Genomic DNA, 57,273 nt, shown 5'->3' on the forward strand with positions numbered 1-57,273 from the left:
ACAGCATCGACCTCACCATCCCGCACGTGCTCAGCTTCCTGGCCACCGGGAAGATCGACGGCACGGTCGAGGGGATGAACGACCTCCAGGCGAAGTACGAGGAGCAGTACGCCGAGTACGGCGAGGTGGACTACATCCCCAACGTGTTCGTCATGTACTGGTCGTTCCGGCTGATGATCGGCCTGGGGCTGGCCGGCGTCGCGGTCTCGCTGCTGGGCCTGTGGCTGACCCGCGGCCGCCGGCTGCCGAAGAGCCGCTGGTTCTACTACGCCGCGATCGCCGCGCTGCCCGCCGCGCTGAGCGCCAACATCTTCGGCTGGGTCCTCACCGAGATGGGCCGGCAGCCGTGGACGGTCCACGGCGAGCTGCTCACCGCGCAGAGCGTCTCCCCCGGGGTGAGCCTGGGCCAGGTCGCCTTCTCGCTCACCGTGTTCACCCTGGTCTACGGGACGCTCGCGGTCATCGAGGCGGGCCTGCTGTGGCGCTACGTCAAGGCCGGCCCCACCCACGTCGTCCCCGACCTCGACGAGGACGGCTCCGGCGACGACGCCTCCGTCCCCGCCTTCGCCTACTGAGGAGACCGCAGCAATGGATCTCGCGACCATCTGGTTCATCGCCATCGCGGTCCTGTGGACCGGCTACTTCATCCTGGAGGGGTTCGACTTCGGGGTCGGGATGCTGCTGCCCTTCATCGGGCGGAAGAACGTCGACCGCCGGGTGATGATCAACGCGATCGGCCCGGTCTGGGACGGCAACGAGGTGTGGGTGATCACCGCCGGCGGCGCCATGTTCGCCGCCTTCCCCGCCTGGTACGCCACCCTGTTCAGCGGCTTCTACCTGCCACTGCTGCTCATCCTGCTGGCGCTGATCGCCCGCGGCGTCGCCTTCGAGTACCGGGCCAAGGTCGACACCGACCGCTGGCGCGCCGGCTGGGACAAGGCGATCTTCTGGGGCAGCGCGGTGCCCGCCTTCCTGTGGGGCGTCGCCTTCGCCAACATCGTCCGGGGCGTGCCGGTGGACGCCGACCAGATCCTCGCCGCCGGCCTGCTCCACCTGTTCAACCCCTACGCGCTGCTCGGCGGGGCCACCACGGTGTCGCTGTTCGCACTGCACGGCGCGGTGTTCCTCAGCCTCAAGACCGGCGACCCGGTCCGCTCGGCGGCGCGCCGGGCCGCGGTGCGGATCTCCTTCGCGGCCCTGCCCGCCGGGGCCGCGTTCCTGCTCTGGACCCAGCTGGCCCACGGCAAGGCCTGGACCTGGCCGGTGGCGGCCATCGCCGCGGTCGCGCTGGCGCTGGGCGTGCTGCTGGCGCTGCGCGGCCGGGAAGGGCTCTCCTTCACCGCGACCGCGGTGGCCATCGGGGCCGCATCGGTGCTGCTGTTCGGGTCGCTCTTCCCGAACGTGCTGCCCTCCACCATCGACCCGGCGTACAGCCTGACCGTGCAGAACGCGTCCTCGGCGCCGTACACCCTCACCGTGATGTCCTGGGTGGCCGTGGTCTTCCTCCCGCTGGTGCTGGGCTACCAGGCGTGGACCTACTGGGTCTTCCGCAAGCGCGTGACCCGGGAGCAGATCGAGCCGGTCCCCGCTTATGGTGGCGGTGGGGGAACCGGGAGCGGCACCGCGCCGGCCGCCCCGACCGGCTGAACGCACCCGGGAATCAGGGAACGGAGCCCCATGCGCCCTCTCGATCCGCGCCTGGTCCGCACGGCGAGCGCCGTGCGGGTCCACCTGGCCGTGACCGCGGCCTCCGGCCTGGCCGTCACCGGGCTGGTGCTGGCCCAGGCGTGGCTGCTCGCGCACACCATCGCCGGCGCCGCCGGCGGTGCGGGACTCGACGAACTGTCCTGGGCGATCGCGGCCGTCGCCGCGGTCGCGGTCGCCCGGGCGGCGCTGTCCTACGGCGCCGAGACGGCCGCCCTGCGCTCCGCGGCGCGCGCGAAGTCCCAACTCCGCCGCCGCCTCGTCGCCCACGTCACCGGGGTCGGCGCGGAGCCGGGCGGCTCTCCGGGGGCCTCGCCTCCCCCGGACCCGGAAGCGGTCCGATCGTCAGGGCGGACCGGTTCCGGCGGGGCGGGTACGGCCGGTGAACTGGTCACCCTCGCCACGCGTGGCCTCGATGCTCTGGATGACTACTTCGCCCGGTATCTTCCTCAGCTCGTCCTGGCCGTGCTCGTCCCGATCGCCGTGCTCGTGGTGGTGGCCGGGGCGGACTGGATCTCCGCCCTGGTCATCGCCGTCACCGTCCCGCTGATCCCGGTCTTCATGGCGCTGGTGGGGTGGCACACCCAGGCCCGCACCGAGCGCCGGTGGCGGCTGCTCAACCGGCTGGGCGGGCACTTCCTGGACGTGGTGGAGGGGCTGCCCACGCTGGCGGTGTTCCGCCGGGCCAAGGCGCAGGCCGCGGTCATCCGCCGGATCACCGGCGAGCAGCGCCGCAGCACCATGGCGACGCTGCGCATCGCCTTCCTCTCCGCGTTCGTGCTGGAGCTGCTGGCCACCCTGGCCGTGGCCCTGGTCGCGGTGGAGATCGGCATCCGGCTGATGTACGGCGTGCTCGACTACGAGACCGCGCTGCTGGTGCTGATCCTCGCCCCGGAGGCCTACCTGCCGCTGCGCGAGGTCGGCGCCCGGTTCCACGCCAGCATGGAGGGGGTCGCCGCGGCGCAGCAGGTCTTCGAGGAGCTGGACCGCCGCCCGGCGGCCGCGCCCCGGCCCGGATCCGAGAGCCCCGCCCGCCCCCTCCCCGGCGCCGCGCTCGGCGTCCGCTTCGAGCGCGCCGGGCTGACCTACCCCGGGCGCGATGACCCCGCGCTGCACGGGATCGACCTGGAGGTCCCGGCCGGCCGCCGGGTGCTGATCACCGGCCCCAGCGGCTCCGGGAAGACCTCGCTGCTCTCCCTGCTGCTCCGGTTCAACGAGCCCACCGAGGGGCGGGTCTGCGCCCTCGCCCCGGACGGCCCGGTGCCGGCCGCCGAGGTCGCGCCGGACGAGTGGCGGCGGCGGATCGCCTGGGTGCCGCAGCACCCCTACCTCTTCGACGACACCGTCGCCGACAACATCCGGCTGGGCGCGCCCGACGCCGGCGACGAGGCGGTCCGCCGGGCCGCCGAGCTGGCCGAGGCCGACGGGTTCGTCCGGGAGCTGCCGGACGGCTACCGCACCCGGCTCGGCGAGCGCGGCACCCGGCTCTCCGCCGGCCAGCGGCAGCGGATCGCGCTGGCCCGCGCGTTCCTGCGGGACGCGCCGGTGGTGCTGCTCGACGAGCCCACCGCCCACCTGGACCCGGAGAGCGCCGCCGCGGTGCGGCGCGCGGTCCGGCGCCTGCTGCGCGACCGCACCGCCCTGGTCGTCGCGCACGACACCGGCTGGGCGTCGGTGGTCGACGAGGTGGTCGAGGTGCGCGCCGGCCGGATCGCCACGGAGGCCGCCCGATGACCACGACCGGCCCGATCCGAACGGAGGCGCGATGAGCGCGCAGGGCACCGGCCCGGCGACCCTGCCGGACGGCGCGGAGACCGGAACCGGCCCGATCCCCGCCGGCCGCGGCCGGGACCCGCTGCGGCGGATGATCATGCTGGCCTGGCCGCGCGGTTCGCGGTTCGCGCTGGGGGTGCTGCTGGGCGGCGCGGCCACCGGATCCGGGGTGGCGCTGCTCGGGGTGTCGGCCTGGCTGCTGGCCATGGCCGCCCAGCACCCGCCGATCACCGCGCTGAGCGTGGCGATCGTGGCGACCAGGGCGCTGGGCGTCACCCGCGGCCTGACCCGCTACCTGGAGCGGCTGGTCACCCACGACGCGGCGTTCCGCACCCTGGCCGACGTCCGGGTGCGGGTCTACGAGCGGCTGGCGCGGACCGAGCCGATCCGCCGGTTCCGCTCCGGCGACCTGGTCTCCCGGCTGGTCAACGACACCGAGGCCACCCAGGACCTGCTGATCCGCGGCCTCACCCCGCCGCTGGTCGCGGTGGTCACCGGCGGCGCCGCCGTCGCGGTGTGCACCGCGCTGCTGGCCCCCGGCGGCGCCCTGCTCGCCGCCGGGCTGCTGCTCGCCGGGCTCGCCGTCCCGCTGGCCGCGGCGGCCCTGGGCAAGGGGCCGGGCCGGCGCCAGGCCGAGGCCCGCGGCGCCCTGTCCACCTCGCTGGTGGACGCCCTGCACGGCGCCCCCGACCTGATCGCCTACGGCGCCATGGACCGGGCGGTGCGCCGGGTGGAGGAGGCCGACGCGGAGCTGACCCGGGTGGCCCGCCGCGACGCCGGGCTGCTCGGCTTCGGCGCCGGGGCCACCGCGCTGATCACCGGGCTGACCGTGTGGGGCTCGCTGCTCCTGGGGGTCGCCGCGGTGCAGGGCGGGACGCTGGGCCCGGTGCCGTTCGCGGTGCTGGTGCTGACCACGCTGGCCGCGTTCGAGATCGTGGCGCCGCTGCCCGCGGTGGCGGCGCGGCTGGGGGCGATGCGCGCCTCCGGCGAGCGGCTGTTCGGGGTGCTGGACACGCCGTCCCTGGTGCGCGAGCCGGAGGAGGAGCGCTCCCTGCCCGAGGCGCTCCCCGCCGAGCTGCGGATCCGCGGCCTCAGGGTGCGCTACGGGCCGGAGGAGCCGTGGGCGCTGCACGGGATCGACATCGACGTCCGCCCCGGGGAGAAGGTCGCCGTGCTGGGCCCCAGCGGCGCGGGCAAGAGCACCCTGGCCGAGGTGCTGTTCCGGTTCCGCGACCCGGACGGGGGCACCGTGGAGCTGGGCGGCGAGGACGTCACCGGCTACCCCCGGGACGAGGTGCGCCGGGTCGTCGGCGGGGTCCCGCAGGACCCGCACGTGTTCACCAGCACGCTGCGGGAGAACCTCCGGCTGGCCCGGCCCGAGGCCGAGGACGGGGAGCTGTGGGAGGCGCTGCGCCGGGCCCGGCTGGACGGCGACGCGGAGGCGATGCCGGAGGGCCTGGACACCGAGGTCGGCGTGCACGGCGCCCGGCTCAGCGGCGGCATGCGGCAGCGGCTGGCGCTGGCCCGCGCCCTGCTCGCCGCGCCTCAGGTGCTCGTGCTGGACGAGCCCACCGCCCACCTGGACCCGGACACCCGGGACGCCGTGGTGGCCGACCTGCTGGACGCCGCGGAGGGCTGCTCGACCCTGCTGATCACCCACGACCTGGCCGGCCTGGACCGAGTCGACCGGGTCTACGTCCTCTCCGAGGGCCGCGTGCTCCAGCAGGGCTCCCCGGCCGAGCTCGCCGCCCGGGACGGCTGGTACCGCAGCGCCCTGAACCCGGGGGGCTGAGCCGGAGGGGCGGCGGACCGCTCTCCGGTCTCTCCGCATCCCCCGCCCCCGGCAGGGCGGGAGCCGCACGACCGGGCGGGTCCGGGCACCGGGCGCCCGCCTTCCGGCACCGCCGGTCCGCTCTGTTCCGCGGGGGCGGGATCGCGGCGGGCGGCGCCGGGCCGTGCGGCCGGGATCAGTCGTGCAGGCCGAACATCTCTTCCAGGCGCATCTTGTAGCGGACCTTGAGCGAGCCGCCGCGCATGTCGCCGTGGACGGTGAAGTGCGGCGCCGGGGGCGCCGGGGTCTCCGGGACCCGGCTGTCGACCAGGCCGAACCAGGAGGAGTTGACCCGGATCTCGGCGGTCGCGCCGTCCGGCAGCACCAGCCGGGTCTCCCCCCAGGAGGTGGCCAGGTCGACGTCGACCGGCCCGTCGGGCAGCTCGGCCGAGCGGAAGTCCAGCACGGTGGAGCCCATCGGGTTGGAGACCCGGATCCTGCGCGGAACCGTCCAGTGCCCGCGGCGCACCACGCTGCCGACCTTGGCCCGGAGCACCAAGGGCTCCTCCTCGGGACGGGGTGCCGGGGCGGCACCGCCCCGGGAGGGGGCGCGGGAGGCGGGCTCCGCGGGCAGGTCGGCGGTGAGCGGCGCCAGGTCGTCGTAGGTGCGGGCGGCGAACGTCGCGTCCAGCCGCTCCTGGAGCTCCTCCAGGGTGATCCGGCCGGCGGCCGCGGCCTCCCGGAGGATGCCCGCGACCCGCTCCCGGTCGGCGTCGGAGGCCCGCATCCGCCCGTTGGGTTCTCGGTACTCCACTGCTCCCCCGCCCGTGTGCGCTCTGCTGTGATTCACCCTAGCCGGAACCCCCGGAAAGGCGTATCCCCTCCGCCGCGCCGCCGGCGCCGGTCAGCCGCCGACCGGCGCCGCCCGCTCCTCTCCGGCCCGGGCGTCCAGCAGGCCGCGGGCGCCGGCCACCCGCTCGAACACGACGGTGCCCAGCGGGGGGACGCTCGCGGCCAGGGCGAGGAGGCCGGTCCACAGGCCCCAGCGGAGGCGGTACCAGGCGGCCGCCGCGACGACCACGTAGACGATGAACGCCACGCCGTGCAGCGGCCCGAAGATCTTCACCCCGATCTCGTCGCCCACCACCACGTACTTGAAGAACATCCCGATCAGCAGCCCGACCCAGGTGGCCGCCTCGATGACGGCGATGATCCGGAAGGCGGTGAGCACCGGCGCGGTGCGCTGCCGCGGTGCGGCGGGGGCGGAGGAGGACATGCAGGGCTCCTGGTCGGTTCGGTCCGGAAGGGCGGCCGGCTCCGGAGGGGTGCGGACCGGCCGGGTCCAGTCTCGCCGACGCCCGCACGCGCCCCGCACCGGCCCCGGCGTGATCCGGGTCGCCCCGCGCTCCGCCCCTGTGCTCAGCCCCCGTGCTCCGCTCCGGCCCCGCTCTCCCCGGCCCCGTTCGGACCCGGGGGGGCGGACCCGGGCCGCCGCACCGAGGGCACCGCGGTCGGCGGGCGGGCGGCACCGGCCGAAACCCGTGTCGCGCGCTCCTCCCCCGCCACCTCTTCGACCAGCGGTATCGACCGGCCCACCGGCCCCGGTTCTCCGGTTTCGGACCGCTTGTTACCACGGTTTAGGACATCTATCCTCCGCGCAGAACCGCAGGTCGCAAAAGGCCCCGGAAAGATCTTCGGAGGGGGTTCGAAAACACCCCCGAAAAGACCGCCGTGACCTGCGAAGACGATGCACATCCCCAAGGTTCGGGAAAGCAGCGGAATCGCCCTCCGCACGGCGTTTGCCGGAATTCCGCCGCGAGCATGTCTCTAACGAAACCGCAGGTCGGCCCACGACCGTCCACCCCCCTTCACCTTCTCCTAGGCGACCGGAGGACAGCAGGACGTGCCCAAGCTCGCGATCTCTCCGACCTTCCTCTCCGACTTCTCCCGCCTCGACCCCGGCGTGCGCGGCGCCGCTCTGACCGTCGTGCAGGCCTTCATGGACGGCGACGAAACCCGCCTGGAGACCGTCCCGGACCTGGCCGACCACCGGGTCCGGCTGCTGCGCATCGGCCCGGAGTGGGCCGGCGTGGTCGCTCCCGGCCCGGGCGACGGCCGCTGCCTGGTGGCGATCCGGCGCAGCGACGACGCGCTGGCCCTGGCCCGCGAGGTCTCCGCGGAGCCGGGCGGCTCCGCCTTCGTCCCGCCGCAGTCCAGCGCCGAGCTGTTCTCCGGCAGCGCGCCGCCGGCCGGCGCGCCCCGGGTCACCGGCCCCGACGAGCTCTCCGCCCACCTCGGCAAGTCCTTCGACGAATGGCAGATCACCCTCCACCCCAACCAGCACCGCATCGTCGACGCGCGGTTCGCCGGATCGGCGCAGATCACCGGCGGCCCCGGCACCGGGAAGACCGTTCTCGCACTGCACCGCGCCGCGCACCTGGCCGCCCGGGACGCCGCCGAGCACCCCGGCGACACCCGCCCGTCGGTGCTGCTCACCACCTACAACCGGCTGCTCGCCCAGACCCTCTCCGGCCACCTGGACCGGCTCGTCCCCGAGCCGGACGTGCGCTCCCGGGTGCAGGTGATCACCATCGACAGCCTGGCCCGCAGCGTGGTCTACGAGCACACCGGGCTGATCCCGGACGCGCTCGGCAAGGAGGCGCTCAGCGAGCGCTGGCGGGAGGCGGCCTCGGCGGAGGGGCTGCCCTACTCCGGCCGCTTCCTGGTCGACGAGTGGGAGCAGGTCGTCCTGGCGCACGACTTCACCAGTGCCGCCGACTACATCCGCTGCGAGCGCAGCGGGCGCCTGCTGCACCTGGCACCGGAGCACAGGCCGCAGGTGTGGGACGCGATCCAGCGCTACACCGCGGCGATGCGGGTCTCCGGCGAGTGGTCCTACCCGCAGATCGCCGCGCACGCCGCCGAGCACCTGCGCCGCACCGGGGCGCGGTACCGGCACGTCGTGGTGGACGAGGCGCAGGACCTGCACCCGGCGCAGTGGCGGATGCTGCGCGCCGCCGTGCCCGTCGGCCCCGACGACCTGTTCATCGTCGGCGACCCGCACCAGCGCATCTCGGACAACCGGGTGTCGCTGGCCTCGCTCGGCATCAACGTGCGCGGCCGCGGCCACCGGTTGCGGATCAGCTACCGGGTCAGCCAGGAGATCCTGAGCTGGGCGATGCCCATCCTGGCCCGGCACTCCGCGGTCGGCCTCGACGACGACGCCGACACCCTGGCCGGGTACCGCTCCCTGCTGCACGGCCCGGAGCCGGTGCTGCGCGGCTGCCGGGACCGGAACGAGGAGCGGAGCGCGCTCGGCGAGTGGGTGCGGGTCTGGCTGGAGGCCGGGGTGGCGCCGTCCTCGGTCGCCGTCGCGGCGCGCAACCAGTGGGTGGTCCGGCACGTGACCAAGGAGCTGCAGGCGCGCGGCATCCCGACGGCTCCGCTGGACGCCCCCGGTGACCGCTCCGGCGTCCGGGTGGGCACCATGCACAAGCTGAAGGGGCAGGAGTTCCGCTGCGTGGCCCTGGTCGGGATCAGCGACCCGCTGCTGCCGCCCAAGGCCGCCATCGACTCCGCGGAGGGCGACCCGGTCGCGCTGGAGCAGGTGCACCAGCACGAGCGGAACCTGCTCTTCGTCGCCTGCACCCGGGCCCGCGACGCGCTGTACGTGTCCTACGTGGGGACGCCGAGCCGGCTGCTGCCGCAGGCCGAGCACCCGGCCGAGGAGGCGGCCGAACCGGCCGGCTCCCCGGCCCGCTGACCGGCGGCCCGAAGGGCCACCGCCGAGGACGGCGGCGGGCGGAGGAACCGCGGCCCGGAGGGCTTCCGCCGAGGGCGGGCCCCGGCCCCGGTGCGGAGAGGTTCCGCCCGGGCGCCGGGGCCCGCCCCGTTCCGTCCTCTCTCCCTACCGGTGCCCCGGGCCGCCGCCGGGACCATCGGGGCGGGCCGGTTCAGCCCTCGCTGTCGGCTCTGAGGTCGAGGCCCTCCACCGCCAGGTGGTCGGCCTCGGCCACCGGGCGGGAGACGTCGACGTTGGGCACCGGGATGTGCGAGGGCAGCAGCGGCGGCGGGAAGTCGGGGGTGAAGGTGATGGGGATGCCGAGGATGGTGATGGTCAGCGACCGGACGTGCATGACGATGTCGCCGCCGTCGGTGCCGGAGAGGTTCATCGAGGGCAGCGCCAGCGAGGCCCGGGACTCCCCGTGCCGCCACCACAGCTCGCCGTCGGTCACGTCGCCCTCGGTCATCACGATGCGCAGGTAGCGCTCGGGGCCGCTGCTCGCGGGGTACTCCACCACGCCGCCGAACCGGGCGCCGCGCATGGTCAGCCACTCCGCGGTGAGGCCGGACTCGGCGTCGGAGGCGGTGAACGGGCCGTCCTCCCCCTGGACCACCGGTACCTCGGGGGACTCCCCGGCCTCCCGGGCCGCCTGGCAGGCCCGCACCGCGTCGAGGAGCTCCTCCTCTCCGGCGGCGACCGACTCCTCGCCGGTGCGCAGCTCGCACTCGGCGGGGTCGGCGCCGTCCGCGGGAACGTCGCCGGGCTCCTCCGACTCCTCCCGCTCCTCCCCGGGCTCTTCTCCGCCCCCTTCCTCCGGGTCCCCGCCGCCCGGCTCCTCCCCCGGTCCGCCGGGCCGCTCCGAGGCGGACGGGGAGGGCGAAGGCGACGGGCTGGGCGAGGCGCCGGGGTCGGCGGGGGCGCTCTCCTCGCCGTCACCGCCGCCGCCGAACCAGTCGTCCCACGGCCAGCGGAAGTCGGCCGGCGCGGCCGCGGGCAGCACCAGCAGCAGCGCGATCGGCGCCGCCGCCAGGGCGCGCGGCCGGCCGCCCTCGCCGTCCGCCCCGGCCCCTTCGGCTCCGGTCCCGCGCGGGCGGCGCGCCCGGCGCCGGCCGCCCCGCGGCCGGGCCGGCTCCCAGGAGAAGACCAGCGCCCCGCCCACGATGCCGAGCAGCATCCCGATCACGAAGCCGCCGAAGTTCGCCGTGACGAACGAGGCGATCGAGAGCAGGGTGCCCACCACGCCGTAGAACATCCGCTGCTGCGGCTGCACCCAGACCAGCAGGCCCAGTGCGATCAGCAGCAGGCTGACCAGGTAGACGGAGATGCCCGCGATGCCCGCGTAGATCACCAGGTTGAGCGGGAGGATCAGGCTCTGCGCCGACGGGGCGACGAGCATCTCCACCGCGGCGATGATGAGCAGCAGGCCGCCCCAGAAGGGGCGGCTCCGCCGCCAGTCGCGGAAGGCGCGCAGCGGGCCGCGGCGCGCGGTGCTGTCATCGGCCATGGGTCAGAAGCACTCGTGGTCACCGGGCTTGAGCGCCAGGGTGAGCCCGCTGAGCTTGAGCGTGCCGGCGTTCACCGCCCAGGAGGTGATCTCCGGGTCCTGCACGCTGATGGTGTCGGCCTGCAGCCCGAAGCCGCCGGCCGGGCCGGCGCCGCCCTCGGCCTTGTCCAGGGTGCTGGCGTCGCGGCCGATCTCGATCTGGGAGAACTCGGCGTTCCCCTGCAGCTGCTCGATGTCCAGGGTGAGGTTGCTGCCCTCCACCGGCCGCTCGCCGCCGGCGTTGATCAGCAGCGTCGCCTCCCCGATGGGCAGCGGCATCAGCACCGACATGCACATGTCGGTGAGCTCGGCGCTGTCGACCGTGGAGAGCCCGACCGGCCGGGAGCTGTCGTCCACCGAGGTGGCGACGTCGCCGTACTGGGTGAAGCCCTCGCCCTCCAGGGAGGAGGCGGACATCTTGAAGCTGTCTCCGGAGACCGCGAAGGAGGCGGCCAGCAGTCCCTGGGTGGTCATCAGTCCGAGGATCGCCGCCGCCCCGAGGCCGGGGAGGACGGCGATGCCGAACTTGCGCCACCGGGTCCCGCCGTCGGGGGCCTCCTCGGCCGGGGTCTCTTCGATCGGCTGGTCGGGCATGGGGGTTGCTCCTGAGTCTCTCGCCGCTCTGGGACGGCGTGGCAGGGGATCGGGGACCTTGCGCCGGACATCGCCTCGCGTGTTACATGGACCACGCCTACTCGGGGGTAGTGAGGAAGATTACAATAGTTAATGTCACGTTTCCAAGTGGTTGATTCGCCTCCCCGTGCAACAGAGCGGTCACGCCGAGGCGACCTCCCCGGACGCAGAAAAGGTGCCCCCCTGTGGCTTCTGAATCCGCGCCTCCCGCCGGCCCGTCCGCAGCCCCCGCCCCGAGCACCGATGGAGACCCCTTCGACTACGACGTCGTGGTGGTCGGCTCGGGCTTCGGCGGATCGGTCAGTGCGCTGCGGCTCACCGAGAAGGGATACCGGGTCGGCGTCCTGGAGGCCGGCCGGCGCCACACGCCCGAGACGCTGCCGGAGACCTCCTGGGACCTGAAGAACTTCATCTGGGCCCCGCACCTCGGCCTCTACGGCATCCAGCGCATCCACCTGCTGCGCGACGTGATGATCCTGGCCGGGGCGGGCGTCGGCGGCGGCTCGCTGAACTACGCCAACACCCTCTACGAGCCGCTGGACGACTTCTACGACGACCCGCAGTGGCGCGGCATCACCGACTGGCGCCGCGAGCTCGGCCCCTACTACGACCAGGCCAAGCGGATGCTGGGGGTGCGCACCAACCCCACCATGACCCCCTCCGACGTGCACCTCAAGGCGGTCGCCGAGGACATGGGCGTGGGGGACTCCTTCCACCTCGCCCCGGTGGGCGTCTACTTCGGCGACGGCCGCGACGCCGACGGGTCGTGCCCCGCCGCGCCCGGCCGCTCCGGCGGGGACCCCTACTTCGGCGGCGCCGGGCCCGACCGGCGGGCCTGCACCGAGTGCGGCGAGTGCATGACCGGCTGCCGGCACGGCGCCAAGAACATGCTCACCGAGAACTACCTCTACCTCGCCGAGCGGAACGGGGCCGAGATCCACCCGATGACCACGGTGGAGCGCCTCCGGGAGCGGCCCGCCTCCGCCGGCGGCGGCTACGCGGTGGACACCCTGGCCACCGGCGCCCGGCGGGTCCGCCGCAACGCCCGCACCTTCACCGCCCGCCAGGTGGTGGTCGCCGCCGGGACCTGGGGCACGCAGAACCTGCTGCACCGGATGCGCGACACCGGGCTGCTCCCCCGGCTGTCGGCCCGGCTCGGCTCGCTCACCCGGACCAACTCCGAGTCCCTGGGCGGCGCGATGACCCGGCACATCGACCCGCCGGAGGACTTCTCCCGCGGCGTGGCGATCACCTCCTCCATCCACCCCGACGGGCACACCCACGTCGAGCCGGTCCGCTACGGCAAGGGCTCCAACGCGATGGGGATGCTGGCCACCATCCAGGTCCCCGGCGGCGGCCGGGTGCCGCGCTGGCTGCGCTTCCTCGGCGAGGCCGCCCGCCACCCCTACGTCTTCGCGCGCAGCCTGTCGGTGCGCCGGTTCTCCGAGCGGGCCATCATCGGCCTGGTCATGCAGTCCCTGGACAACTCGCTGACCACCTACACCCGGCGCGGGGCACTGGGCCGCCGGGTGCTCACCTCCCGGCAGGGCCACGGCGAGCCCAACCCGACCTGGATCCCGCAGGGCCAGGAGGTGCTGCGCCGGCTGGCCGAGAAGATCGACGGCTTCCCGGGCGGGACCGTCGGCGAGGTCTTCGACATCCCGCTGACCGCGCACTTCCTCGGCGGCTGCCCGATCGGCGCGGGCCCCGAGGACGGGGTGATCGACCCCTACCACCGGCTCTACGGGCACCCCGGGATCCACGTGGTGGACGGCTCGGCGGTCTCGGCCAACCTCGGGGTGAACCCGTCGCTGACCATCACCGCCCAGGCCGAGCGGGCGATGTCCTTCTGGCCGAACAGCGGCGAGCCGGACCCCCGCCCCGAGCAGGGCGCCCCGTACCGCTCGGTGGCCCCGGTGCACCCGCGCGACCCGGCGGTGCCCGCCGGGGCCTTCGCCGAGCTGCGCTTCACCCGGAGCCTGCCGATCACCCCGGCCGCCCCGGCCCCGGCCTCCGCCGCGGCCGGCGCCGCCCGGACCCCGGAAACCGCCGGGGAATAGCGGGAGAAACCGGGAAGAACCGGGGAGAACCAGAGCGGGGCGGCGCGCGCCGCCCCGCCGCCCCGGTCCGCCGCCCTCCCCCCACCCCCTTGCTGCGAGGCCCCATGACCCACCTGCGCCATGCCGCCGACCGCACCGAGACCCTCCGCACCCCCGACGGGGCCGAACTGCGCGTGCACGTACGCGGCCCCGAGCGGGCCCGGCGCACCGTGGTGCTGGCGCACGGCTGGGGGTTCACCTCCGATATCTGGTCCGCGCAGGCGTCGCGGCTGGCCTCGGGGAGCGGCGGCGCCCTCCGCGTGGTCCGCTGGGACCAGCGCGGGCACGGCGGGTCCGGTCGGGGGACCGCGCCGATCACCATGGACCTGCTCGCCGAGGACCTGGCCCTGGTGGTCGCGGAGGCCGCGGCGGAGGGGCCGGTGGTGCTGGGCGGGCACTCGCTGGGCGGGGCGGCCGCGACCGCGCTGGCCGCGGCCCGCCCGGAGCTGTTCGGCGACCGGGTGGCCGGGGTGCTGCTGGCCGCCGCGACCGCCGGCGGCCCGGGCTCCGCCGACCCGGAGTCCCCGCTCGCCGAGCGGGCCGGCGGGGCGGCGATGTGGGCGCTGCGGACGCTCCCGGGGCCGGTGGGGGCGGTGCGCCGGCTCGCCGCCCCGCACTCCGGGCTCTGGCGGGCGGCGGTCCGGCGCGGCTTCTTCGGCCCGGACGCCCGGGTCGCGGACGTGGCCGCCTGCGCCCAGCAGCTGCACGCCGCGCCGGCCCGGGTGCTCGGCGAGTGCCACGCCGCGCTGATCCGGCACGATTCCCGGGGGCGGCTGGACGCGCTGCACCGCGTCCCGGTCACCGTGCTGGCCGGCGGGCACGACCGGATGACCGCCCCGGACCGCGTCCGGGAGCTGTGCCGCGCCCTGCCCGGCGCCCGGGCGCACACGGTGCAGCGGGCCGGCCACATGCTCCCGGTCGAGGCCCCCGAGGAGGTCTCCGCCCTGCTCGCCGAGTTGTGCGGCACGGAGCTCGCCCCGCTCTGACCGCCGGTGATCTTGACGGCTATCAACGCGCGTTGATAGCCGTCAAGATCGCCGGGGAGGGGCTCCGGGTCAGGCGGTCTCGGCGGCCTTCCGGTCGGCCTCTTCGGCGTGCTGGGCGGCGATGTGCTCCAGCATGTCGGAGAAGTGGTCGCCGAGGACGTGGTGCATGTGCCGGGCCATGGCGCGGGCGAGCATGGCGTCCACCGCGCTCTGCGCCAGCGGCCGCAGCCGGCGCACCAGCTCGGCCGCCTCCCCTATGTCGCTGCCCTGCAGGATCCCCTCCGGCGCGTGCTCGGAGAGGATGTGGTCGGCGATCTCCCGGACCAGCTCCCCGGCGGCGGCGTCGACGTGCCCCTCCAGCCGCTCGGCGATGTCCAGCACGCTGCTCACCGACATGCCGGCGGCGACCAGCTCGGCGCCGGCGTGCAGCAGGCGGGGGCTGGGCACCCGGAACCGGTCGCCGTCGACCTCCAGCAGGTTGAGCCGGACCGCCCGCTCGATGTTGTCGTCGGTGACGTCGCCCTTGAACAGCTCCACCAGCTCGTCGGCGGTGATGTGCCCGGGGATCTCGTCGGTCCAGGGGTCGCCCACCGCCGACTCGAAGCCCAGCACGTCGTTGAGGTCGCCGCCGCGCTCCCAGACCGTGACCAGTTCGCGGATGTTGGCGAAGGTGTAGCCGCGGGAGAGCAGCTGGGCGATCAGCCGCAGCCGGGCCAGGTGCGCCTCGGTGTAGATGCCGACCCGCCCCTCCCGCCGGGGCGGCGAGAGCAGGCCCCGGTCCTGGTAGACGCGCACATTGCGCACGGTCGTCTCAGCGAGGCGCGCCAACTCGTCGATGCGGTATTCGGCCATGGCCCCAAGCCTATGGATTCCGCGCTGTTTCCACGACTTGACCCTCTTGCACCGTGACAATGCTCGTTGTAACGTTCCGGCAAGACGTGTGGAGGAGATCACATATGCCCCGACCGACCCTGCCCGACCTGGCCGGCAAGCGCGTCCTGGTGACCGGGGCCTCCGGCGCCTTCGGCGGTGCCGCGATGCAGGTCCTGCGGCACGTCGGCGCGGACGCGATCGGCCTCGACCGCAAGCCCGACCCGGCCGTCCCCGTCCTCGCCTGCGACGTCGCCGACGCCGCCCAGGTGGAGCGGGCCGTCCCGGAGGCGATCGGCCGGCTCGGCGGGCTGGACCGGCTGATCCACTTCGCCGGCGTCGGCCCCGCGGTGGACATCGGCGCCATGCCCGACCGGCTCGCCTACGAGGCCCTCGAAGTCAACCTGCTGGGCACCTGGCGGGTCACCGCCGCCGCGCTCCCCGCGCTCCTGCGCGACCGGGGGCGGGTGGTGGTCACCGCCTCGCTGCTGGCCGGCATCGCGCTCCCGTTCGCCGGGGCCTACGCCGTCTCCAAGCGCGCGGTCACCGCCTACGCGGACACCCTGCGCGCCGAGTACGGGACGCACATCGGGGTGACCACCGTGCACCCCGGCTACGTCGACACCCCGATCCACGACGCCTCGCGCGCCGCCGGCGCCTCGCTCGACGGGCTGGTCCCCGCCGAGCGGATCCGGGACACCGTGCTCACCGCGCTGCGCGCGGCCGCGGCCCGCAGGCCGCCCCGCGACACCGCCTCCACCCCGCTGGGCGGCGCCGCGCTGCGCCTCGCCCGGCACGCCCCGGCCCTGGTGGACAGGATCGCGGCGGTGGAGATCGCCGAGCTGGTGCGCACCGGCGAGCTCTCCGGCGGCGAGATCACCCGGGGGCTGCGCGAACGGCACGGCGCGGCCCCGGACGACGGCGCCGGACGCCCGCCGGCCGCCGCACCCTGACGACCTCCGACCGGTCCGGCCCGGCCCCGGACCACCGCCCGCACCCCCGCGAAGGAGAACCGCGATGACCGTGCAGACCCCGGCGCCCAAGCCGGCGATCACCGACCGCGAGGACATCGCCAAGCGGCTGCTCCGCTCCTCGGCGAAGGCCTCCTACGACCCGCTCGTCGAGATCGACTGGGACGCGCCCATCGACAAGGAGCGCTACGCCCTCAAGCCGGAGCGCATCTCGCTGTACGGCACCGAGCTGTGGGACCGGCTCAGCGAGGAGCAGCGCAAGGAGCTCAGCCGGCACGAGGTCGCCAGCATCGCCTCCATCGGGCTGTGGTTCGAGACCATCCTGATGCAGATGCTGGTCCGGCACGCCTACGACCGCGACCCCACCACCAACCACGTCCAGTACGCCTACACCGAGATCGCCGACGAGTGCCGCCACTCGGTGATGTTCGCGAAGATGACGCAGAAGCTCGCCGGCCGGCACTACCGGCCGGACTTCATCACGCACAACCTGGGCCGGCTGTTCAAGGCGATCTCCAACGGGCCGCTGACCTTCGCCGGCGCGCTCTACGTCGAGGAGATCCTGGACCAGCTGCAGCGCGAGGCGATGGTCGACGACACCCTCGACCCGCTGGTGCAGGCCGTCTCCCGGATCCACGTGGTGGAGGAGGCCCGGCACATGCGCTACGCCCGCGAGGAGCTGATCCGCGACTGGGACCACCACGGCCGGGTCTCCAAGGCCTACAGCCGGTTCGTCCTCGGGCTGGTCGTCTACTTCGCCACCACCCGGCTGATCAGCCCCGAGGTCTACAAGTCGGTCGGGTTGGACCCGCGCGAGGCCGCCAAGGTCGCCCGCCGCAACCACCACCACATCGACACCAAGACCTGGGCGGCGCGCAAGGTCGTCGCGACCTTCGACAAGGCCGGCCTGCTCGCCGGCCCGGCCAAGTACGTCTGGCGCCGCGCCGGGCTGCTCGGCCGCCCCGGCGCGCCGGCCGCGGTCGCGCGCTGACCTCCCCGGGCCGCGCCGCGGCCCGCACGAACGGCCGGGCCCGCGGGCTCGAACGCGCCCGAGTCCCCGCGGGCCCGGCCCCCTTCCCCTCCCCGGGCCGCCCCGCCCTCCCCGCACCCCGCGCACCGAAGGGACGTTCACGGTGACCGAAAACGAGACGACGCCGCATCACCGGGTGGCCATCATCGGCACCGGGTTCTCCGGCATCGGGATGGCCGCCCGGCTCAAGCGCGCCGGACTGAAGAGCCTGGTCCTCTTCGAGCGGGCCGGCGACGTCGGCGGGACCTGGCGGGACAACACCTTCCCCGGCGCCGCCTGCGACGTCCCCTCGCACCTGTACTCGCTCTCCTTCCGGCTCAACCCGGGCTGGTCGCGGACCTTCTCCCCGCAGGCCGAGATCCAGGACTACCTGCGCCGGGTCGCCGAGGAGGAGGACGTCCACCGGCACGTCCGGTTCCACCACGAGGTCACCGGGGCGCACTGGGAGCCGGACGCCAACCGGTGGCGGATCGAGACCGGCCGGGGCGTGTACACCGCCCAGTTCCTGATCAGCGCGTGCGGCGCGCTGGCCGACCCGGCGATCCCGGACCTGCCCGGGCTCGCCGACTTCGAGGGCACCGTGTTCCACTCCGCCCGGTGGGACCACGGCCACGACCTGACCGGGCGCAACGTGGCGGTCATCGGCACCGGCGCCTCGGCGATCCAGTTCGTGCCGCAGATCCAGAAGAGCGTCGCCCGGCTCGACCTGTACCAGCGCACCCCTCCGTGGATCATCCCCAAGCACGACCGCGCCGTGACCCGCGCGGAGAGCTGGCTCTTCAACCACGTGCCCCTCGCCCAGCAGGTGTTCCGGAAGAACATCTACTGGGGCCGGGAGAGCTACGTGCTGGGCTTCGTGAAGTACCCGGCGCTGATGAAGGGCGTCGAGGCGCTCGCCAAGGCGCACCTCAGGCGGCAGGTCCGCGACCCGGAACTGCGCGCCAAGCTGGTGCCGGACTTCCTGCCCGGGTGCAAGCGGCTGCTGCTCTCCAACGACTACTACCCCGCGCTGGACCGGCCCAACGTCGACGTGGTCACCGACGGGGTCGCCGAGATCCGGGAGAAGTCGATCGTCGCCGCCGACGGCACCGAGCGCGAGGTCGACACCATCATCTTCGGCACCGGGTTCCACGTCACCGACATGCCCGCCGCCAAGGTGGTGCACGGCGCCGACGGCCGGACCCTGTTCGACGTGCACGGCCAGGACCTGGAGGCGCTGAACGGCACCACCGTCGCCGGGTTCCCCAACCTGTTCCTGATGGCCGGCCCCAACACCGGCCCCGGGCACACCTCGCACGTCTTCTTCCTCGAGGCCCAGATGCGCTACATCATGGCGGCGCTGGGCTACGCGGCCCGCAACGGCGCCGACCGGCTGGAGCCGCTGCCCGAGTCGCAGGCCGCCTACGCCGCCCTGATGCAGCACAAGACGCGCCGCTCGGTCTGGGTCACCGGCGGGTGCGACAGCTGGTACCTGAACGACAAGGGCCGCAACGTCACGCTCTGGCCCGGGTTCAGCTTCGAGTACGCCCTGCGGACGCTCCGCTTCGATCCGCACAACTACCGGATCCGCTGGGAGTCCGGGGCGCCCCCGGGCCGGAGGGCGGCGGGCCGGCGGAGCGGGCGGCGGGAGGTGGCCGCATGAGCGGCATGGGCGACGACGAGGAGGAGTACGAGGGCCCGGTGACCCTGGTCTTCGGCGGCGACCGGCCGGTCGAGGCCGAGGCGCACATCGCCGGCCACTTCGACCCGCTCAGCGGCGGCTACCGCTGGATCGGGCGGATCTCCGCCTCCCCCGGGGTCGACGCCGAGTTCCGGGCCGGCAACACCGCGGTCCTGGTGCGCACCGCCGACGGCCACGAGGCGCCCGGCACCCTCACCGAGACCAACCCGTGGGGCGGGCACCGGCTCACCGGCCGCGGCCGGCCGCCGTTCCCGGTCCCCGAGGTCGATCCCGAGCAGGACTGACCCGCGGGACCGCCCCCGAGCGCCTCCCCGTGGCATGGGGAGGAAGCGGGCTCCGGGCGGATGGATCGCTGTTATAGGGGACCGTCCATCCGCCCGGTGCGCCGCGCCCTGCCGGCCCTCCGCCGCCCCGCGGCGGTCACCAGGGGTCCTCCCGGCGGAAGAAGGACGCGCCGACGTGCTCGGTGCGCAGCCGGGCGAACCCCGGCTTGATCACCCGGTCGATCAGGTCCAGCCGCTCGTCGTGCGGGACGAAGGCCGACTTCATCGCGTTGACGGTGAACCAGCGCAGGGTGTCGATCCCGTAGCCGAACTCCCTGCTCAGCCGGGCGAGCTCGGCGCTCATCGAGGTGGCGTTGACCAGCCGCCCGTCGGTGTTGACGGTGACCCGGAACCGGAGCCGGCGGAGCATCTCCACCGGGTGCTCGGCGAGCGAGGCGACGGCGCCGGTGTTCACGTTGGACGTGGGGCACAGCTCCAGCGGAATGCGCTTGTCCCGGATGTAGGAGGCCAGCCGGCCCAGCTTGGCGGTGCCGTCCTCGGCGAGCGCGATGTCGTCGGCGATCCGGACGCCCTGGCCCAGCCGGTCGGCGCCGCACCACTGGATCGCCTCCCAGATGGAGGAGAGGCCGAACCCCTCGCCCGCGTGCAGGGTGAGGTTGAAGTTCTCCCGCTGGATGTACTCGCAGGCGGAGATGTGCCGGGTGGGCGGGTAGCCCGCCTCCGGGCCGGCGATGTCGAAGCCGACCACCCCGGCGTCCCGGTAGGCCACCGCCAGCCGGGCGATCTCCATCGAGTCCGCGGCCTGGCGCATCGCGGTGAGCAGCAGGCGGACCCGGACCTCCCGGCCGAACAGCCGGGCCTTGGCGGTGCCGACGCTCAGCCCCTCCAGCACCGCGTCGACCACCTGCTCCCGGGTGAGCCCCTCCCGGGTGTGCTGCTCGGGGGCGAGCTTGACCTCGGCGTAGACCACCCCGTCCTCGGCCAGGTCCTGGGCGCACTCGACGCCGGCCCGGACCAGGGCGGAGCGGGTCTGCAGCAGGTCGAGCACCGGTTCGTAGCGGGAGAGCTGCTCCTCCTGGGAGCCGTGCGCGGCGCCGGAGAACCAGTCCTGGAGCCGGTCCGCGCCGCCCTCCGGGAGGCCCCGGTAGCCGGTCTCGGCGGCCAGGTCGAGCAGGGTCTCCGGGCGGAGTCCGCCGTCCAGGTGGTCGTGCAGGAGCACCTTGGGCATCCGGCGGATCGTTTCGTAGGCGAGTCGGGTCATCGTCCTCCCAAGGCCGTGTCCACCCGGTTCCCCGGGCGGACTCGTTCCGATTAAATTGCCCGAGATCCTAGACCACCGCTCCGGCCCTGCGCGCCCCGACCTGCTGTGAGACGCCTCTCCCCGCCCGCCGGCGGGATCCGCTCGGGCACCTCCGCGTCGACCTGGTGCAGCCGGGCCTGGGCGAACCTGCGCAGCCGGCCGAAGCACTCCGCCGCCGTGGTCGCGTCGCCCACCAGGCCGCCCTTGGTGATCGCGGGGACCCCGTCCAGCGGGCCGCCGCCGACGGTGCCGTGCACCGCCAGCGGCACGATCTCCCCGGCGACCGCGAACGCCCGCACGCCCAGCTCGTCCAGGAGGCTCGCGGCGAGGTCCCCGCCGGTCAGGTAGAGCCCGGTGGGCAGGGCGTGCGACCCGGTCCCGGCCTCCAGGGCGCGCACCGCGCGGGCCACCACCGAGGCGAGCCCGGCGGGCAGCGCGCGCAGCGCGGCGCCCGGGTCCTCGGCGCCCGGCGCCGGCGGGAGCGCCCGCACCACCACGAACTCCGGGAAGACCGCACCGGTGAGCTGCTCCAGCAGGGCCTCCTCGACCTCCTCCGGGTGGGCCCCGCCCGGCTCGGCCAGCCGGACCGGGTCCACGTCGACGAAGCGCACCGGGCCGGTGCGGGCCACCGTCTCCAGCTGGCGCAGGGTGAGGCCGGTGGTGCTGCCGACCACGGCCAGCAGCGGGCCCGGGGCGCCGCCCCGGCCGCCCAGCCGCATCGCGTAGGCCAGCGCGGCGCCGGCCGGGCCGGGGTCGGCCGACACCCACACCACGCCCTCGCTCCGGGCGGCCTCGGCGGCGGCCTCGGCGATGTCCTCGATCCGGTTCTCGTCCACGGCGTCGCAGAGCACCACCGGTTCGTCCCCGGCGACCAGGTCGGCGGTGAGCAGCTCCCGGGTGACCTGGCGGGCGGGCACGTGCCGGACGGCCAGGTCGGTCTGGTGCGCGAGGATCTCGGCGACCAGGCCGGTCTCCATCGGCCAGAACGGGTCCTCGGCGGCTTCGGAGCGCTCCAGCGGCACCCCGTCGAGCAGCTGCACGCCGTCCACGGTGACCCGGCCGGAGGCGGGCAGCGCGGGCACCATGAGCGCCCGCACCCTGCGCCCCGGCAGGCGCTCGCGCACCGCGCGCACCGCCGCCTCCAGCTCCGCGCCGACGTTGCCGCGCAGCACGCTGTCGGTCCGCTTGACCACCAGCTCCACCGGCCAGACCGCCTCCACCACGTCGGCGACCAGGTCCGCGGCCTGCTCGGCGGGGAGGTGCCGGCTGTCCAGGTTGGCCACCACCACGTCGTAATCGTCGGCGGCCACCGACACCTGCTCCGGCGTCACGGTGGCCACCCGCATGCCCGCCCGGGCGTAGCGGGCACCGGTGGCGTTGGCCCCGGTGAGGTCATCTGCCACGACGAGAACCTGGGCCACGGTAGTCGCTCCTTCGCGCGCCTTTGCGCCGCATCGCTCACTGGGTAAGGGCGCGCCGCCGCCCCTCGCTGGGCCGCGCCGCCCCGGTCACCTCGACTCTCTCACCCGCGGCCGGTTCGCAGGGCCGCCCCGGCGAGGAGCGCGCACGCGCACAGCGCGAGCACGTAGCCCACGACCGCGTTCCATCCCCAGTGGTCGTAGAGGAGGCCGCCGAGCCAGCCGAAGGCGCTGGAGCCCAGGTAATAACAGAGGGTATAGAGCGCGGAGGCCTGCGCGCGGACGGCCGGCGCGGCCCGGTGCCCGGCCCAGGCGGCGGCGGTGGTGTGCGCGGCGAAGAAGAAGAACGTGAGGAGCAGCAGTCCGGCCGCGACCGCGGTGAAGGCGGGCACCGCGAGCAGCGCCGCGCCGGACGCCATCGCGATGACCGAGCAGGCCAGCACCGGGTGGCGGCCGAAGCGCTCGACGGCCCGGCCGGTGGCGGCGGAACCGACCGTCCCGGCCAGGTAGGCGACGAACAGGAACGCCACCAGGGTCGGGGAGAGCCCGAACGGCTCGCCCGCCATCCGGAAGCCCAGGTAGTTGTAGACGGTCACGAACGCGCCCATGAGCAGCAGCGCCTGGAGGTAGAGGGCGATCATCCCGGGGTCGCGCAGCGCCCCGGCCAGGCGGGCGGCCATGCCCGCCCCGCCGCTCCCGTCCTTGCGGCGGCGCGGCCGCCGCACGAAGCCCCGGGCGGGCGGCACCGCGACCAGGAAGACCACCAGCGCGGCCAGGCCCAGCAGCGAGTCGGCGGCGACGCCCCAGCGCCAGCCGCCGAAGTCGGCCACGGCCCCGGCGACCAGCCGCCCGCTCATCCCGCCGACGGTGTTGCCCGCGATGTAGACGCCGGCGACCCGGCCCAGGTGCGAGGGGGCGATCTCCTCGGCCAGATAGGCCATGGCGACGGCGGGCACCCCGCCCAGCGCGGCGCCCTGCAGGGCGCGCAGCACCAGCAGCGAGGCGATGTCCGGCGCGAACGGCGCCGCGAGGCCGAGCAGGGTGGAGGCGACCAGCGCGGCGGTCATCACCCGCACCCGCCCGAACCGGTCGGCCGCACCGCTCCACACCAGGACGCAGGCGGCCAGCCCGGCGGTGGCGAAGGAGACGGTCAGCGCGACCGAGGAGGCCGGCGCGCGGAACTCCCCCGCCATCCCCGGCAGCACCGCCTGCACCGCGTAGAGCTGGGCGAACGTGGCGATCCCGGCGGCGGTCATCGCCACCACGACGCGCCGGTGGCCGCTGCTCCCCGCCCGGTGCCCGATCCGGTCCCGCCCGTCCTTCAGCGACTCGTCCACTCATCCGACGTTAGCCGCCGCCCTCCCCCGCCCCCGCACCGGGTCCACCGGACCGGGGGCCGCCCCGCCCCTCGGGGCCGACCGAACCCCGCCCCGGGCGATGATCTCGGCGTTGCCGGGGGTGTCGGAGCGCTCCGACACCCCCGGCGACGCCGAGATCATCGGTGCAGCGGCTCAGGGCATCAACCCTGCTCGCCGGGGGCGACGACGCGGTGCTCGGCGGCGCTGCGGCGGGCGGCCTCGATGACCTCGAGGCCGTGCACCACCTCGTGCGGTTCGACCGGCACCGGCTCGCCCTCGCCGACCGCGTCCCGCACGCCGGCGTAGAAGTCGGGGTAGGCGCCGCGCACGGCGGGCACCGGGCGGACGTCGTCCTCGGCGCCGGCCAGGCCCCAGGTCTCCTCCGGCTGGACGCCCCAGTCCGCGGCGTCCGGGGTCTCCCCCGCGGTCAGCCGGTCCTCCTGGCCGTCCATGCCCTGGACGGTGAACCCGCCCTGGTCGCCGAGGACGCGGAAGCGCGGCCCGGGGCGGGCGGCCAGCGCGCTCATCCACAGCTGCGAGCGGACCCCGCCGCGGTGGGTCAGCGCCAGGAAGGCGTCGTCCTCCGCCGCGACGCCGGCGCGCCGCGCGTCCAGCTCCGCGTAGACGCCGGCCACCGGGCCGAACAGGTTGATCGCCTGGTCGATCAGGTGCGGGCCCAGGTCGTACAGGATGCCCGCGCCCTGCTCGACGGTGCCGCCGTCCCGCCAGGTGTCCTTGGCCTTGGGGCGCCACCGCTCGAACCGGGACTCGAACCGGTGCACCCGGCCGAGCGCCCCCTCGTCGATCAGCCGCCACAGGGTGAGGAAGTCGGAGTCCCAGCGCCGGTTCTGGTAGACGGTGAGCACCCGGCCGAGCCGCTCGGCCCGCTCGACCAGCTCCCGCGCCTGGTCCGAGCCGAGCGCGAACGGCTTGTCCACCACCACCGACAGCCCGGCCTCCAGCGCGGCGGCGGCCAGCGGCGCGTGCGTGTCGTTCGGCGTGGTCACCACGGCGATCTCGAACTCCCCGGCCCGGGCCCACAGCTCCTCGGCCGAGCCGATCACCTCGGTCCCCGGGTACCGCCGCCGCACCGCCGCGGCCCGCTCCGGGTTCCCGGTCACCACCGCCGCCAGCCGCAGCCCCGGCGTCGCCGCGATCAGCGGCGCGTGGAACACCTCGCCGCCCTTGCCGTACCCGATCAGGACGACGTGCAGCTGCGGCCCGCTCTCACCGTTCTCTGAGCTCATGCGCCCCACAGTAGCCAGCCCCCGGCACCCGCCCGGCCACCCGGCGGCCGAGGCAGCGCTGCTCTCCGAGCCCGGCGGCCGCCCGGACCCGCGCACCCTGCACCAGACGCCCGTCACCGACCGGGGGGCGCGGAGTTCGCCGTACGTGAGGGAGAGGCCGTCCTTCCGCCGAAGGCCGCCGTCCACCCGAACGGTGTGCAGTTCTGGGAGGAGGGCCGGCAGCAGGCCGGGCGGGAGGCCGATGAGGAGCTCGCTTCCGGAGAGGTGAACCCTCCGATGACGGGTGAGGGGTTCCCTGCTCATCCGGAGGACGCGGTCGGCGCGTCGGTGTGGCGGCGGATCGGCGGCCATTCCGTCTACCGGGCCCCCTGACGAGCGGCGGGTGGTCAGGCCGCGACGGAGTCGCGGGTCTCGGCCGCGGAGAGGGCCAGGGACAGGACCTCGCGGACGTCGCTCACCGGGTGGACGGTGAGCCGGGACAGGACGTCGTCGGGGACGTCGTCCGGGTCGGGCTCGTTGCGGGCCGGGATGAGGACCGTGGTGATGCCCGCGCGGTGTGCGGCCAGCAGCTTCTGCTTCACCGACGGTGGCCACCCGCAGTGCCCTCACCGAGCGACGCGCGCATCCGTCGGCTACCTGAGCCCTTTGCGGAACCGCGTCCTCGGACTGACGGTTCCGGTTCTAGCCGACTTCCCACAGGCGCACGGTCCCGTCGCTGTGGCCGACGGCGAGCGTGGTGCCGTCCGGGCTGAACCCCACCGACTCCACCCGTTCCTGAGCCGGGAGCGCGGCAGTCTCCTCCCAGGTGCCGGTATTCCACAGGCGCACGGTGCCGTCGTCGTCGCCGGCGGCGAGGGTGGTGGCGTCCGGACTGAACGCCACCGAGAACGTGCATCGCCGATCCGGGAGTGTGGTGTCCTCCGCCCAGGTGCCGGTCTCCCACAACCGCACGGTGCCTCCTGAACACGCGGCGAGCATGGTGCCGTCCGGGCTGAACCCCACCGACTCGAACGAGGGGTCGTTCTCGGCGAGGACGGCGACCTCGTCGCCGGTGTCGGTGTCCCACAGCCGGATGGCCCCGCCGTCGCTGCCCTCGAATACCTCCGCCTCGTCGGCCGCCGTGCCGGTGGCGAGGATGGCGTCGTCCGGGCTGAACGCCACCGAGGTCATATAGTTGGTGGGCCCGTCGAGAACGTCGGTCTCCTCCCCGGCTCCGGTGTCCCACAGCCGCACGGTGCCGACGGCGTCGCTGGTGGCGAGGGTGGTGCCGTCCGAGCTGAACGCCACCGAAGTGATCCAGTCGTCCTCGACGAGGGTGGCGGTCTCTTCCCAGGTGCCGGTGTCCCACAGCTGGACCGATCGGTGGCCGGTGGCGAGGGTGGTGCCGTCGGGGTCGAACGCCACCATCGGGGACCCCACGCCCATCACGCCGTCGTCGTCGATGAGGGTGGTGCTCTCCTCCCAGGTGCCGGTGTTCCACAGCCGCACGGAGAACTTCGCGTCGCTGGTGGCGAGGGTGGTGCCGTCGGGGCTGAACACCACCGAGTTCACCGCTTCCTCGTGTCCGGTGAGGGTGGCGGCGGGTTCGGGGACCTCGGAGGCGGTATCGGACCGGTCGCCTTCGCGGTCGGTTCGCTGGGCGACTTCGCCCACCGTCACGACGGTGGTGGTCACCACGAGGACGGTGGCGATGAGCCAAGCCCTCTTCCTCCACGGCCTCCCCAAGGTGTCGGCCGGCTCTCCGGTCGCGGCGCGCGGCGCGGGGGTGCCCGTGATGGATCCGGTGGGTTCGACGATGGTCGGAGCGGGAGGACGCCCGGTGGATTCGCCGGCTTCGGCAAAGGTCGGGGCGGGGGGACGCGTGGTCGGTTCGGACCCGCCTGCGTCGGCAGGCGGCCGGGTGGTGCCGGGTGGCCGTCCGGCGGCGCGGGCACCGAGGGTGCCGAAGCGGGTGAGGATCGCCCCGGGGGTGGGCCGCTGGTCCGGGTCGTGGTTCCAGCAGCCGACGATGAGCGCGTGGGTATGGGGGTCGATGTCGCCGGGGTCGGGGGGCGGGCCGATGAGGCGGCGGATCGTCGCGGCCATCGAGTCGGCGCTGAAGGGGTTGGTGCCGGTCGCGGCGAAGGCGAGAACGGTACCGAGGGAGAACATGTCCGAGGCCGGGCCGACGTGGGAGTTCTCGGTCTGTTCGGGCGACATGTAGGGCAGGGTGCCGAACACCGCCTCGTGGGTCGTCAGGCTCTCGGAGTCCAGCGGCCGGGCGATACCGAAGTCGATGATGCGGGGCCCGTCATCGCTGAGGATGATGTTGCCCGGTTTGAGGTCTCGGTGGACCAGCCCGTGGTCGTGCACCGCCTTGAGTCCCTCGGCCAGCCCGGCCGCCAACGCGTGCAGAGCGGGGGGCCTGATGGGGCCCCCGTCGCGAACCGCCTGGTGCAGTGTGGGGCCGGAGATGTAGGCGGTGGCGACCCACGGAGGATCACCCTCCGGGTCGGCGTCGACAACGGGGGCGGTGTGGAACCCTCCCACCCGACGCGCGGCATCGACCTCTCGGGCGAATCGGACGCGGAAGTCGCCCTCCCGGGCCAGGGCGCGGCGGATGACCTTGATGGCGACGTAGCGTCCCGAAGGTGTGGTGGCGAGGTAGACCCGGCCCATGCCGCCTTCGCCCAGGCGGTGGGTGAGCTGATAGCCGCCGATACGCGCGGGATCGGACGGCTCCAGCGGCTCCACCCCGTCAGTCTCCCTCCAGGCGCTCGGAGTCAGGCCGGAGCGCACCCCTTGTTCCGCCACACTTGGCCGAGCGCCCTCATCGTAGCCTCAGCGATTTCGGGCATGCACGACATGTCACCGGATCGCAACCAACCCCCCGAACCTCCGGATGAGGTGGTGGCGTCCTGACCGTGGCGGCACTCCGACGGCTCAAGGCGCCCCGCATCCCGCATTCGCGAGGACGGCGCCCGAGAAGATCCGCTCGCATCGGTGGCCATTCGGACCACAGAGACCCCTGACGCACGCGTGGGGCCGCCGGCTCCCCCGATCCGACGACCCCACACTTCGAGAGGGTCTTTCTCGTCGCCCTCAGGCGGCCACAGGCCGGGCCTCCTCGGCGGTCCCCGCAGGCTCCAGTGCCAAGTCCAAGACCTCCCGGACATCACTCACCGGGTGGACGGTGAGCTGCTCCAGGACGTCCTCGGGGACGTCGTCGAGGTCGGGCTCGTTGCGGGACGGGATGAGGACCGTGGTGATCCCCGCCCTGTGCGCCGCGAGGAGCTTCTGCTTGACCCCTCCGATCGGCAGGACTCGGCCGGTGAGGGAGACCTCGCCGGTCATCGCCACGTCGGAGCGGGCGGGGCGGCCGGAGAGCAGGGAGGCCAGGGCGGTCGTCATGGTGACGCCCGCGCTCGGGCCGTCCTTGGGCACGGCGCCCGCGGGGACGTGCAGGTGCACGCCGCGGTCCTTCAGGTCGGCGACCGGGAGCTCCAGTTCCGCGCCGCGGGAGCGCAGGTAGGAGAGGGCGATCTGGGCGGACTCCTTCATCACGTCGCCGAGCTGGCCGGTGAGGGTCAGCCCGGAGGCGCCCGACTCCGGGTCGGCCAGCGACGCCTCCACGAAGAGCACGTCGCCGCCGGTGCCGGTGACCGCCAGGCCGGTGGCCACGCCGGGGACCGCGGTCCGCTCCGCCGACTCCGGGGTGTGCCGGGGCCGGCCGATGTAGCCCTTCAGGTCGTCCGGGCCGACCGCGACCGGCAGCCCGGACCCCTGCACCGCCTCCCGGGCCGCGATCTTGCGCAGCACCCGGGCGATGGAGCGCTCCAGTCCGCGCACGCCCGCCTCGCGGGTGTACTCGCCGGCCAGCAGCCGCAGCGCCGCGGTGTCGAACTCCACCTCGCCCTCGGCCAGGCCCGCCTTCTCCAGCTGCCGGGGCAGCAGGTGGTCGCGGGCGATCCGCACCTTCTCGTCCTCGGTGTAGCCGTCCAGCTCGACCAGCTCCATCCGGTCCAGCAGCGGGCCCGGGACGGTGTCCAGCGCGTTGGCGGTGGCGAGGAAGACCACGTCGGAAAGGTCGAGGTCGACCTCCAGGTAGTGGTCGCGGAAGGTGTGGTTCTGCGCCGGGTCCAGCACCTCCAGCAGGGCGGCGGTGGGGTCGCCGCGGAAGTCGGTGCCGACCTTGTCGATCTCGTCCAGCAGCACCACCGGGTTCATCGACCCGGACTCGCGGATCGCCCGGACGATCCGGCCGGGCAGCGCGCCGACGTAGGTGCGCCGGTGGCCGCGGATCTCCGCCTCGTCGCGGACGCCTCCGAGCGCGACCCGGGTGAACTTCCGCCCCATCGCGCGGGCCACCGACTCGCCCAGCGAGGTCTTGCCGACGCCGGGCGGGCCGACCAGGGCCAGCACCGCGCCGCTGCGCCGGCCGCCGATCACGCCGAGGCCGCGCTCCTCGCGGCGCTTGCGCACCGCCAGGTACTCGGTGATCCGCTCCTTGACGTCGTCCAGGCCGGTGTGGTCGGCGTCCAGCACCCGCTGGGCGCCGGGGATGTCGTAGGCGTCGTCGGTGCGGACGTTCCACGGCATGTCCAGCACGGTGTCCAGCCAGGTGCGGATCCACCCGGACTCCGGCGAGGAGTCGCCGGCCCGCTCCAGCTTGTCCACCTCGGCCAGGGCCGCCTCGCGGACGTGCTCGGGGAGGTCGGCCGCCTCGACCCGCTCCCGGTAGTCGTCCTCCTCGCTGCCGGGGCGCCCGTCCAGCTCGTTGAGCTCCTTGCGGATCGCCTCCAGCTGGCGGCGGAGCAGGAACTCGCGCTGCTGCTTGTCGACGCCCTCCTGGACGTCCTTGTCGATGGTCTCGGCGACGTCCAGCTCGGCCAGGTACTCGCGGGTCCACTCGATCAGCAGGCGGAGCCGCTCGGCGACGTCGTAGGTCTGGAGCAGCCGCAGCTTCTGCTCGGTCTTGAGGAACGGCGAGTAGCCGCCGCGGTCGGCGAGCCGGCCGGGGTCCTCGGTCTGCTGGATGGTGTCGATCGCCTGCCAGGCGCCGCGCTTCTGCAGGAAGGTCGCGGCCAGCGCCTTGTACTCGCGGGCGAGCTCGGTGACCTTGCCGGGGTGGCCGCCCTCGGGGGCGCCCTCCTCGTGCACCTCGACCGAGACCCACAGCGCCGCGCCGGGGCCGGTGGTGCCGGAGCCCACCCGGGCGCGGGCCGCGCCGCGGAGCACCGCGGCGGGGTCCCCCTGCGGGGTGCGCCCGACCTGCTCGACCAGGGCGACGGTGCCCACGCCGGCGTAGGAGCCGTCGACGCGCGGAACGATCAGGACCCGGGGCCTGCCCGAGTCGGAGCGGATGCCGGGAACCTCGAAGCCGCCCTTCCCGGCGGCCTGCGCCGCCTCGACGGCCGCACGGACCTCGGAATCGGACATGTCCACCGGCACCACCATGCCGGGGAGCACGACGTCATCGTCGAGAGGGAGAACCGGCAGCGTCGCAGCGGTCTGCGCTTCACTCATCGAACCCTCCATGGTTGAGTCACTTTCACTCAATAAAGAAGAGTCCGACTTTCTTCCCGGACCGCTGTTCGCCGTGAGCGATCACGGCCGTGATGGAACCGTTGCCGTCCGCATCGGGCCCGGCCCTGGACATCCGCCCGGGTAGGGACTTACATCGGTGGCCACCGGTCTATACCAGTCGCCGGGTGTTCCTGGAGGTGCGCGCATGGCCCCGATCCCGCCCCCGACACCGAAGCTCCGCCTCGCCGCGGCCGGCATGCCGCTGGTCCTGCTGGCCGGCGGCTGCGCCTACCTGGCCGGCGAGGACGGCGGAGGGGCCGACCAGGACTCGGCCGCCTGCGAGTCCTACGCCGAGTGGCAGGACATCGGCGGCACCGTGGAGATCTACGGCTCCATCCGGGACGAGGAGGGCGAGCGGCTGGAGCAGGCCTGGTCGGAGTTCTCCGACTGCACCGGGATCGAGATCACCTACGAGGGCAGCGGCGAGTTCGAGGCGCAGATCCAGGTCAAGGTGGACGGCGGGAACGCCCCGGACATCGGGATCTTCCCGCAGCCCGGGCTGCTCGCCCGGTTCGTGGAGTCCGGCGACGCGCTGCCGCTGCCCGAGGGCGCCCGGGAGCGCGCCGAGCAGGGCTGGACCGAGGACTGGCTCTCCTACGTGGAGCACGACGGCGAGCTGTACGCCACCCCGCAGGCCGCCAACGTGAAATCGCTGGTCTGGTACTCGCCCAAGGTCTTCGCGGAGAACGGCTACGAGATCCCCGAGACCTGGGACGAGATGATCGAGCTCTCCGACACGATGGCCGAGGACGGGCTCAAGCCCTGGTGCGCCGGGATCGAGTCGGGCGAGGCCACCGGCTGGCCCGCCACCGACTGGCTGGAGAACGCGGTGCTGCGCGAGCACGGCCCCGAGGTCTACGACCAGTGGATCGAGCACGAGATCCCGTTCGACGACCCGAAGATCGTGGACGCCCTGGACCGGGTGGACGGCATCCTGCGCAACCCGGACTACGTCAACGGCGGCCACGGCGGCGTGAAGTCCATCGCGACCACCTCCCAGCAGGACGCCGGGCTCCCGGTCTACGAGGGCGAGTGCGGCCAGTACATGATGGGCTCCTTCTACGCCGCGAACTGGCCGGAGGAGACCGACATCTCCGAGGACGGCGACATCTACGCCTACAACATGCCGGCCATCGACGCCGAGGTCGGCACCCCCATCGTCGGCGGCGGCGAGTTCGCCGCGGCCTTCGCCGACCGCCCCGAGGTGGTCGCGGTCCAGGAGTACCTGGCCACCGTCGAGTTCGCGAACAGCCGGGCCGAGCTGGGCCGCTGGTTCTCCGCCCACCGCGACCTCGACCTGGAGCTGCTGGAGAACCCGATCGACCGGCTCTCCTCCGAGCTGCTCCGCGACCCGGACGTGGTGTTCCGCTGGGACGGCGGCGACTACATGCCGGCCGCGGTGGGCTCGGGCACCTTCTGGCGCGGGATGACCGACTGGATCAACGGCAAGGGCACCGAGGAGACCCTCGGCTACATCGAGGACTCCTGGAAGGACTGAGGGCCGGCCGGGCCGGGTGAGCCCCGGCCCGGCGGCACGCGCACCCGCGGCGGGCGATCTGGAGGACCATGGGCTTCGACGTGTTCGAGGAGCTGCCCAAGCTCCTGTGGCTGCTGATCGCCGTCTCCGCGTTCCTCGCGGCGATCGGGCTGGTGCTGCTGGTGGTGGACCGCGGCCCGCGGACCCGGCACGAGTGGTGGCAGGCCGCCTGCTTCCTCGGCCCGGCCGCGCTGCTGCTCGGGGTCGGCCTGGTCTACCCGGTCATCCGCACCACCGCGCTGTCCTTCATGGACGGGTCCGGCGAGGCCTGGGTCGGGTTCCGCAACTACGTGTGGATGTTCACCCGGCCGGAGATCCTGCTGGTGCTCCGGAACACCCTGCTGTGGGTGCTCATCGCGCCGGTGCTGGCCACCGCCACCGGGCTGGCCTACGCGGTGCTGGTGGACCGGTCCCGCTACGAGTCGCTCGCCAAGTCGCTGCTGTTCATGCCGATGGCGATCTCCTTCGTCGGCGCCAGCATCATCTGGAAGTTCGTCTACGCCTACCGGCCCCCCGAGGCCGAGCAGATCGGCGTGCTCAACGCGCTGTGGACCGCGGCCGGCGGCGCGCCCCGGCAGTGGCTGCTGGACCAGCCGCTCAACAGCCTGCTGCTGATCGTGGTGCTGATCTGGATCCAGGCCGGGTTCGCCATGGTGATCCAGTCCGCGGCGATCAAGGCGATCCCCACCGAGATCGTGGAGGCCGCCCGGATCGACGGGGTGGGCCCCTGGCAGCTGTTCTGGCGGGTCACCCTGCCGATGATCTGGCCGACCACCGCGGTCGTGCTGATCACCATCTCGGTGCAGACCCTCAAGGTGTTCGACATCGTCCGCACCGTCACCGGCGGCCAGTTCTCCACCTCGGTGATCGCCAACGAGATGTACAACCAGGCGTTCCGCTACGGGGAGCTGGGCCAGGGCTCGGCGCTGGCGGTCTTCCTGTTCGTGCTGGTGGTCCCGCTCGTACTGATCCAGATCCGCAACACCCGGCGTTCCAGGGAGGCCGCGTGACACGGCAGCGACGGACCGCGCCCGCGCGCACCGCCCCCGCCCGCACCGGCGGCGGGAGCGCCGCCCGGGTGCGCCGCCGGCTCTCCGGGGCCGGGGGCAGCGCGGCGGCGATCGTGATCGCCCTGCTGTGGACCGTGCCCACCGCCGGGCTGCTCGTCTCCTCGTTCCGCCCCGAGCAGGACATCAAGAGCACCGGCTGGTGGACCTTCTTCGCCGACCCCGACCTGACCCTGCGCAACTACCGGGACGTGCTCTTCGGCAGCTCCAGCGACGGCCGGCTGGCCAGCCACTTCGTCAACTCCTTCGTCATCGCGGTGCCGGCCATGGTGTTCGTGGTGCTGCTGGCGGCACTGGCCGCCTACTGCCTGTCCTGGATGCGCTTCCCCGGCCGCGACTGGGTGTTCATCGGGATCTTCGCGCTGCAGATCGTGCCGCTGCAGATGTCGCTGGTGCCGCTGCTCCGGCTGTTCTCCGAGGGGATGTCGGTCGGCGGCGTCCAGGTGCTGCCCGCCTGGGAGCTGCCGGGGGCCTTCCAGTTCACCACCGTGTGGATCGCGCACACCGTCTTCGGGCTGCCGCTCGGCATCTTCCTGATGCACAACTTCGTGTCCCGGCTGCCTTCGAGCATCATCGAGGCGGCCCGCGCCGACGGCGCCGGGCACGGCACGATCTTCGGCCGCATCGTGCTGCCGCTGACCGTGCCGGCCCTGGTGTCGCTGGCCATCTTCCAGTTCCTGTGGGTCTGGAACGACCTGCTCGTCGCGCTCATCTTCGCCGGCGGAAGCGTGGACGTCGCCCCGCTCACCGTGCGCCTGGCCGAGCTGGCCGGCACCCGCGGCAACGAGTGGCAGCGGCTGACCGCGGGCGCCTTCGTCTCGATGGTGGTGCCGCTGCTGGTCTTCTTCTCCCTGCAGCGCTACTTCGCCCGCGGCCTGATGGCCGGGAGCATGAAGGGCTGACCCGGCTCAGCGCACCAGGCCCGCCCGGTAGGCGATGACCACCAGCTGCGCCCGGTCCCGGGCGTGCAGCTTGACCATGGCCCGGCTGACGTGGGTGCGCGCGGTCGCCGGGCTGACGAACAGCCGCTCGGCGATCTCGGCGTTGGACAGCCCCTCGCCGACCAGGGAGAGCACCTCCCGCTCGCGCTCGGTCAGCCCGCCCAGGTCGGGGCGGGGGCCCTCGGCCGACGGCGCCGCCGCGGTGAAGGAGGAGATCACCCGCCGGGTGACCGACGGGGAGAGCAGCGACTCCCCCTCCGCGGCCAGCCGGATCGCGCGCAGCAGCTCCTCCGGCGGGCTGTCCTTGATCAGGAACCCGGCCGCGCCGGCGCGCAGCGCGTCGAAGACGTACTCGTCCAGTTCGAAGGTGGTCAGCACCACCACCCGGGTGCCGGACAGCGCCTCGTCCGAGGCGATGGCGCGGAGCGCCTCGATGCCGTTCATCACCGGCATCCGGACGTCCATCAGCAGCACGTCGGGGTGCTCCCGGCGGACCAGCTCGACGGCCTCGGCGCCGTCCCCGGCCTCCCCGGCGACCTCCAGCCCGTCCTCCTCCTCGATGAGCACCCGCAGGCCCATCCGGACCAGCGCCTGGTCGTCGGCGAGGCCGACGCGGACCGCGCTCACCGGCCGCTCCTGGGGGCGCCCAGCGGCAGCCGGGCGCGGACCGCGAAGCCGCCCTCCGGCCGGGGCCCGGCGTGCAGGTTCCCGCCGACCGCGCGGGCCCGCTCGCGCATCCCCGCGATCCCGCTCCCCTCGGCGTGCTCCGGGACGGCGGCCCCGCCGTTCTCGATCTCCACAACGACCTCCGTGCGCTCGTAGCCGACCCGGACCCGCGCCTCCGCCCCCGGTGCGTGCCGGAGCGCGTTGGTCAGCGCCTCCTGCACGATCCGGTAGGCGGCGTGGTCGACCGCCGCGGGCGGGACCACCGGGCTCCCCTCAGTGTGCACCGAGACGCGCTGCCCGGCCGACTCCATCCGGGCCGCCAGCTCGCCCAGCCGGTCCAGTCCGGGCAGCGGGGCCCGGTCGTCGCCGGGGGCGGGCGCGGGGGCGGCGCCGTCGCCCTCGCGGAACACCGCCAGCGTGCCGCGCAGCTCCTCCAGCGCGTCCTTGCTGGTGGAGCGGATCGCGGCGAGGGAGTCGCGGACCCGGTCGGGGCGCTTGTCCAGCACGTGCAGGGCCACCCCGGCCTGCATGTTGATCACCGAGAGGCTGTGCCCGACCAGGTCGTGCACCTCCCGGGCGATGCGCAGCCGCTCCTCGTAGGCGGAGCGGCGCAGCTCCTCGCGGCGCTCCTGCAGGGCGTTCTCCCGGCGGCCGCGGACCGTGACGCCGACGGCGAGCGCCGCGAGCAGCAGCGTGGTGTAGGGGACGGCCACCGCGTAGGTGGAGGCCTCCAGCAGCCCCAGGTAGGGCCGGCCGACCCCGGCGGCCAGGAGCAGCGGCAGGACGGCCGCGGTCCACGGCGCCCAGGAGCGCAGCGGCGCCAGGGACGCCATGGTGTAGGCGGTCACCACCATGCCGGCCAGGATCGGCCCGCTCCCGCCGACCTCCGCGACGAACACCGCGGCGCCCAGCGCGGCGGCGGCGAACGCGGCCCGCGGGTAGAACCGGCGCAGCGCCACCGCCAGGGCGACCGCCCAGATGCAGGCGAAGGCGAGCGGCTCCGGCGGGAGCGGGTCGGCGCCCGCCCACGGCGGGCCGTCCCCCCACCCCGGCCCCTTCCAGGGCGGACCGCCCTCCGGCCCGCCCTCCGGGAACCGGCCGGGGGTCCGCGCGGCGCGCAGGAAGACCGCGGAGAAGGCCAGGACGAGCAGGCCCAGCGGCACGTCGAGGGCGAGCCGCCGGGCGGCGCCGGACCGCCACGGGGCGCGGACTCTGTCAAGGAACGACCTCACACCGGTGACGTTAGCCCGGCGGGCCGGTCCCGCGCGTCGGCCGGGGAGCGTAGCGCGCGTCGGCGCCGGAGCGTAGCCGCGGTGACGACGGCCGGACGATGTGCGCGACCGCCCGGCGGGCGGACGGTGGGTCCATGACCACGATGCTCACCGCCGCGGCCGAGGCCGCGACCCGATACGGACCCGGGTGGGCCGGCCACGGCCCGCCGCCCTTCGCACCCTTCGTTGGAGCCGCCATGCTGTGCCTGCTGATCCTGCTCATCGCCCTGGCCGCGTTCCTGCTGGTCCGCGCCAAGAAGGGGCACCACCGGCCGCCGTGGGCCGGCGGACCCGCCGCCGAGAGCCCGGAGAACGCCGCCCGCCGGGTGCTGGCCGAGCGCTTCGCCAAGGGCGACATCACCGTCGAGGAGTTCATGGAGCGCGCCAGCGCGCTGAACTGGACGCCCGGCCGGGACGAGAAGGGCCGGCGGTGACCACCGCGCCGGCCGCCGCGGGGACGCCGGGCGCCGTGCGCGCCCGGCGGCTCCCGCCGGGGTGGCGGAAGGCCGCGCTGAGCGTGCACGTGATCGCCTCGGTGGGCTGGGTCGGCGTGCACGGGAGCCTGCTGACCCTGGCCGCCCTGGGGTGGGCGACCGGCTCCGCGGCGACCCGGGAGGCCGTCTACGGCGCCGCCGGGCTCCTGTCCGGCCTGCTCATCCTGCCGCTGAGCCTGACCGCGCTGGCCAGCGGGCTGATCCTGTCCCTGGGCACCCCGTGGGGGCTGTTCCGGCACTACTGGGTGGCGGTCAAGCTGGGGCTGACCGCGCTGCTGGTCGCCGGAAGCAACCTGAGCATCGGCCCGGCCGTCCGCGCGCTCGGCGCGGACCCGGCCGCGGCCGGCGCGGTCGACCGCGTCTCCGCGCTCGGCGCGCTGTCGGTCTCGTTCACCGTCCTGCTGGCGACGGTGCTGCTCTCCACGGTCAAACCGTTCGGCCGGATCCCCCGCCGCCCCGCACGGCAGGGCCCGCGGCGGTGAACCCGGCGCCCGGGCGGGGGCCGGCCCCGGCGGGGCGGCCGCCGGCGCCGGGTCAGCCGATGTCGCGCACGCTCTCGATGATCCTGCGCATCCGGGACTCGCTCAGCGCGTCGGAGACTCCGGCGTCGGCCACCACGCTCAGCGTGCGCAGCCGCCCCTCGCGCTCCTCGTCGAGGAAGGCCGCGGTGTAGACCACGGCCTTCTCCGGCGCGCACTCGCTCAGGCCGTCGGGGACGGTGACGTCCACGATCGCCAGGTGCCCGGAGAGGCCGTTGGCCTCCAGCGGCTCGACCGACCGGACCTCGGTGGAGGAGGCCTGGTCCTCCTTCTTCCCGCTGTAGCCCAGCTCGCCCCAGCGTTCGGCGACCTTCGGCGCCGAGTCCTCGGTGTCGGTGGAGTCCAGCACGCCGAACGCGCCGACGTCGGCGCGGGCGCCCCAGTCGTCGCAGGGCGACTGGAGGTAGGAGGAGGCTCCCTCCCAGACGTAGTCCAGTTCCCCGTCGTCGTCCTCGTCGAAGCCGATGTCGTTGCCGCGCCCCGGGGAGATCCTCCAGTCGCTGTAGGGCACCTCGTAGTAGAAGTCGTAGTACTCGGCGGTCGCCAGCTTCCAGCCCGGGTTGACCAGGTCGTCGGCGTCCGTGGAGGGCTCCGGGGAGGGTTCGGGGGACTCCTCCGCGGCCGGGGAGGCGCTCGGGGGCGGGGAGGCGGCGGTGCCTCCGCCCCGGCCGTCGCCGCGGAAGGACCAGACCACGATGCCGATCGCGATGACCGCGGCCGCGACCATGACCAGCACCAGGGAGATGATGAGGATGCGGTTGCCCACTCCCTGCCGCCCCGGTGGCGGTCCGCCCGGCATCGGGCCCTGCGGCGGCCCGTAGCCTCCACCCTGATAACTCACTGGTCTCTCCTCGTCGCGCCCCGTGTACGGGGGATCGGGGCGATCGGGGTACGTCAGGTGAGACTTTAGAGCAGGTCCCGCGGTTCCCCGAGGGCGGGGATCGGGCCCGGTCGGGCCGGACCCGGCCATCTCATCGGGGCGCCGCCGGGGTCACGCCGGGCCGCGCAGCGCGGCGCGGGCGGTGTCCATGGCGGTGGTGCGGTAGGCCGCGCCGAACAGGCAGACGTGCACCAGCAGCGGGAAGAGCTGGTGCAGGGCGATGCGGCCGCGCCAGCCGGCCGCCAGCGGCGCCGCCTCGTTGTAGGCGTCCCGGACCCGGTCCAGGTGCGGCAGGCCGAACAGGGCGAGCATCGCCAGGTCGGCCTCGCGGTGGCCGCCGCAGGCCGCCGGGTCGACCAGCAGCGCCCCGTCGTCCTGCCAGATGACGTTGCCGCCCCACAGGTCGCCGTGGATCCGGGCGGGCGGCTCCGGTTCGCCGGCGAGCTCCTCGACGGCGCCGATGACCTTCTCCACCTCGCGCACGTCGCCCGGGGTGAGGGCGCCGCGGTCGGCGGCGCGGCGCAGGAAGGGCTCCAGCCTGCGGGTGGCGTAGAACTCCGGCCACTCCGGGTGCGGGGCGTTGTCCAGCGGGAGCGGGCCGATGTAGCCGTCCCTGGGGGCGCCGAAGGAGTCCGCGCCGGCCAGGTGCATCGAGGCGAGCCGGTACCCGAACCGCTCGGCGGCCTCCGGGGTGGGCGGGCGGGCCTCGACCCAGGGCAGCACCAGGGCGGTGTCGTCCCAGCCCTGCACCGGCACCGCGGGGGACCCGAAGGAGCGGCCCAGCCAGTCCAGGCCGAGCGCCTCGGCGCGGAACAGCCCGGGGAAGGAGGCGTCCCCCTCGGGGAGCGCCTTGGCGAACAGCGGCGGGCCGTCCGCGGTGTCGACCCGGTAGGTGCGCCAGGCGTGCGAGGCCCCGAGGGCGTGCACCCGGACCGCCTCCCGGCCGGCCAGTTCGCCCACCCGGGCGGCGATCCGCTCCTCGCTGTCCACTCGGTCTCCTACTTCTGGCGCGCGCGGGCGGGGTCGGGGCCGAGGCGCTCGGCGAGCTCTTCGGCCAGCCCCTTGGCGGCCGCCTCGACCATGGTCAGCACGGCGGTGAAGCCGTCCTCCCCGCCGTAGTAGGGGTCGGGGATCTCCGGGTTGGCGCCGGTGCCCGGCGCGAACGAGCGGAACAGCGCGATCCGGGAGCGGGCCTCCTCGTCCGGGGCCAGGGCGCGCAGCTCGTCGAGGTTGTCGGTGTCCATGGCCAGGACGAGGTCGCGCTCGGCGAACCAGGACGGGGAGAACCTCCGCGCCTCGTGGTCGGTGGGGTAGCCGTGCACCCGGAGCGTCGCCGCGGCGCGGGCGTCCATACCGGAGCCGATGTGCCAGCCGCCGGTCCCGGCGCTGTCCACCTCGACCCGGTCGGCGATGCCGGCGCGCTGCAGGTCGGAGGCGAGGACCTTCTCCGCCATCGGCGACCGGCAGATGTTGCCGAGGCAGACGAGGATGATGCGGTAGGCGCCCGCGGTCCTGCGGGGTTCGGGCATGCTCATGCCCCCACCGTATTCCAGTTCGGCCCTCGGTCCGCAGCACCACAAGGGGCGGCCCGCGATCCGGTCCCGCCCGGCCGGCGCCGCGCGGCCCGGCGGCGCCGGGTCAGCCCTTGGGCAGCCGGACCACCGTGACGAAGAAGTCGTCGATCTGCCGGACGACCTGGATGAACTGCTCGAAGTCGACGGGCTTGGCCACGTAGGCGTTGGCGTGCAGCCGGTAGGAGCGCAGGATGTCCTCTTCGGCCTCGGAGGTGGTGAGCACGACGATCGGGATGTGCGCGAGGCCGGGGTCGCCCTTGACCTCCTCCAGGACCTCCCGGCCGTCCTTGCGGGGCAGGTTGAGGTCGAGCAGGATCAGGTGCGGCTGCGGGGCTTCGGCGTACTCCCCCTCGCGGCGGAGGAAGCGCAGCGCCTCGACCCCGTCGGAGACGACGTGCAGCCGGTTGCCGACCTTGTGCTCCTCGAACGCCTCCTTGGTCATGAGGACGTCGCCGGGGTCGTCTTCGACCAGCAGCACCTCTATGGGTTGCACCAAAGTGACCTCGCTCAATGTCTCAGACCTTCTCGGAATCGTCGGGGGCCGCCCCTCCGGAGCCGCCGTCGTCCCCGTCCTCGTCCCGGCCGGCGGGACCCTCCCCGGCGTCCTCCGGCGCGGGGCCGACGGCCGGGGTCCCCCCGGCGGGGGTCGCGGCGCCCTCCCCTGCGGAGACCGCCGTTCCGCCCTCCTCTGCGCCCCGGTCGCCGGGCGCGGCGGGCAGGGACCAGCATATGCGGGTGCCGGGCTCGTCGGATTCGGTGTCCAGCCAGATCCGGCCGCCGTGGAACTCCACGATCTTCTTGCACATGGCCAGGCCGATGCCGGTGCCGCCGTACTTGTCCCGGGTGTGCAGCCGCTGGAAGATGACGAAGATCCGCTCGGCGTACTGGGGGTCGATGCCGATGCCGTTGTCGGCGCAGCAGAAGACCCACTCGTCGCCCTCGCGGCGGGCGCTGATGTGCACCCGGACGTCGTTCTCGCCGCGGAACTTCACCGCGTTGCCCACCAGGTTGAAGAAGACCTGGGTGAGCAGGGTGCGGTCGCCCTCGATGGTGGGCAGGTCCTCGCCGGTGACCACCGCGCCGGCCTCGTCCAGCCGGGTCTCCAGGCTGTTGAGCGCGTCCTCCAGCGCGGTGTTCAGGTCGACCGGGGCGAAGTTCTTGGTCCGGCCGACCCGGGAGAACGCCAGCAGGTCGTTGATGAGGGTCTGCATGCGCTTGGCGCCCTCGACCGCGAAGTCGATGTAGGAGTCGGCCCGGTCGTCGAGCTGCCCCCGGTAGCGCCGCTGCAGCAGCTGGCAGAAGCTGGCCACCTTGCGCAGCGGCTCCTGCAGGTCGTGCGAGGCGACGTAGGCGAACTGCTCCAGCTCCAGGTTGGACCGGCGCAGCTCCTCGGCCTGCTCCTCCAGCAGGTCCGACTGCTCCTGCAGCTTGCGCCGGGCCGCGCCGACCTCCTGCAGGTCGCTGACGATCCGCTCGCGCATCGCGTCGACGTCCCGGCCGACCCGGGTGATCTCCGGCGGGCCGTGCAGCTCGATGCGGTGCGCGTAGTAGCCCTCGGACACCTGCTGCAGGTGCCGGCCGAGCTCGTCGAGCGGGCGGAGCACCCAGTGCTGCAGCATCACCCAGAGGAACACCGAGAGCATCAGCACGGTGAAGCCGACCAGCACGAGGAGCGCGACCACCTGCTGGGTGGCGTAGGTCAACCCGGCGCGGGCGCTCTCGATCTCCTCGCCGATCAGCCGGTCGGCGTCGGCGGAGGCCCGGCGCAGCTCGTCGAAGAGGTCCCGGCCCAGGCCGTAGTCGGAGGCGTCGACCTTCTCCCCGGCCTCCACCTTGTCCTTGGTGGGCTCGGCGAACTGCTGCTGCCAGGCCTCGCCGGCGTCCAGCACCCGCTGCACGGCGTCGGAGATCTGCTGGTTGCTCTCCACGACCGCCTTGAGCGTGGGCCGCGTCTCGCGCAGCGTGTTCCCGCCCTGCTGGTAGGGGCTGAGGAACTCGACGTCCTCGGTCAGCGCGTAGCCGCGGATGCCGTTGTCCATGTTGAGGTAGGCCGACATGGTCTGCTGCACCGCGGACTGCGCCGGGGAGAGCTCGTCGACCTGCCGGTCCAGCGACTCGCGGGCGTTCAGCGAGGCGAAGGTGATCACCGAGACCGCCGCGATGAGCAGCGCGGCGACGATCGCCAGCAGCACGGTGACCCGGCGCCGGAGGGTCCAAGGGTTCAACGGGCGCTCCCGTGGGTGACCAGCAGCATGGCCACGTCGTCCTGCAGGGGTCCGCCGTTGTACCGCTCGGCCTCGTCGACGACGCGCTCGGGCAGGTCCACGATGGAGGTGCCGGAGTCGATCACCCCGCCGAGGATCCGGCGCAGGCCCGCGACCTCCAGCCGGTCCGGCGGGCCGCCGTCGTAGGCGTCGACCAGGCCGTCGGTGTAGAGCATCAGGGTGGCCCCGCGGGGGAAGGCGAACTCCTCCACGTCGGCCTCGCTGTCCGGGAAGACGCCCAGCGGCGGGTGCGGGGAGGCGCACACCTCCTCCACCTTGCCGGCCTCGATGAGCAGCGGCGGCGGGTGGCCGAACAGGCGGATGCGGGCGCGCTCGCCGCCGTTGTCCAGGCTGATCTGGCACAGCGTGGCGTACATCTCCTCCTGGGTGCGCTCGCTGACCAGGATCTCCTCCAGCGCGGGCAGCAGCGCCTCTTCGGCGACCCCGCCCATGACCAGCGCCCGCCAGGCGATGCGCAGCTGCACGCCGAGCGCGGCCTCGTCCGGGCCGTGCCCGCTGACGTCGCCGACGATGACGTGGGTGGTGCCGTCCTTCTCCACCGCGTCGTAGAAGTCGCCGCCGACCAGGGCCCGCTTCCGGCCGGGGCGGTAGAAGGTGCGGTGCGACAGCGGGGAGCTGTCCAGCAGGACCTGCGGGAGCAGGCCGCGCTCCAGGCGCATGTTCTCCCGGGCGTAGAGCTCGGCCTCGCGGAGCTGCCGGGCGTTCTCGTCGGCGCGCTGGCGCTCCACCGAGTAGCGCAGGCTGCGCGCCAGCAGCGAGCCGTCGACCTGGCCCTTGACCAGGTAGTCCTGGGCGCCGGCGGCGACCGCGGCGACCCCTTCGTGCTCGTCGTCCAGGCCGGTCAGCACCACGACCGCGGCGGAGTCCGCGCTGTCCAGCACGGTGCGCAGCAGGTCCATGCCGCCGGCGTCGGGGAGGTTGAGGTCGAGCAGGATGCAGCAGCGGAAGCCGGGGATCGCCCCGCGCGCCTCGCCGAGGGTGCGGACCCAGGTGATCCTGCACTCCAGGGCGGTGTCCGCGAGCAGCTCCTCGACCAGGAAGGCGTCCTGGGCGTCGTCCTCGATGAGCAGGACATCGACCGAGGAGACCCGGGGTTCCCCGGGGCCGGCCGCAGCGGCGGCCTCACCGGCGCGGTCGGCACCGGCCGGCCCCGCTGATTCGGATCGCGTCACGCTCACAGCCCCAAGTCCTCGATCGTCGATATCGCCCGCGCCGCCCCCTTGCACGGCAGACAAACGATAATGTCCCGCCGCGCGCCCCCGCCACCACATGCGACGAGGGCCTCAGCGCTCCGGCGCGGCGCCGTCGCCCCTCCGTCGGCGGCGCGCCGCGCGGCCGCCACCGTGCACAACGCTCGGACCGGTGCACCTCGTTCCCGCCGCCCCGCCTGCGGTTCCTCTCCCCGCGAGGGGCCCGGCGGCCCGCTTCGGCCACCGTGGACGTTTCGTCCCGATTCGAGAACTGTGCACACCTTGTCCGCCGGACAGGATACCGGCCGCCCCCGCCCGGCGCCGCGCACACGGGAAAGACCGGCGCGCACCCGCCCTGACCGGCGGCGCGACCGCTCCCTCCGATCCCGCCCGGTGCGGCGCATCCCACGTTTCCGACAGAGTGTCGTATCCGCCTTGACACCCGTCGCCGTCTTGATGACATCATGTCAGAAAGAACCTCGACGGCCCGGGGACGCGGGCCGCGCGCGGAATCGAGGAGTACCCGCATGGACGCACCGGGCACCGGGGCGGAGCCCTTCTCCGCCAGACTCAAGGCCGCCACCTGGGAGGCCCACCAGGAGGCCGAGCAGCACGGCTTCACCCAGGCGCTGCTCGACGGGCGGCTGGACCGGGACGGCTACGCCGCCATGGCCGCCCAGCACCACTTCGCCTACGCCGCCCTGGAGGAGGTCGGCCGCTCCCTGGCCGGCGATCCGCTGGCCGGCCCGTTCATCACCGCGGAACTGCTCCGCCTGCCCGCCCTCGAACGCGACCTGGCCCTGCTCTACGGGCCGGACTGGGCCGACCGCATCTCCCCCACCCCGCCCACCGCCACCTACGCCGCGCGCATCCGGCAGATGGCCGACGACCCCGCCGGATACATCGCGCACCACTACACCCGCTACCTCGGCGACATCTCCGGCGGCCAGTTCATCCGCAGGATCGCGGTGCGCACCTACGGCTTCGGCGAGGACGGCGGGGCCGCCTTCTACGACTTCTCCTCCCTCGGCAGCCTCCCCCGGTTCAAGGACGGCTACCGCGCCCGGCTGGACGCCCTGGAGCTGGACGAGCCCGCCCGGCACCGGATGATCCGCGAGACCCGGCTCGCCTACCAGCTCAACACCGAGGTCCTGGCCGACCTCGGCCGCCGGCACGCCGACGGCCTCGCCGCCTGACCCGGAAGGACCGGCACGGAGCAAGGGGCCCCGGGCGATCCGCGCCGCCCGCGGCCCCTCCCCTCGCCCCCGGCGGGGAAAGGAGCCCGAGCGAGGCCCCTGCCCGGGCCCGCTCCCTCTCCGCGGCTTCGGGACGCCCCCGGCCCCGGCGGGAAGAGGGCCCGCGAGAGCCACCGGACCGCCCCCGCCGACGCTTCCGGGGCCGCCGGGCGGATCCGCAGGCCGCTTCGGCGCCGTCCCGATTCCGGCCCGCGCGAGGGCGCCCGTACGGCGCGCCGCCGTGCCACCATGGAGTCCATGCCCAAGATCTCCGCTCCGACCATCGCCGCGCACCGGGCCCAGACGCGCGAGCGCATCCTGGCGGCCGTCGCCGAGCTCGCCCGCACCCAGGGCATCGACGAGATCTCGATGACCGACGTCGCGGCCGGGGCGGGCATCACGCGCACCGCGCTGTACAACTACTTCCCGGACAAGGCCGCTCTACTGCTGGCCTTCGCCGAGCAGGGCACCGCCGGCTTCGTCGAGCGCTACCGCGCCGCCCTGCTCGGCGGCGCCGCCCCCGCGGAGCGGCTCTCCTCCTTCGTCCGCTTCCAGCTGGAGGCGCTCGCCGAGCACCCGCACCCGGCCGCCGCCGAACTGGGCGCCAGCCTCGGCCCGGACGCCTACCAGAAGCTCGCCGACCACGTGGAGCCGATGCAGCGCCTGCTGGTCGAGGTGCTGCAGAACGGCGTCGAGGAGGGCGCCTTCGACCCGGTCCCGGCCGAGCCCACCGCCCGCCTGGTGCTGGCGATGATCAGCGCCCAGCGCGTCCCGATCCAGCAGGGCCAGACCGCGCTCGACGAGGCGCACCGGCTGGTCACCTCCTTCACCCTGCGCGCCCTGGGGGCCTCCGAAGGCACCGGAGCCACGGCCCCCGGCCACGGCTGACCCTCCCCGGCCCCGCGCCCACCCTGCCGAGCCCAGGGCCACCGCTCTCCCCAGGTCCCCGGCCCCGCGCCCACCCTGTCGAGCCCAGGGCTGTTGCTTTTCCCGGCCCTGGACGCACGTCCCGCACGGGACCGCAAGGCGGTGGCCGGGCAAAAGCAACAGGCCGGGGCTCAACACCGTCGTGGCCCACGACGACGCGGAGCTCGACGGGGTGGGTGCGGGGCCGGGGCCCCTGCTCGGGCCCTCCCGTTAGGGCGCCGGATGGGGCAGAATCAGGCACGCTCGCCGACGCCTCCGCTCCCCTCCGGAAAGGCCGACCCGTGCTCTCCCTCCTGTGCCTCCTCACCGGCGCGGCCCTGGTCGCCGCCGCACTGGCCGACCGCGTCCCGCGGCTCCGCCCGGCGGCCGCCGTGCTCCCCCTCCGGCTCACCGAGACCGGGCGGGCCGCGCTCACCACCCTCGGCGGCAGCGCGCTGATCGCCGCCCTCTTCCTCGCCCTCTCCGGGCTCTGACCCCGGCCCCTGCGCACCGCGCGCCCGCTGCGAGCAGAGCCCGGAGCAGTGCGGGCGTCCCGGCGGTCAGCGCGGCAGGCGCAGCACGGCCCGGCCCGCCGCGGCGGCGGCCAGGGCCCCGGTGAGGGCCGCGGCGGCCGCCGCCGCCTCGCGGCGCCGGGCGCGGTCCCGGGCGTCCTGCTCGGCGGCGCGGCGGGCCTCGGGCCCGAACTCCCCGCCGCACAGCTCGGGCCGGAGCTCCAGCGGGCGCCAGACCGGCGGCCACTCCGCCGCACGGCCCAGGTCCCCCCGGGCCGAGGTGCGCGGCTTGAGGCGGACCGGGGCGCCCTCCTCGGCGCGCAGCGGGCGCGGGGCCGGCCCCCGGTAGTACAGCGGCCCCGGTGCGGCGGCCGCCGCCTCGGCGAGCAGCCGGGCGCAGGCGCGGGCCGCGCCCAGCGCGGTGTGCTGACCGGTCGGCCACCGGCCGCCCAGCGCGTGCGAGGCCCGGGGCAGCGAGTAGGAGTCCAGGTCGACCTGGGAGCGGAGCGCGCGCAGCGTGCACAGCCCCGGCACCCGGGCGGGGCGCTCCCCCTCCCCCGGCACCGCGGAGAGGAACGCCTCCGCCTCCTCCAGGCCGTGAGCGGCCAGCACCGCGCCGGAGAGCAGCTCCGCCAGCGGGGCGGCCAGCTCATCGGCGCGCGGCGCGCCCAGCATGTCGCCGCCGGTGATGCCGCTGTGCACCGCGCCTGGGACCGGGACGCCCGGGTAGACCAGGGTGGTGAACTCGCGCAGCACCTCCCCGGTGCCGCGCATCCGCACCACCCCGACCTCGCGGGGCCGGTCGCGGTCGTCCGGCCCGGGGCCGCCCGGCCCCACCGCGAGCACCGCGAACTCCAGATCGCGCACGGGCCGCGCGCCCGCGCCCGCCGACCGGGTCAGCGCCCCGGCGGCGACCGCCCCCGGTGTCCGCACCCGCCTGTCCGCCAGCCGCTCCAGCACGTCCCGCGCACCTCCCGTCCGCCTGCGCCCGGCGCGCCTGCCCGCCGGGGACCGGGCACCGACCCTACGGCACCGGCGGGCCGCGCCCCGGCCGGAGCCGGGCCGCGGGAAGAGGTCCGCCCCGCGATACGTTGAGCCGTCTGGCACCTTCCTCACCAGCCGCGAATGGAGTACGCGTGTCCCTGTCGCCGTCTGAGCTTCCCGCCTACGTTCCCCTCGCCGAGACCACCCGGTCCGGCCTCCGGGAGAGCGTGCACTTCGGCGCCGTGGTCGGGCTGACCGCCTCCGGTGAGACCGGGTACGCCCGCGGCCCGGTCGACCTCCCGGTGTTCCCGCGCTCGGCCGCCAAGCCCTTCCAGGCGGTGGCCGCGCTGCGCGCCGGGGCCGACGTCGAGGGGGCCCGGCTGGCCATCGCCGCGGGCAGCCACAGCGGCCAGGACATCCACGTGGAGGCCGCCTCCAAGACCCTCGCCAAGGCCGGCCTCACCGCGGACGACCTGCAGTGCCCGCCGGACTGGCCGATGGGCCGCCGGTTCCGCGACGACCTGCTGCGCAGCGGCGGGCAGCCGACCCGGCTGCTGATGAACTGCTCCGGCAAGCACGCCGCGATGCTCGCCGCCTGCGTCGCCCGCGGCTGGAGCACCGGCGACTACCTGGACCCCGCCCACCCGCTGCAGGTGCTGGTCCGCTCGACCATCGAGGAGCTGGCCGGGGAGCCGGTCGCGCACACCGCGGTCGACGGGTGCGGGGCGCCGCAGATGGCGATCTCGCTCACCGGCCTGGCGCGCGGCGTGCAGGCCATGGTCGCCGCCGGCCCCGACTCCCCGGAGGGCGCGGTCATCGCGGCGATGCGGGCGTTCCCGGAGTACGTCGCGGGCGAGGGCCGCGACGACACCCGGATCATGCGCGGCCTGCCCGGCGCGGTCTCCAAGATCGGCGCCGAGGGGGTCATCGTGATCGCCGCCCCCACCGGGGAGACCGCCGCGGTGAAGATCAGCGACGGCGACGCCGAGACCCGGGCGCGCACCATGGTCGGCCTCACCGCGCTGGACGCCCTCGGGGTGGACGTCTCGCCCCTGTCCGACCTGCTCAGCGGCGACATCCTGGGCGGCGGACGGAGCGTCGGGGCGATCCGCCCGCTGTGAACCGCGGCCGGCCCGGCCGCACCGGACCCCTCACCTGTACGACGAAGGCGGGATAGAGCACATGCGCGACATCGTCATCGCCGGCGCCGGGATGGCCGGCCTGCACTCCGCTGAGGCACTGCGGGAGGCCGGCCACGACGGCCGGATCACCCTGATCGGCGCCGAGCGGCACCGGCCCTACTCCCGCCCGCCGCTGTCCAAGGAGGTGCTCACCGGGATCGGCTCGCCCAAGGGCGTGGCGCTCCGCGACGACGAGCAGATCGACGCCCTCGGCCTGGACCTGCGGCTGGGGCGCGCGGCGGTGCGGCTGCGCCCCGGCGACCGCGCGGTGGAGCTGGACGACGGCTCGGTGGTCCGCGGCGACGGGCTGATCATCGCCACCGGCGCCACCGCCCGCCGCCCCGGGACCGACCTGCCCGGGGTGCACGTGCTGCGCACCATCGAGGACGCCGAGGCGGTGCGCGACGCGTTCGGCGCCGCCGGGCGGATCGCGGTGGTCGGCGCGGGGTTCGTCGGCGCCGAGGTCGCGGCCAGTGCCCGCGCCGCCGGGCTGGAGGTCGTGCTGATCGAGGCGGCGCCCACCCCGCTGACCCGCGCGGTGGACCCGCGGATCGGCTCGGTCCTCACCGAGCTGCACCGGGACAACGGGGTGGAGGTGCGGCTGGGAACCCCGGTGGCCGGGTTCGAGGGGGCCGGCCGGGTGGAGCGGGTGCGGCTGGCCGACGGCAGCGCGGTGGAGGCGCCGCTGGTCGTCTGCGGCCTGGGCGTGGAGCTGAACACCGGCTGGCTGGCCGGCTCGGGGGTCCGCCTGGCCGACGGGGCGGGCGGCGTGCTCTGCGACGCGCACGGCCGGACCACCGTGCCCGGCGTGTACGCCGCCGGCGACCTGGCGAACTTCCCGCACCCGCGGTACGGGGGGCGGATGCGCCTGGAGCACTGGACCAACGCCGGGGAGCAGGCGGCGGTCTCCGCGCGCAACCTGCTGGCCGGGGAGGGGGCGCAGGAGCGCTACGAGCCGGTCCCCTACTTCTGGTCCGACCAGTACAAGATGAAGATCCAGCTGCTGGGGCAGGCCGCCCCCGCCGACACGGTGGAGTTCGTGCACGGCTCGGCCGAGGACCGCAAGTTCGTCGCGTTCCTCGGCCGGGACGGCCTGCTCACCGGGGTGCTGGGACTGCGCTCCACCCCGAAGACGATGCGCTACCGGCCGCTGCTGGCCGAGCGCACCACCTGGGACGAGGCGCTGGCCGCGGCCGGGTTCACCCCTCGACGCTGAGCGCCTGCTTGGGGCACATCCGGACGGCCTCCTCGACCTTGGCCCGAAGGTCCTCGGGCGGTTCCTCCTGGAGGATGTAGAGGTTGTCGTCGTCGCGGACCTCGAACACCTCCGGCAGGATGCCCATGCACACGGCGTTGCTCTCGCACAGGTCGTAATCGGCGATGACCCGCATGGTGTGATCCTCCTCGCTTTCCTGCTCGCCTGCCCCGAGCCTAGACCCGGTGCGCGGCCCGCGCCCGCGCGGGGGCGGTTCCGGCCGCCCCCGCGCGGGCGCCGCATCGGCCGCGGCGCCGCGGATGCGGTACCGCGCACCGGTGCGGGAAGCCCGCGAGGAGCCCGCCGGGGACCGCCCGCGCCCGGTCCCCGGCGCTCGGACCTCGGCGCTCAGGCCTCGGCGAACCGGTCCGTGGCCTCGATCAGCCGGTGCAGGATGCCGGGCTCGTTGAACGCGTGCCCGGCGTCGTCCACCACGTGGAACTCCGCCTCCGGCCAGGCCCGGTGCAGGTCGAACGCGGTCCGCGCCGGGGTGCACACGTCGTAGCGGCCCTGCACGATGACGCCGGGGATGCCGCGCAGCCGGTCGGCCCGCTCGATGAGCCGGCCCGGGGTGAAGAAGCCCTTGTTGGTGAAGTAGTGGTTCTCGATCCGGGCGAAGGCCAGGGCGTAGTCGTCCTCGGCGTGGTGCGCGCGGAGCGCCTCGTTGGGCAGCAGGGTCACCGTCGACCCCTCCCACACGCTCCACGCGCGCGCCGCCTCCACCCGGACCTCGCGGTCGGGGTGGTTCAGCCGGGCCGCGTAGGCGGAGATCAGGTCGCCCCGCTCCGCCTCCGGGATGGGCGCCAGGTACCCCTCCCAGGCGTCGGGGAACAGGTGCGAGGCGCCCTCCTGGTAGAACCAGCGCAGCTCGTCCTCGCGCAGGGTGAAGATGCCGCGCACGATCAGCTCGCTGACCCGCTCGGGGTGCTCCTGGGCGTAGGCCAGCGCCAGCGCGCTGCCCCAGGAGCCGCCGAAGACCTGCCACTTCTCCGCCCCGGTCATCTCCCGGAGCCGCTCCATGTCGGCGACCAGGTTCCAGGTGGTGTTGGCGGACAGGTCCACGTCCGCGCCGGAGGCGTGCGGGGTGCTGCGGCCGCAGTTGCGCTGGTCGAACAGGAGCACCCGGTAGCGCTCGGGGTCGAACAGCCGCCGGTGGTCCGGGCCGCAGCCGCCGCCGGGGCCGCCGTGCAGGAAGACGGCCGGCTTGCCCTCGGGGTTTCCGCACAGCTCCCAGTAGACGCGGTCGCCGTCGCCGACGTCGAGCATGCCGCTGTCGTAGGGCTCGATCGGCGGGTAGAGGGTGCGCAGGGACATGGGGTGGTGCCTTCCTTCTCTTCTCGGTCGCGCCGGCCGCGGAGCCGCGGCCGGGGCGGGTCGGCGCAGGGGTCCTCCCCGGGGCCGGGGGCCGCCTCCCGGCCGGTGCTCCGGGCGCCGTTCCGCGGATCATCCCAGGAACACCCGCCCGGGGCATCCGCGGCGCAGGGCCCGCGCCCCTCCCCCGTCGACGGCTCAGGGCACTAGAGCCGGTCCAGCAGCTCCGTCTTCTTGGCGGCGAACTCCTCGGCGGTGAGCAGCCCCTCCTCGTGCAGCCGGCCCAGTTCGCGGATGCGGCGGAAGACCTCCTCGGCGTCCCGGCGGGCCGCCTCCCCGCCGGCGCCGGCGGGGGCGCCGGGCGGCGGCGCGGCCTCCAGGGCCGCCGGCTCCCCGCCCGCCCCGGGCGGCACCGCCCCGGCGGCGGTGCCGGCGGCCAGGTGGGCGTTGGCCACCGCGGCCAGCAGCCGGACCCGGACGTGCTCCTTGGTGGTCATCGAGGTCAGCGCGGCGGTGTCCCGGTAGACCGGGAGCGCCGCGGAGACGTCCGCGTCCTCCCGGAGCAGGAAGCGCACCCCGCCGTAGCCGGAGATGCCCGGCTCCTGCCACTCCGCGCGCAGGATCCGCTCCGCCGGCAGGATGCGGCTCTTCTGCCGCCACTTGTCCGCGCTGTACATCAGCCGGGGCCAGCTCAGCCGGACCGTCTCCCCGTCGAAGACGGCCTCGCCCTCCAAGGTCTGCGCCTTGAACGGCAGGCCGGGGACGAGCGAGCGGGCCACCTCGCCCGGGTCCGCGGCGGGGCCGGCCAGCCGGGCCCCGTCGGCCGCGGCGCGCAGCTGGTCGGCGTGGTACTCGGCGAGCAGCGCCCCGGGGGCGGGGCCGGTGAGGACGAACGGCGGCGCGTCGTCCTCCGCCCCGGCGCTCATCAGGAACGGGTCGGCGCCCTCGACCAGCCGCACCTCCAGCCGCCACTTCCGGCGCCCCTTGCCGGCGTGGAAGTCCACCGAGGCGACGGCCGCGAACGGCACCGTGCAGGCGCCCACCGCCCGCAGCAGCCGGTGCACGCCCCACTTGTCGGCGTACTCGATCCGCAGCCCGTCCTCGCCGAACCGCCACACGCCCTGGTCGCCGCTGAGCTCGCTCACCCGGCAGATCCTAGTGACGGCGGGGCCGGGAGGCCCAGGGCTAGTCCGTCCACAGGCGGCCGGGGCGGCGGGACAGGGGGGACGGGTGCGGGCTAGAGTGACACCGCTCACACGTCGGATGCGGAGGTCCCCACCATGAAGAACAGCGCCACCGCCGCCTTCCGGGAGGCGCGCGACTTCCTGCTGGAGCACCGGGAGGACTACGAGGCGGCCCGGCGCGGCTTCCGCTGGCCGGCCCCGGAGCGGTTCAACTGGGTGCAGGACCACTTCGACCCCGCGGCCGAGGAGCACCCGGACCGGCTCGCCCTGCGGATCGTGGACGAGGAGGGCGGCGAGACCCGGGTGACCTACCGGGAGCTGGCCGAGCGCAGCCGCCAGGTCGCGAACTGGCTGCACAACCAGGGCGTCCGGTTCGGCGACCGGATCCTGGTGATGCTGGGCAACCAGGCCGAGCTGTGGGAGACGACCCTGGCCGCGATCCGGCTGGGCGCCGTGGTCATCCCGGCGACCCCGCTGCTGACCGGCGGCGACCTGGCCGACCGGCTGGAGCGCGGCCGGGTCTCGCACGTGATCACCGACGCCGCCGACACCCCCAAGTTCGCCGGGCTGCCCGGGCACTGGACCCGGATCAGCATCGGCCACATGGAGGGCTGGCTCTCCTACGAGGACTCCCAGCACGCCGCGCTGGACTTCGCGCCCGAGCGCACCACCCGCGCCGACGACCCGCTGCTGCTCTACTTCACCTCCGGCACCACCTCGGTGCCCAAGCTGGTGCAGCACACCCAGCTCTCCTACCCGGTGGGGCACCTCACCACGATGTACTGGATCGGCATCCGCCCGGGCGACGTGCACCTCAACATCTCCTCGCCGGGCTGGGCCAAGCACGCCTGGAGCAACGTCTTCGCCCCGCTGAACGCGCAGGCCACCGTGCTCGCGGTGAACCAGGGCCGGTTCGACGCCGCGGCCCTGCTGGACCAGGTCGTGCGCTGCGGGGTGGACACCTTCTGCGCCCCGCCGACGGTGTGGCGCATGCTCATCCAGGCCGACCTGGGCCGGTGGAAGGTCGGGGTGCGCGAGGCGGTCTCCGCCGGGGAGCCGCTCAACCCCGAGGTGATCGAGCAGGTCCGGGCCGCCTGGGGGCTGACCGTGCGGGACGGCTTCGGCCAGACCGAGACGACGCTGCTGGTCGGCAACTCCCCCGGCCAGGAGGTGCGCCCCGGGTCGATGGGGCGGCCGATGCCCGGCTACGACATCGTGCTGGAGGACCCGGCCTCCGAAGAGCTCTCCGACCAGGGCGAGATCTGCGTGGCGCTGGAGAACGCCCCGGTCGGCGTGATGGCCGGCTACCGGGACGGCGACGAGATGACCGCCCGGGTGATGCGCGGCGGCCGGTACCACACCGGCGACGTGGCCTCCCGGGACGCCGACGGCCACATCACCTACATCGGCCGCGGCGACGACGTCTTCAAGGCCTCCGACTACCGCATCTCCCCCTTCGAGCTGGAGAGCGTGCTGATCGAGCACGCCGCCGTCGCCGAGGCGGCGGTGGTCCCCTCCCCCGACCCGGTCCGGCTCTCGGTGCCCAAGGCCTACATCGCCCTGGTCGAGGGCGAGGAGCCCGGCGCCGAGCTGGCCCGGTCGATCCTGGAGTTCTGCCGGGAGCGGCTCGCGCCCTACAAGCGGGTCCGGCGGCTGGAGTTCGCCCCGCTGCCCAAGACGATCTCCGGCAAGATCCGCCGGGTGGAGCTGCGCACCGCGGAGGGCGGCCGCGACCCGGGGGAGGCGGCCCGCAACCCGCACGAGTACTGGGAGGAGGACTTCCCCGGGCTGAAGGGGTGACCGGCGGGGAGGGCCCGCCCGGCCCGGCCCTCCCTGATGAGCCGCACCACACTCGACCCGCGCCGCCCGCCGGTCCGCCCGCCAGCCGCTAGGGTGCAGATGGGCAGTTCAGGCATGCTTGGGAGAGGACTCGGCGCAGCGATGATGAGCACGAACGACACCCGGATCACCAGCTACACGCCGCTGATCGCCCCGCGGGACCTGCTCGCCGAGCTGCCGATGGGGCCGGAGCGCAGCGACCTGGTCGCCGACGCCCGCGCCGAGGTCAAGCGGGTGCTGGACGGCGAGGACGACCGGCTGCTGGTCATCGTCGGCCCCTGCTCGGTGCACGACCCCGCCGCCGCGCTGGACTACGCGCGCCGGCTCAAGGCGCTCACCCCCGCGCTCAGCGCCGACCTGTGCATCGTGATGCGGGTCTACTTCGAGAAGCCGCGCACCACGCTCGGCTGGAAGGGCCTGATCAACGACCCGCGCCTGGACGAGAGCCACGACGTGCACCGCGGCCTGCGCACCGCGCGCAAGCTGCTGCTGGACATCAACTCCCTGGGCGTCCCGGCGGGCACCGAGTTCCTCGACCCGATCACCCCGCAGTACATCGCCGACGCGGTGAGCTGGGGCGCCATCGGCGCCCGCACCACCGAGAGCCAGGTGCACCGCCAGCTCAGCAGCGGCCTGAGCATGCCGGTCGGGTTCAAGAACGGCACCGACGGCGACGTGCAGGTCGCGGTGGACGCCTGCGGGGCGGCCGCCGCCTCGCACACCTTCTTCGGCGTCGACCCGGCCGGCGCCGGCTCGGTCGTCGTCACCTCCGGCAACGCCGACTGCCACGTCATCCTGCGCGGTGGCCGCTCCGGCCCCAACCACGGCGCCGAGGACGTCGGGGCGGCGCTGGACACCATCGAGGCGGCCGGGCTGCGCCGCCGCGTCATGATCGACGCCAGCCACGCCAACAGCGGCAAGGACCACAAGCGCCAGCCGCTGGTCGCCCAGGCCATCGCCGACCAGATCGCCGAGGGGCAGCAGGGCATCGCGGGCGTCATGCTGGAGAGCTTCATCGAGGAGGGGGCGCAGAAGCTGGGCGACCCCGCCGAGCTGGTCTACGGGCAGTCCATCACCGACAAGTGCATGAGCTGGTCCACCACCGAGCAGGTGCTGCAGGGCCTGGCCGAGGCGGTCCGCGCCCGCCGCAAGGCCTGACCCGGGGAGCGCACGGCCCCGCGGCGCTTCCGCCGCGGGGCCTCGCCGTGCGCGCGCCGGTCCGCCGGAGGACCCCCGCTCGCCGCTGCCCCCTCCCGCCGGGCCGGAGCGCGGCGTGCGGGCGGTGCCGCGGCACGGCGCCCCCGGCCCGCGCCGCCCGGGCCTGGGATGTGACCGGCGCCGCTGCTAGGCTGGCTCCCGGTCGCCGACCCCGTGCGGGAGAGCGCCCGCGCAGCCGGCGCGGGCCGCCGAAGGAGCAATTCCTCCCCAGAGAACCTCTCAGGCGCGACGGACCGCACGGACGAGACCACTCTGGAAAGCAGGGGCGCCGGTGCCCCTCGCCGAAGGTGCAAGCCGCGCCGTGCGCGCGGTGAAGCTCTCAGGCACCGATGACAGAGGGGGAGGATGGCCACAGCGCTGGTTTCCGACCGACGACCATCCTCTCAGGAGTCACCATGACAGCCGCCGGCAGCGATTCCGCGGAGCTGCGCGAGACGCCGCTCCGCGCCGCCCACGAGGCGCTCGGCGCCACCCTCGTCGACTTCGCGGGCTGGCTGATGCCGCTCCGCTACAGCAGCGAGAAGGCCGAGCACACCGCGGTCCGGGAGAAGGCCGGGCTCTTCGACCTGTCCCACATGGGCGAGATCCACCTGCTCGGCCCGGAGGCCGCCGCCGCGCTCGACCACGCCCTGGTCGGCCACCTGTCCAAGGTCGCGGTGGGCCGGGCCCGCTACACGATGATCACCGACGCCGACGGCGGCGTCCTGGACGACCTCATCGTCTACCGGCTCGCCGAGGAGCACTACCTGGTGGTGGCCAACGCGGCCAACGCCGGCACGGTGCTGGCCGCGCTCACCGAGCGCGCCGCCGGCTTCGACGCCCGGATCGAGGACCGCTCCGCCGGGACCGCGCTGATCGCGCTCCAGGGCCCGGCCGCGGTGGCGATCCTCGCCCCGCTGACCGACGCCGACCTGGACGGGATCAAGTACTACGCGGGCTACCGGCACACCGTGGCCGGGCACCCGGTGCTGCTCGCCCGCACCGGCTACACCGGCGAGGACGGCTTCGAGCTCTTCGTCGACGCCGCCGAGGCCCCCGCGCTGTGGGAGGCCCTGCTCAAGGCCGGCGAACCGCACGGGCTGGTGCCCGCCGGGCTGTCCTCCCGGGACACCCTGCGCCTGGAGGCCGGGATGCCGCTGTACGGCCAGGAGCTGAGCCGGGACCTCACCCCGTTCGACGCCGGCCAGGGCCGGGTGGTCAAGTTCGAGAAGGAGGGCGACTTCGTCGGCCGCGAGGCGCTGCGGCGCGCCGCGGACCGGGGCCGCTCCCGCAAGCTCATCGGGCTGGTCGGCCGGGGCCGCCGCCCGGTGCGCAAGGGCATGCCGGTGCTGCGCGACGGGGTCGAAGTGGGATCGGTCACCAGCGGCGCGCCCTCCCCGACCCTCGGCAAGCCGATCGCCATGGCCTACGTCGACGCGGAACTGGACACCTCCACCGGCGCGTTCAGCGTGGACGTCCGCGGCCGCGGCGAGGAGGTCGACGTGGTCGACCTGCCGTTCTACAAGCGGGAGCGCTAGCCCGCCGGCCCGCGTCCGGTGCCCGCAGGCGCCCCGGACGCGGACCTGGCGTGCGCTCCGCCCCCGCCACCCGGCACAATTTGCAGGTGGGTGGGGTGCGGACCGCGACAGAGGCCTGCACTCCGAGGCCGAGGTCGCGCGCAGCGGACGGGCGCGGACCGGTCGACAGCACAGATCCTCCTGGAGAATCCAAATTGAGCGTTCCCGCTGAGCTGAGCTACACCAACGAGCACGAGTGGGTGGCCGTCAACGAAGGCATCGCCACCGTCGGCATCACCAAGTTCGCCGCCGAGTCCCTGGGCGACATCGTCTTCGTCGAGCCCCCGGAGTCCGGCGCCGCCGTCTCCGCCGGGGACACCTGCGGCGAGATCGAGTCCACCAAGTCGGTCAGCGACCTCTACGCGCCGGTCACCGGCGAGGTGGTCGAGGTCAACCAGGCCGCGGTGGAGGACCCCGAGGTCATCGGCAGCGACCCGTACGGCCAGGGCTGGCTGTTCAAGGTCGAGCTGTCCGAGGACCCGAAGGAACTGCTCACCGCCGAGCAGTACACCCAGCTGACCGAAGGCGAGGGCTGAGCAGCATGAGCGACCAGGACAACCTTCTCGACCGCACGCTCGCCGACTTCGACCCCGAGGTCGCCGCGGCCGTGGACAGCGAGCTGTCCCGCCAGCGCGGCACCCTGGAGATGATCGCCTCGGAGAACTTCGCCCCGCGCGCCGTGCTGGAGGCGCAGGGCACCGTTCTCACCAACAAGTACGCCGAGGGCTACCCGGGCCGCCGCTACTACGGCGGCTGCGAGCACGTGGACGTCGTCGAGCAGCTCGCCATCGACCGGGCCAAGGCCCTGTTCGGCGCCGAGCACGCCAACGTCCAGCCGCACTCCGGCGCCCAGGCCAACACCGCGGTCTACTTCTCCCTGCTCAAGCCGGGCGACACCATCCTCGGGCTGGACCTGGCGCACGGCGGCCACCTCACCCACGGGATGAAGATCAACTACTCCGGGAAGATCCTCAACCCGGTCCCGTACCACGTCCGCGACGCCGACGGCCTGGTCGACTACGACGAGGTGGCCAAGCTCGCCGAGGAGCACCGGCCGGCGATGATCGTGGCCGGCTGGTCGGCCTACCCGCGGCAGCTGGACTTCGCCCGGTTCCGGGAGATCGCCGACTCGGTCGGCGCCCTGCTCATGGTGGACATGGCGCACTTCGCCGGGCTGGTCGCGGCCGGGCTGCACCCCAACCCGGTGCCGCACGCCGACATCGTCACCACCACCACGCACAAGACCCTGGGCGGCCCGCGCGGCGGCCTGATCCTGTGCAAGCAGGAGTACGCCAAGAAGATCAACTCCGCGGTCTTCCCGGGCATGCAGGGCGGCCCGCTGGAGCACGTGATCGCCGCCAAGGCCGTCGCGCTGAAGGCCGCCGCCTCCGAGGAGTTCGCCGACCGGCAGCGCCGCACCGTGGCCGGCGCGCGGCTGCTCGCCGAGCGGCTCACCCAGGCCGACGCCGCCGAGGCGGGGGTCAAGGTGGCCAGCGGCGGGACCGACGTCCACCTGGTCCTGGTCGACCTGGTCGACTCCGAGCTCGACGGCCAGCAGGCCGAGGACCGGCTGGACGAGATCGGCATCACGGTGAACCGCAACGCGGTGCCGAACGACCCGCGGCCGCCGA

Annotated in this window: 49 protein-coding genes, 1 pseudogene and 1 riboswitch (2 of these 51 only partly in view); of the genes and pseudogenes, 26 read left to right on the forward strand and 24 right to left on the reverse strand. The window is 74.5% G+C overall.

The window, feature by feature from the left end:
- The 4 genes from D459_RS0108710 to cydC all read left to right on the forward strand — a co-directional run.
- Positions 1–575, forward strand: partial view of a cytochrome ubiquinol oxidase subunit I gene (locus D459_RS0108710; RefSeq protein ID WP_017592615.1) — the final stretch only. 883 nt of this gene lie to the left of the window's left edge; the window shows 575 of its 1,458 coding nt (coding positions 884–1,458); the start codon falls outside the window, past its left edge; it ends in the stop codon at positions 573–575.
- Positions 576–588: 13 nt separating this feature from the next.
- Positions 589–1,647 (forward strand): cytochrome d ubiquinol oxidase subunit II, encoded by a 1,059-nt coding sequence (gene cydB, locus D459_RS0108715; protein WP_017592616.1) that lies wholly within the window; start codon positions 589–591, stop codon positions 1,645–1,647.
- Between the two features lie 30 nt (positions 1,648–1,677).
- Positions 1,678–3,438, forward strand: coding sequence for a thiol reductant ABC exporter subunit CydD (gene cydD / locus D459_RS0108720; RefSeq protein WP_017592617.1), 1,761 nt, complete (start codon positions 1,678–1,680; stop codon positions 3,436–3,438).
- Between the two features lie 130 nt (positions 3,439–3,568).
- Positions 3,569–5,269, forward strand: coding sequence for a thiol reductant ABC exporter subunit CydC (gene cydC / locus D459_RS0108725; protein WP_241484974.1), 1,701 nt, complete (start codon positions 3,569–3,571; stop codon positions 5,267–5,269).
- 175 nt (positions 5,270–5,444) lie between these two features.
- Here the strand turns inward: cydC and D459_RS0108730 are convergent, their stop codons facing one another.
- Entirely contained in the window at positions 5,445–6,062 is a 618-nt protein-coding gene (locus tag D459_RS0108730; protein ID WP_086003866.1) for a DUF1707 SHOCT-like domain-containing protein, read from the reverse strand.
- A gap of 90 nt (positions 6,063–6,152) precedes the next feature.
- Complete coding sequence (locus D459_RS0108735) at positions 6,153–6,524, reverse strand: DUF3817 domain-containing protein (RefSeq protein ID WP_017592620.1); 372 nt, start codon at positions 6,522–6,524, stop codon at positions 6,153–6,155.
- 627 nt (positions 6,525–7,151) lie between these two features.
- Here D459_RS0108735 and D459_RS31145 point away from each other — a divergent pair.
- A complete protein-coding gene (locus D459_RS31145) occupies positions 7,152–9,011 on the forward strand; it encodes a UvrD-helicase domain-containing protein (RefSeq protein ID WP_017592621.1) in 1,860 nt (619 codons plus the stop codon).
- A gap of 190 nt (positions 9,012–9,201) precedes the next feature.
- Here D459_RS31145 and D459_RS0108745 read toward each other — a convergent pair whose 3' ends face one another.
- A complete protein-coding gene (locus tag D459_RS0108745) occupies positions 9,202–10,536 on the reverse strand; it encodes a DUF6114 domain-containing protein (RefSeq protein ID WP_017592622.1) in 1,335 nt (444 codons plus the stop codon).
- Positions 10,537–10,539: 3 nt separating this feature from the next.
- Entirely contained in the window at positions 10,540–11,169 is a 630-nt protein-coding gene (locus tag D459_RS0108750; protein ID WP_017592623.1) for a DUF6230 family protein, read from the reverse strand.
- Positions 11,170–11,393: 224 nt separating this feature from the next.
- Between D459_RS0108750 and D459_RS0108755 the strand changes: the two genes are divergently transcribed.
- Together D459_RS0108755 and D459_RS0108760 are read left to right on the forward strand one after the other, a co-directional pair.
- Positions 11,394–13,268 carry an FAD-dependent oxidoreductase gene (locus D459_RS0108755; protein WP_026120200.1) on the forward strand — a complete coding sequence of 625 codons (1,875 nt, stop codon included), beginning with the start codon at positions 11,394–11,396 and terminating at the stop codon, positions 13,266–13,268.
- 104 nt (positions 13,269–13,372) lie between these two features.
- Positions 13,373–14,293 carry an alpha/beta fold hydrolase gene (locus tag D459_RS0108760; RefSeq protein ID WP_017592625.1) on the forward strand — a complete coding sequence of 307 codons (921 nt, stop codon included), beginning with the start codon at positions 13,373–13,375 and terminating at the stop codon, positions 14,291–14,293.
- A 69-nt stretch (positions 14,294–14,362) separates the two neighbouring features.
- On the opposite strand, the gene D459_RS0108765 is transcribed toward D459_RS0108760, so the two are convergent.
- Positions 14,363–15,145, reverse strand: coding sequence for a MerR family transcriptional regulator (locus D459_RS0108765; protein ID WP_017592626.1), 783 nt, complete (start codon positions 15,143–15,145; stop codon positions 14,363–14,365).
- A 104-nt stretch (positions 15,146–15,249) separates the two neighbouring features.
- On the opposite strand from D459_RS0108765, the gene D459_RS0108770 reads away from it, so the two are divergent.
- From D459_RS0108770 to D459_RS0108785, 4 genes are all read left to right on the forward strand, one after another.
- Complete coding sequence (locus D459_RS0108770) at positions 15,250–16,116, forward strand: SDR family NAD(P)-dependent oxidoreductase (protein WP_017592627.1); 867 nt, start codon at positions 15,250–15,252, stop codon at positions 16,114–16,116.
- A 64-nt stretch (positions 16,117–16,180) separates the two neighbouring features.
- Positions 16,181–17,125, forward strand: a complete 945-nt coding sequence (locus tag D459_RS0108775) for an AurF N-oxygenase family protein (RefSeq protein ID WP_017592628.1) — start codon at positions 16,181–16,183, stop codon at positions 17,123–17,125.
- A 211-nt stretch (positions 17,126–17,336) separates the two neighbouring features.
- Positions 17,337–18,806: a flavin-containing monooxygenase gene (locus D459_RS0108780; protein WP_241484975.1), complete on the forward strand. Its 1,470-nt coding sequence runs from the start codon at positions 17,337–17,339 to the stop codon at positions 18,804–18,806.
- Positions 18,803–19,129 carry a DUF4873 domain-containing protein gene (locus D459_RS0108785; RefSeq protein ID WP_017592630.1) on the forward strand — a complete coding sequence of 109 codons (327 nt, stop codon included), beginning with the start codon at positions 18,803–18,805 and terminating at the stop codon, positions 19,127–19,129. The genes D459_RS0108780 and D459_RS0108785 overlap by 4 nt, the downstream gene beginning before the upstream one ends.
- 136 nt (positions 19,130–19,265) lie before the next feature.
- Here the strand turns inward: D459_RS0108785 and D459_RS0108790 are convergent, their stop codons facing one another.
- The 7 genes and pseudogenes from D459_RS0108790 to lon all read right to left on the reverse strand — a co-directional run bounded on the left by D459_RS0108790 (position 19,266) and on the right by lon (position 29,957).
- Positions 19,266–20,390, reverse strand: a complete 1,125-nt coding sequence (locus tag D459_RS0108790; protein WP_017592631.1) for an adenosine deaminase — start codon at positions 20,388–20,390, stop codon at positions 19,266–19,268.
- A 50-nt stretch (positions 20,391–20,440) separates the two neighbouring features.
- The gene (locus D459_RS0108795; RefSeq protein WP_017592632.1) at positions 20,441–21,850 is read right to left on the reverse strand and encodes a four-carbon acid sugar kinase family protein; all 1,410 of its coding nucleotides are present in this window, start codon (positions 21,848–21,850) and stop codon (positions 20,441–20,443) included.
- 101 nt (positions 21,851–21,951) lie between these two features.
- Entirely contained in the window at positions 21,952–23,184 is a 1,233-nt protein-coding gene (locus D459_RS0108800; RefSeq protein ID WP_017592633.1) for an MFS transporter, read from the reverse strand.
- A 182-nt stretch (positions 23,185–23,366) separates the two neighbouring features.
- The gene (locus D459_RS0108810; RefSeq protein WP_017592634.1) at positions 23,367–24,452 is read right to left on the reverse strand and encodes a Gfo/Idh/MocA family oxidoreductase; all 1,086 of its coding nucleotides are present in this window, start codon (positions 24,450–24,452) and stop codon (positions 23,367–23,369) included.
- 386 nt (positions 24,453–24,838) lie between these two features.
- A pseudogene (locus D459_RS0108820) lies at positions 24,839–25,033 on the reverse strand (S16 family serine protease); the annotation flags it as partial.
- A 100-nt stretch (positions 25,034–25,133) separates the two neighbouring features.
- Positions 25,134–27,185: a WD40 repeat domain-containing serine/threonine protein kinase gene (locus D459_RS31155; protein ID WP_017592637.1), complete on the reverse strand. Its 2,052-nt coding sequence runs from the start codon at positions 27,183–27,185 to the stop codon at positions 25,134–25,136.
- 348 nt (positions 27,186–27,533) lie between these two features.
- Positions 27,534–29,957: an endopeptidase La gene (gene lon / locus D459_RS0108830; RefSeq protein WP_026120203.1), complete on the reverse strand. Its 2,424-nt coding sequence runs from the start codon at positions 29,955–29,957 to the stop codon at positions 27,534–27,536.
- A 205-nt stretch (positions 29,958–30,162) separates the two neighbouring features.
- On the opposite strand from lon, the gene D459_RS0108835 reads away from it, so the two are divergent.
- The 3 genes from D459_RS0108835 (at position 30,163) to D459_RS0108845 (ending at position 33,523) form a co-directional block, all read left to right on the forward strand.
- On the forward strand, positions 30,163–31,515 hold the full coding sequence (locus D459_RS0108835) for an ABC transporter substrate-binding protein (RefSeq protein WP_017592639.1): 1,353 nt from the start codon (positions 30,163–30,165) through the stop codon (positions 31,513–31,515).
- A gap of 68 nt (positions 31,516–31,583) precedes the next feature.
- Positions 31,584–32,564 carry a carbohydrate ABC transporter permease gene (locus D459_RS0108840; protein WP_017592640.1) on the forward strand — a complete coding sequence of 327 codons (981 nt, stop codon included), beginning with the start codon at positions 31,584–31,586 and terminating at the stop codon, positions 32,562–32,564.
- A complete protein-coding gene (locus D459_RS0108845; RefSeq protein WP_017592641.1) occupies positions 32,561–33,523 on the forward strand; it encodes a carbohydrate ABC transporter permease in 963 nt (320 codons plus the stop codon). Before D459_RS0108840 ends, D459_RS0108845 begins: the two co-directional genes overlap by 4 nt.
- 6 nt (positions 33,524–33,529) lie before the next feature.
- Here D459_RS0108845 and D459_RS0108850 read toward each other — a convergent pair whose 3' ends face one another.
- Both D459_RS0108850 and D459_RS0108855 read right to left on the reverse strand, forming a co-directional pair.
- Positions 33,530–34,189, reverse strand: a complete 660-nt coding sequence (locus D459_RS0108850; protein ID WP_017592642.1) for a response regulator — start codon at positions 34,187–34,189, stop codon at positions 33,530–33,532.
- Positions 34,186–35,460 carry a sensor histidine kinase gene (locus D459_RS0108855; protein WP_026120205.1) on the reverse strand — a complete coding sequence of 425 codons (1,275 nt, stop codon included), beginning with the start codon at positions 35,458–35,460 and terminating at the stop codon, positions 34,186–34,188. The genes D459_RS0108850 and D459_RS0108855 overlap by 4 nt, the downstream gene beginning before the upstream one ends.
- Positions 35,461–35,594: 134 nt before the next feature.
- On the opposite strand from D459_RS0108855, the gene D459_RS0108860 reads away from it, so the two are divergent.
- Both D459_RS0108860 and D459_RS0108865 read left to right on the forward strand, forming a co-directional pair.
- On the forward strand, positions 35,595–35,933 hold the full coding sequence (locus D459_RS0108860; protein ID WP_017592644.1) for an SHOCT domain-containing protein: 339 nt from the start codon (positions 35,595–35,597) through the stop codon (positions 35,931–35,933).
- A complete protein-coding gene (locus D459_RS0108865; RefSeq protein ID WP_017592645.1) occupies positions 35,930–36,475 on the forward strand; it encodes a hypothetical protein in 546 nt (181 codons plus the stop codon). Before D459_RS0108860 ends, D459_RS0108865 begins: the two co-directional genes overlap by 4 nt.
- 52 nt (positions 36,476–36,527) lie before the next feature.
- Here D459_RS0108865 and D459_RS0108870 read toward each other — a convergent pair whose 3' ends face one another.
- From D459_RS0108870 to D459_RS0108895, 6 genes are all read right to left on the reverse strand, one after another.
- Positions 36,528–37,298 carry a hypothetical protein gene (locus D459_RS0108870; protein ID WP_017592646.1) on the reverse strand — a complete coding sequence of 257 codons (771 nt, stop codon included), beginning with the start codon at positions 37,296–37,298 and terminating at the stop codon, positions 36,528–36,530.
- 225 nt (positions 37,299–37,523) lie between these two features.
- The gene (locus D459_RS0108875; protein ID WP_017592647.1) at positions 37,524–38,402 is read right to left on the reverse strand and encodes a fructosamine kinase family protein; all 879 of its coding nucleotides are present in this window, start codon (positions 38,400–38,402) and stop codon (positions 37,524–37,526) included.
- A gap of 8 nt (positions 38,403–38,410) precedes the next feature.
- A complete protein-coding gene (locus D459_RS0108880; protein WP_017592648.1) occupies positions 38,411–38,947 on the reverse strand; it encodes a low molecular weight protein-tyrosine-phosphatase in 537 nt (178 codons plus the stop codon).
- Positions 38,948–39,050: 103 nt separating this feature from the next.
- A complete protein-coding gene (locus tag D459_RS0108885) occupies positions 39,051–39,464 on the reverse strand; it encodes a response regulator (protein WP_017592649.1) in 414 nt (137 codons plus the stop codon).
- 37 nt (positions 39,465–39,501) lie between these two features.
- Positions 39,502–41,211 (reverse strand): sensor histidine kinase, encoded by a 1,710-nt coding sequence (locus tag D459_RS0108890; RefSeq protein ID WP_017592650.1) that lies wholly within the window; start codon positions 41,209–41,211, stop codon positions 39,502–39,504.
- On the reverse strand, positions 41,208–42,449 hold the full coding sequence (locus tag D459_RS0108895; protein ID WP_017592651.1) for a PP2C family protein-serine/threonine phosphatase: 1,242 nt from the start codon (positions 42,447–42,449) through the stop codon (positions 41,208–41,210). The genes D459_RS0108890 and D459_RS0108895 overlap by 4 nt, the downstream gene beginning before the upstream one ends.
- Before the next feature lie 539 nt (positions 42,450–42,988).
- Between D459_RS0108895 and D459_RS0108900 the strand changes: the two genes are divergently transcribed.
- The 3 genes from D459_RS0108900 to D459_RS0108910 all read left to right on the forward strand — a co-directional run bounded on the left by D459_RS0108900 (position 42,989) and on the right by D459_RS0108910 (position 45,096).
- The gene (locus tag D459_RS0108900) at positions 42,989–43,657 is read left to right on the forward strand and encodes a biliverdin-producing heme oxygenase (protein ID WP_017592652.1); all 669 of its coding nucleotides are present in this window, start codon (positions 42,989–42,991) and stop codon (positions 43,655–43,657) included.
- A gap of 297 nt (positions 43,658–43,954) precedes the next feature.
- Entirely contained in the window at positions 43,955–44,584 is a 630-nt protein-coding gene (locus tag D459_RS0108905; RefSeq protein ID WP_020380102.1) for a TetR/AcrR family transcriptional regulator, read from the forward strand.
- Positions 44,585–44,904: 320 nt separating this feature from the next.
- Positions 44,905–45,096: a hypothetical protein gene (locus tag D459_RS0108910; RefSeq protein ID WP_017592654.1), complete on the forward strand. Its 192-nt coding sequence runs from the start codon at positions 44,905–44,907 to the stop codon at positions 45,094–45,096.
- A 66-nt stretch (positions 45,097–45,162) separates the two neighbouring features.
- Here the strand turns inward: D459_RS0108910 and D459_RS0108915 are convergent, their stop codons facing one another.
- Positions 45,163–46,074 (reverse strand): 3'-5' exonuclease, encoded by a 912-nt coding sequence (locus D459_RS0108915; protein ID WP_017592655.1) that lies wholly within the window; start codon positions 46,072–46,074, stop codon positions 45,163–45,165.
- Positions 46,075–46,256: 182 nt separating this feature from the next.
- On the opposite strand from D459_RS0108915, the gene D459_RS0108920 reads away from it, so the two are divergent.
- Positions 46,257–47,219, forward strand: a complete 963-nt coding sequence (locus tag D459_RS0108920) for an asparaginase (RefSeq protein WP_026120208.1) — start codon at positions 46,257–46,259, stop codon at positions 47,217–47,219.
- A gap of 61 nt (positions 47,220–47,280) precedes the next feature.
- Complete coding sequence (locus D459_RS0108925) at positions 47,281–48,495, forward strand: NAD(P)/FAD-dependent oxidoreductase (protein ID WP_017592657.1); 1,215 nt, start codon at positions 47,281–47,283, stop codon at positions 48,493–48,495.
- Here the strand turns inward: D459_RS0108925 and D459_RS0108930 are convergent.
- From D459_RS0108930 to D459_RS0108940, 3 genes are all read right to left on the reverse strand, one after another.
- Positions 48,479–48,670 carry a ferredoxin gene (locus D459_RS0108930; protein ID WP_017592658.1) on the reverse strand — a complete coding sequence of 64 codons (192 nt, stop codon included), beginning with the start codon at positions 48,668–48,670 and terminating at the stop codon, positions 48,479–48,481. The two genes, D459_RS0108925 and D459_RS0108930, sit on opposite strands and share 17 nt — an antisense overlap.
- Positions 48,671–48,882: 212 nt before the next feature.
- On the reverse strand, positions 48,883–49,842 hold the full coding sequence (pip, locus tag D459_RS0108935; RefSeq protein WP_026120209.1) for a prolyl aminopeptidase: 960 nt from the start codon (positions 49,840–49,842) through the stop codon (positions 48,883–48,885).
- 209 nt (positions 49,843–50,051) lie between these two features.
- On the reverse strand, positions 50,052–50,990 hold the full coding sequence (locus tag D459_RS0108940) for a DUF4429 domain-containing protein (protein WP_017592660.1): 939 nt from the start codon (positions 50,988–50,990) through the stop codon (positions 50,052–50,054).
- Between the two features lie 135 nt (positions 50,991–51,125).
- On the opposite strand from D459_RS0108940, the gene D459_RS0108945 reads away from it, so the two are divergent.
- The 5 genes from D459_RS0108945 to D459_RS0108965 form a co-directional block, all read left to right on the forward strand.
- The gene (locus D459_RS0108945) at positions 51,126–52,829 is read left to right on the forward strand and encodes an AMP-binding protein (protein ID WP_017592661.1); all 1,704 of its coding nucleotides are present in this window, start codon (positions 51,126–51,128) and stop codon (positions 52,827–52,829) included.
- A 141-nt stretch (positions 52,830–52,970) separates the two neighbouring features.
- Entirely contained in the window at positions 52,971–54,026 is a 1,056-nt protein-coding gene (locus D459_RS0108950) for a 3-deoxy-7-phosphoheptulonate synthase (RefSeq protein WP_017592662.1), read from the forward strand.
- A 206-nt stretch (positions 54,027–54,232) separates the two neighbouring features.
- Positions 54,233–54,332: riboswitch (glycine riboswitch) on the forward strand.
- Positions 54,333–54,481: 149 nt separating this feature from the next.
- A complete protein-coding gene (gene gcvT / locus D459_RS0108955) occupies positions 54,482–55,603 on the forward strand; it encodes a glycine cleavage system aminomethyltransferase GcvT (protein WP_017592663.1) in 1,122 nt (373 codons plus the stop codon).
- Positions 55,604–55,797: 194 nt separating this feature from the next.
- Positions 55,798–56,178 (forward strand): glycine cleavage system protein GcvH, encoded by a 381-nt coding sequence (gene gcvH / locus D459_RS0108960; protein ID WP_017592664.1) that lies wholly within the window; start codon positions 55,798–55,800, stop codon positions 56,176–56,178.
- 5 nt (positions 56,179–56,183) lie between these two features.
- A protein-coding gene (locus D459_RS0108965) for a serine hydroxymethyltransferase (RefSeq protein WP_017592665.1) crosses the window boundary here: on the forward strand, positions 56,184–57,273 show its 5' portion. It continues 182 nt past the right edge of the window; 1,090 of the gene's 1,272 nt are visible here — the first part of the coding sequence; the start codon lies at positions 56,184–56,186; its stop codon lies beyond the right edge, outside the window.

The organism is Nocardiopsis potens DSM 45234 (assembly GCF_000341105.1).
GTDB classification, from domain to species: domain Bacteria; phylum Actinomycetota; class Actinomycetes; order Streptosporangiales; family Streptosporangiaceae; genus Nocardiopsis_A; species Nocardiopsis_A potens.

Excerpts from the sequence above, each read along its gene's own strand:
- D459_RS0108780 (WP_241484975.1), top strand. The coding sequence starts at position 17,337 with ATGGCCGCCCGGCTCAAGCGCGCCGGACTGAAGAGCCTGGTCCTCTTC.
- D459_RS0108860 (WP_017592644.1), top strand. The coding sequence starts at position 35,595 with ATGACCACGATGCTCACCGCCGCGGCCGAGGCCGCGACCCGATACGGA.
- D459_RS0108775 (WP_017592628.1), top strand. The coding sequence starts at position 16,181 with ATGACCGTGCAGACCCCGGCGCCCAAGCCGGCGATCACCGACCGCGAG.
- lon (WP_026120203.1), bottom strand. The coding sequence starts at position 29,957 with ATGAGTGAAGCGCAGACCGCTGCGACGCTGCCGGTTCTCCCTCTCGAC.
- D459_RS0108765 (WP_017592626.1), bottom strand. The coding sequence starts at position 15,145 with ATGGCCGAATACCGCATCGACGAGTTGGCGCGCCTCGCTGAGACGACC.
- D459_RS0108945 (WP_017592661.1), top strand. The coding sequence starts at position 51,126 with ATGAAGAACAGCGCCACCGCCGCCTTCCGGGAGGCGCGCGACTTCCTG.
- cydD (WP_017592617.1), top strand. The coding sequence starts at position 1,678 with ATGCGCCCTCTCGATCCGCGCCTGGTCCGCACGGCGAGCGCCGTGCGG.
- D459_RS0108760 (WP_017592625.1), top strand. The coding sequence starts at position 13,373 with ATGACCCACCTGCGCCATGCCGCCGACCGCACCGAGACCCTCCGCACC.
- D459_RS0108835 (WP_017592639.1), top strand. The coding sequence starts at position 30,163 with ATGGCCCCGATCCCGCCCCCGACACCGAAGCTCCGCCTCGCCGCGGCC.
- D459_RS0108840 (WP_017592640.1), top strand. The coding sequence starts at position 31,584 with ATGGGCTTCGACGTGTTCGAGGAGCTGCCCAAGCTCCTGTGGCTGCTG.
- gcvT (WP_017592663.1), top strand. The coding sequence starts at position 54,482 with ATGACAGCCGCCGGCAGCGATTCCGCGGAGCTGCGCGAGACGCCGCTC.
- D459_RS0108810 (WP_017592634.1), bottom strand. The coding sequence starts at position 24,452 with ATGAGCTCAGAGAACGGTGAGAGCGGGCCGCAGCTGCACGTCGTCCTG.
- D459_RS0108880 (WP_017592648.1), bottom strand. The coding sequence starts at position 38,947 with ATGAGCATGCCCGAACCCCGCAGGACCGCGGGCGCCTACCGCATCATC.
- D459_RS0108930 (WP_017592658.1), bottom strand. The coding sequence starts at position 48,670 with ATGCGGGTCATCGCCGATTACGACCTGTGCGAGAGCAACGCCGTGTGC.
- D459_RS0108900 (WP_017592652.1), top strand. The coding sequence starts at position 42,989 with ATGGACGCACCGGGCACCGGGGCGGAGCCCTTCTCCGCCAGACTCAAG.
- D459_RS0108905 (WP_020380102.1), top strand. The coding sequence starts at position 43,955 with ATGCCCAAGATCTCCGCTCCGACCATCGCCGCGCACCGGGCCCAGACG.
- D459_RS0108750 (WP_017592623.1), bottom strand. The coding sequence starts at position 11,169 with ATGCCCGACCAGCCGATCGAAGAGACCCCGGCCGAGGAGGCCCCCGAC.
- D459_RS0108790 (WP_017592631.1), bottom strand. The coding sequence starts at position 20,390 with ATGACCCGACTCGCCTACGAAACGATCCGCCGGATGCCCAAGGTGCTC.
- D459_RS0108745 (WP_017592622.1), bottom strand. The coding sequence starts at position 10,536 with ATGGCCGATGACAGCACCGCGCGCCGCGGCCCGCTGCGCGCCTTCCGC.
- cydC (WP_241484974.1), top strand. The coding sequence starts at position 3,569 with ATGATCATGCTGGCCTGGCCGCGCGGTTCGCGGTTCGCGCTGGGGGTG.
- cydB (WP_017592616.1), top strand. The coding sequence starts at position 589 with ATGGATCTCGCGACCATCTGGTTCATCGCCATCGCGGTCCTGTGGACC.
- D459_RS0108770 (WP_017592627.1), top strand. The coding sequence starts at position 15,250 with ATGCCCCGACCGACCCTGCCCGACCTGGCCGGCAAGCGCGTCCTGGTG.
- D459_RS0108735 (WP_017592620.1), bottom strand. The coding sequence starts at position 6,524 with ATGTCCTCCTCCGCCCCCGCCGCACCGCGGCAGCGCACCGCGCCGGTG.
- D459_RS0108785 (WP_017592630.1), top strand. The coding sequence starts at position 18,803 with ATGAGCGGCATGGGCGACGACGAGGAGGAGTACGAGGGCCCGGTGACC.
- D459_RS0108925 (WP_017592657.1), top strand. The coding sequence starts at position 47,281 with ATGCGCGACATCGTCATCGCCGGCGCCGGGATGGCCGGCCTGCACTCC.
- D459_RS0108950 (WP_017592662.1), top strand. The coding sequence starts at position 52,971 with ATGATGAGCACGAACGACACCCGGATCACCAGCTACACGCCGCTGATC.